We start from the raw sequence: 55,887 nt of genomic DNA, 5'->3' as shown, positions 1-55,887 counted from the left end.
CGCGACAACTGGTCAAGCAGGCCAGCCAGCTCGAGGACCTGGCCCACCACATGGAACAGGGCTGGGAAGCCGAGGTGCGCCTGGTGGTCGACGCCGCCTACCCCAGCGCCCGCCTGGTGCGCGCCCTGAGCGCGTTCATGCCGCAGAGCCGCGGCTGCCGCGTGCGTCTGCGCGAAGAAGTGCTGTCCGGGGTCGAGGAAGTACTGCAAGAGGGCATCGCCGACCTCGCCATCAGCGGCTTCAACATCAGCGGCTACCTGGGCACCGAACTGAGCTCGGTGGAGTTCGTCGCCGTTGCCCACCCCGAACACAGCCTGCATCGCATGGGCCGCGAGATCACCTTCCAGGACCTGGAAAGCCAGTTGCAGGTGGTGATCCGTGACTCCGGCCGCGCCCAGCCGCGCGACGTCGGCTGGCTGGGCGCCGAGCAGCGCTGGACAGTGGGCAGCCTGGGCACCGCCGCGACCTTCGTCAGCAGCGGCCTGGGCTTCGCCTGGCTGCCCCGGCACATGATCGAGCGCGAGCTGCGCGAAGGCGTGCTCAAGCCGCTGCCGCTGGATCAGGGTGGCAGCCGCCACCCACTGTTCTACCTTTACTCGAGCAAGGAAAAGACCCTGGGCCCGGCCACGCAGATCCTCATCGAACTGCTGCGCAATTTCGACACCGCGCCGCTGGACGTGCCCTTCGCCGCTCCCCCGCAAGCCTGAAAGGACCGCGCCCATGGCCTGTTTCGAACACGACGGATGCCTGCTGCATTACGAGGAACACGGCCAGGGCGAACCCCTGGTACTGCTGCACGGGCTGGGCTCGAGCAGCCAGGACTGGGAGTTGCAGGTACCGGAGTTCAGCCGTCACTACCGGGTGATCCTCATGGACATACGCGGCCATGGGCAGTCGTCCAAGCCGCGCCGGGGCTACCAGATCAAGACCTTCAGCGAAGACCTGCTGGCCCTGCTCCAGCATTTGGGCAGTGGGCCGGTGCATTTTGTTGGCCTGTCCATGGGCGGCATGCTCGGCTTTCAATTCGCCGTCGACCATCCCGACTGGCTACGCAGCCTGTGCATCGTCAACAGTGCCCCTGAAGTAAAGCGCCGTACCCCGAGCGACTGGCTGTGGTGGCTCAAGCGCTGGGGCCTGGCACGCCTGCTCAGTGTCGAGACCGTCGGCAAAGGCCTGGCCGCGCGGCTGTTCCCCAAGCCGCAGCAAGCCGAGCTGCGGCGCAAGATGGCCGAGCGCTGGGCACGCAACGACAAACGCGCCTATCTCAAGAGCTTCGACGCCATCGTCGACTGGGGCGTGCAGGAACGCATCGGCCAGATCCACTGTCCCACCCTGGTGATCGCCGCCGACCAGGATTACACACCGATACCACTGAAAGAGCGCTACGTCGCCCTGATGCCCAACGCCAGGCTGGCGGTGATCGCCGATTCACGGCACGCTACCCCCCTGGACCAACCCGAGGTCTTCAACCAGACCCTGCTGCACTTCCTCGCAGCCGCTTCCACCTCTCAAGGATCTTTGAGCCCATGCTGAAAAAACTTCTGCTCACTGCCTGCTCGGTCGCCTTCGCCGCCAGCGCCATGGCCTCCGACAAGACCCCGCACGTCGAACTGGTCACCAGCTTCGGCAAGGTCGAAATCGAGCTGAATGCTGAAAAAGCGCCCATCAGTACGAAAAATTTCCTGACGTATGTCGACAGCGGTTTCTATGACAATACGATCTTCCACCGCGTGATCCCGGGCTTCATGGTCCAGGGCGGCGGCTTCACCGACCAGATGGTGCAAAAGAGCACCAAGGATCCGATCCGCAACGAAGCCAGCAACGGCCTGCAGAACACCCGCGGCACCCTGTCGATGGCGCGCACCTCCGACCCGAACTCGGCCACCAGCCAGTTCTTCATCAACGTCGCCGACAACGATTTCCTCAACCCGGGCCGCGACCGTGGCTACGCGGTGTTCGGCAAGGTCACCAAGGGCATGGAGGTGGTCGACCAGATCGTCAACTCGCCGACCACCGTCAAGAAAGGCATGCGCGATGTCCCGGCCGACCCGGTGTACATCAAGTCGGCCAAACGCATCGACTGACCACGCACCACACAGGGACGTGGGTCGGGTCACACAGGAGTCTTGTCACCCATGCTGTACCGTCGTTTCGAGCAACTGATCGATATCTTCCGCGAGGCGCCCAGCGAGGCGCCTCCCGGTAAAGTCTGGCCCTTCTATCTCTACTACCTGCGTCAGGTCTGGCCGAGCTTCCTCGCCCTGCTGATCGTCGGTCTGGTCGCCTCGCTGATCGAGGTGGCGCTGTTCAGCTACCTGAGCCGCATCATCGACCTGGCCCAGGGTACCCCCAACGCTAACTTCTTCAGCGAGCACAGCGCCGAGCTGACCTGGATGGTGGTGGTGGTGCTGATATTGCGGCCAGTGTTCTTCGGCCTGCACGACCTGCTGGTGCACCAGACCATCAGCCCAGGCATGACCAGCCTGATCCGCTGGCAGAACCACACCTACGTGCTCAAGCAGAGCCTGAACTTCTTCCAGAGCGACTTCGCCGGGCGCATCGCCCAGCGCATCATGCAGACCGGCAACTCGCTGCGCGATTCGGCGGTACAGTCAGTAGATGCCTTGTGGCACGTGCTGATCTACGCCATCAGCGCCCTGGTGCTATTCGCCGAGGCCGACTGGCGGCTGATGGTGCCGTTGCTGGTGTGGATCGCCGGCTACATCGGCGCGCTGTACTACTTCGTGCCGCGGGTGAAGGAACGTTCAGTGATCTCCTCCGACGCCCGCTCCAAGCTGATGGGGCGTATCGTCGACGGCTACACCAACATCGCCACCCTCAAGCTGTTCGCCCACACCGACTACGAGCAGCAATACGCCCGCGAAGCGATCAGCGAACAAACCGAGAAAACCCAGCTGGCCGCGCGGGTGATCACCAGCATGGATGTGGTCGTCACCTCGCTCAACGGCTTGCTGGTGGTGTGCACCACCGGCCTGGCCCTGTGGTTGTGGAGCCAGTCATCCATCACCGTCGGTGCCATCGCCCTGGCCACCGGCCTGGTGATACGCATCGTCAACATGTCGGGCTGGATCATGTGGGTGGTCAACGGCATCTTCGAGAACATCGGCATGGTCCAGGACGGCCTGCAGACGATTGCCCAGCCGGTCAGCGTCAGCGACAAACCCCAGGCGCCGGAGCTCAAGGTCAGGCACGGCGGTGTGCGCTTCGAGCATGTGGGCTTTCACTACGGCAAGGGCAACCAGGTGATCGACGCGCTTAACCTGGACATCCGTCCGGGCGAGAAGATCGGCCTGATCGGCCCCTCCGGCGCCGGCAAGTCGACCCTGGTCAACCTGCTGCTGCGCCTGTACGACGTGCAGGCCGGACGCATCCTCATCGATGGCCAGGATATCGCCGAGGTCAACCAGGCCAGCCTGCGCGCGCAGATCGGAATGATCACCCAGGACACCTCGCTGCTGCACCGCTCGATCCGCGACAACCTGCTATACGGTCGCCCCGACGCCACTGACGAAGAAGTCTGGGAAGCGGTGCGCCGGGCCCGGGCCGACGAGTTCATCCCGCAGTTGTCCGATGCCCAGGGCCGCAGCGGTTTCGACGCCCATGTCGGCGAGCGTGGGGTGAAGCTGTCCGGCGGCCAGCGCCAGCGCATCGCCATTGCCCGGGTGCTGCTGAAAAATGCACCGATCCTGATCATGGATGAAGCCACTTCGGCACTGGACTCGGAGGTGGAAGCGGCGATCCAGGAGAGCCTGGAAACCTTGATGCAGGGCAAGACGGTGATCGCCATCGCCCACCGCCTGTCGACCATCGCCCGGATGGACCGGCTGATCGTGCTAGACAAGGGCCATATCGTCGAGAGCGGCAGCCACAGTGAGTTGCTGGCCCAGCGCGGGTTGTACGCGCGGTTGTGGCATCACCAGACCGGAGGGTTCGTCGGCGTCGATTGACGCCGGGTTAATGGGCGGGTGTTCGTGGGAGCGGGCTTGCGCAAAGGCAGTCAAACCTGGCGATAAGGCAACATCCCCCGCGCCTCTTCGGCATACGCCCGGACCCCCACCCGCTCCTGCGCCAGAAACTCTTCCACCGCCCGGCGCAACCCTGGGTGCAGCAGGTAATGCCACGAGTGCGTGATCACCGGCTCGAACCCACGAATCAGCTTGTGCTCGCCCTGGGCCCCGGCATCGAAACGTCGCAGGCCTTCAGCAATGGCAAAGTCCATGCCCTGGTAGAAACAGGTCTCGAAATGCAGCCGGTCGAATTCGTCCAGGCAACCCCAGTAGCGACCATATAAGCGGTCGCCCCCCACCAGGCTGAACGCCATCGCCACCTCCCGCCCCCGCTGCCGGGCGATCACCACGCGGATGGCCTCTGGCATGCGCTCGGCGACCAGGCTGAAGAATGCCCGGGTCAGGTACGGCGCACGGCGCCGCACCGCATAGGTGTTGGCGTAGCAGCGGTAGACGAAATCCCACTGCGCCTCGCTCAACTGTTCGCCACGGTACCAGGCGAAGTCGATGCCCTGCCCCGCCACCTGCTCGCGCTCCTTGCGCATCTGCTTGCGCTTACGCGAGCTGAGGCTGTCGAGAAAATCCTGGAAATCCCGGTAGCCGGGGTTGCGCCAGTGGAACTGGCAGCCCAGGCGTTCCATCCAGCCTGGCAAAGCGCCAATGGCCTCATCCAGCGCGGAGTCGGTGAAGTTGATGTGTGCCCCGGACAGCCCTCCCTTGCCCAGATACTCCGGGATCGCCTGCAACAGCAGCAGGCCATCGGCCGGGTCGGCGGTGAGCAGCCGCGGCCCGCTCACCGGGCTGAACGGCACGGCGCCGAGCAACTTGGGGTAGTAGGCGATGCCGGCCCGCTCGCAGGCATCGGCCCAGCCATGATCGAACACGTACTCACCGAACGAATGCCACTTGCGGTACGCCGGCAGCAACGCGCGCACTTCACCGTCGCGCTCCAGCACTAGATGCTCGGCGGCCCACCCTGTGTCGGGGGTTACGCTGGCGCTGTCTTCCATGGCCGTGAGAAAGGCATGGCGCAGGAACGGCTGGGCAACGGGCACCAGGGCATCCCAGGTGGTCGCCGGCAGGTCGCGCAGATGGGCAAGGCTGTGGAGGCTGATCACGTTTGCAACTCGCTGAAGAGAGAGTGCCAGTATTGCCAAGTCGCCGGCGACACTCAAATGACAGGCCGCTTACTTAACAACAGTGCCACTGTTTAGACATTATTCTGTCATCCACCCCCGCAATACTTGCGCCTGTTTTCCGGAACCCCAGAACCTGTCTAGTCAGGCCCTTTCCGAAGACATGCCAACTTGGGGGCGGGCGCTTGAGCCTCCCCACTTTTTCCAACAGGGAGAACCTTATGCGTCTTGTTTCTACACTTACTGGAGTGAGCCTCACCGGCATGATGCTGGCTCTGAGTACTCCGGCCAGTGCTGCTGTCGACGCCAAGCTGCTCGAAATGCTCCGCGCCAATGGCTCGATCAACCAGGCGCAGTACAACGAACTGCAGGGCGACCTGGCAAAGGAAACCAAGGAAAAGGCCGACCAGAAAGCCCAGTCCGAGCGTCTGAGCTCGTTCGAACAAAAAGTGGCATGGGCCGCCAAGACCCAGATCAAGGGTGATGTGCGCCTGCGTTACGAAGACGTCAACGTCGACAACCCCAATAGCCGCAGCGGCAACCAGGACCGCGAGCGCGTGCGCGCCCGGGTCGGTTTCTACAGCGAGATCAACCCGCAGGTCGACGCCGGTATCCGCGTGGCCACCGGCAGCAGCTCGGACGCCCGCTCGACCAACCAGAGCCTGGACAACTACTTCGACAAGAAATCGCTGTGGGTCGACCTCGCCTACCTCGACTGGCACCCGACCGCCGTGCCTAACCTGCACCTGATCGGCGGCAAGATGATGCAGCCATGGGTGAGCATGGGCGACGTCATCTGGGACAGCGACATCAACCCTGAAGGCGTGGCGGTCACCTACAAGACCAACCTGGGTGCCGCCGAGCTGTTCGGCAGCGCCGGCCACTACACTCTCAAGGACAACGTCGACGGCGACGGCGTGCAGTTCAAGCATGACGCACAGCTGTACCACGGCCAATTGGGCACCAAGTTCAATGCCGCCGATACCGTCAAGGTCACCGTGGGCGGCAGCATCTACGGCTTCGACAACGACAAGAAGTCGGCCGTGCTGCGCAGCTTCGGCAACACCACCGACGAGTTCAACCTGGTGGAAGGCTTTGGCCAGGTGGACTTCACCGGCTTCGCCATCCCGCTCTCGGCCTATGGCCAGTTCGTCAAGAACACCGAAAGCACCGACGGCGAAGACAAGGCCTGGCTGGCCGGCGTGAAAACCAAGCTCGGCGCCTGGAGCCTGGACTACAACTATCGCGATGTGCAGCGCAACGCCGTGGTCAGCCTGTTCACCGACTCCGACTTCGGCGCAGGTTTCACCGGCTCACGCGGCCACAAGTTCAAGGTGGGTTACGAAATCGACAAGAACTTCTCGTTGGGCGCGGCCTACCTGATGGCCAAGACCGACCTGTCGCAGTTGCCGAACAGCAATGCCGATGTAGACACGCTGCAAGTGGACCTGGAAGCCAAGTTCTAAGCAGTCGCTCCCCTGCGTTGCTCAGGCGGGAAATGCCGACCCCATCCGGCATTTCCCGCCTTTTTTTGCCTTTTTGAAATGCGTCGGCCCCTTCGCCAGCAAGGCTGGCTCCTGCAAGGATCGCGTCCACCTGTAGGAGCCAGCCTTGCTGGCGAAGAGGCCGGTACAGGCGCTACAAGCCTCAGCGCTTGCGCAGCACCACGCTACCGATCGAATACCCCGCGCCAAACGAGCTCAGCACACCCAGCGCCCCCTGGCCCAGGTCATCCTGGTACAGGTGGAAGGCAATCACCGAACCGGCCGAACTGGTGTTGGCATAGCGATCGAGGATCACCGGCGCATCTTCCTCGGCCACTTCACGGCCCAGCAGCTTCTTGACGATCAGGTGGTTCATGCTCAGGTTGGCCTGGTGCAGCCAGAAGCGCTTGACGTCCGACGGTTGCAGGTCGTTCTCGGCCAGGTGCTGGCCAATCAGCTCGGCGACCATCGGGCAGACTTCCTTGAACACCTTGCGACCTTCCTGCACGAACAGCTTGTCGCGGGCACCGATGCCCTCTTCGGCGGCGCGGTTGAGGAAGCCGAAGTTGTTGCGGATATTGTTGGAGAACGCGGTCAGCAGCTTGGTGCTGACGATATCGAACTGGTGCTTGGAAGTCGCAAGGTCGGCCCGTTCGATCAGCACGGCGGTGGCGGCATCACCAAAGATGAAGTGGCTGTCACGGTCGCGGAAGTTCAGGTGGCCGGTGCAGATCTCCGGGTTGACCACCAGCACCGAGCGCGACTGGCCCAACTGCACGCTGTTGGCGGCGGTCTGGATACCGAAGGTGGCCGACGAGCAGGCCACGTTCATGTCGAAGGCGAAGCCCTGGATGCCCAGCGCCTGCTGTACTTCGATGGCGATGGCCGGGTACGGACGCTGCAGGTTGGAACAGGCGACGATCACGCCGTCGACATCGGCGGCGGTGCGACCGGCACGCTCGAGGGCCTGGCGGGCAGCAGCCACGCCCATCTCGCAGAGGATCGATTGCTCGTCGTTGCTGCGCTCGGGCAGGCGCGGTTTCATGCGCTGCGGATCGAGGATGCCGGCCTTGTCCATGACGAAGCGGCTCTTGATGCCCGAGGCCTTTTCGATGAAGGCGGCATCGGACAGCGGCGCCGCCTCGACCTCGCCGCGCTCGATGGCGGCGGCGTTATCACGGTTGAAACGCTGTGCCCAGGCGTTGAAGGACTCCACCAGTTCTTCGTTGGAAATGCTCTGGGCCGGGGTGTACAGGCCGGTGCCGCTGATGACGACGTTGTGCACGGTCGTTCCTCTGGTCTGGGGCCATCGCCACAAGGCGCTGGCCGGAATAAGGGCAACTTAATGGCACCTTGGTACCAATTTTGAGGCGAGGGCTGCGCCCTCGTTCGCGGCACAAGGCCGCTCCTACAGCATCGGCGTTCGCCTGTAGGAGCGGCCTTGTGCCGCGATCGGCCGCACAGCGGCCGCAAATTCCTGCAAGTTTGCCACAACTTGGGGAGGTTAGGCTTCCACCTGACTCCACTGTTTGCTCAGTCGTTTATCGGAAACCGCCACCTTGGTCCCCAACTGCTGGGCGAACAACGAAACCCGGTACTCCTCCAGCAGCCAGCGGTACAAGGTCAGTTGCTCATCGCGCTTGCCTTCCTGGGCGTGCTTGTCGGCGCGGGCCTGGTAGTGGGCCCAGCAATTGGCCAGCTCGCCACTCCACACCCGGTCTTTCTGCACCTGCGCCCCCAGCTTCTCCAGGCGCAGTTCCACCGCCTTGAGATAACGCGGCAACTCCTTGAACCAAGTACTTGGTGTCTCGCGCACGAAGCCGGGATACACCAGGTTGGCCAACTGTTGCTTGATGTCGTTGAGCGCCACCGCCTGGGCCAGGTCGATCTTGCCCTTGAAGCGCTTTTGCAGGCCATGCCACAGCTTCAACACCTCGAGCGTCTGGCGTGCCAGACGCTCGGCATGCTCGGCCCAACTGCCACGCTTGCGCTCGGCCAGCGACGCCAGGCCGGCGCCATCGCGGGGTAGCACCGCCTCGCCCTCCAGCACGCAACTGTCGAGGCTGGCCAGCAGGATATCTTCCACCAGTGCCTCGACCCGGCCCAGCTCGCGATACAACAGGCCCAGCTCGGTCAGCCCCGGCAGCTTGCCGCGCAGGAACTTGGCCGGCTCCGCCAACTGTTGCAGCAACAGGCGCTGCAAGGCGCGACGGTGCTGGAATTCGGCCTCGGCCTGGGTCGAGAAGCGCCCCTCACGCACAGTGCCGTTGTCTTCGACCAGCGCCGGATAGACCGTCATCGACAACCCGGCGATCTTCTGCTGGGCAGTCTGCGCCACTTCGGCGAAGACCTTGGCCTGCACCGGCTGCTCGGCCTTGTCGGTGCGCGGCAGGGCCAGCGCGGCCTGGCTGGCGGCGGCAAAGCGCGCGGTCAGCTCGGCCAGGTCGCGGCCCTCGCCGAGGAACTTGCCCTGAGCGTCGACCACCTCGATGTTCATGCGCAGGTGGCCTTCCACTAGACTGGCGGCCTCGGCCCAGGCCTCATCGGACACCCGCGCGCCGGTCATGCGCAGCAACTCCTGGCCCAATGCTTGCGGCAACCCGCCCTGGCCGAAGCTCATGCGCGCCAGCGCCGCCTTGACGAAGTCCGGCACCGGCACGAAGTTCTTGCGCAGGGCCTTGGGCAAGTTGCGCACCAGGGCGATGCACTTGGCCTCGAGCAAGCCCGGCACCAGCCACTCCAGGCGCTCGCCCGGCAGGTTCGGCAGCAGCGGCGCCGGCACCCGCACGGTCACCCCGTCACGCGGGTGGTTGGGCTCGAAGTGGTAGCTCAGCGACAGACGCAGCTCGCCCACTTGCAGATGGTCTGGGTACTGCGCGGCGGTGACCTCGCTGGCTTCGCGGGCGAGCACGTCCTCTTCGCGCATGATCAGCAGGTTGGCGTCCTTCTGGCTGTTCGTGCGGTACCAGCTGTCGAAGGTCGCGGTCTGGTGGATTTCCTCCGGCAGGCGCGCTTCATAGAAGGCGTACAGCGTTTCTTCATCGGCGAGAATGTCGCGCCGGCGGGCCTTGGCCTCCAGCTCGTCGAGCTGTTCGAGCAGGCGTTTGTTGGCCGCCAGGCACTTGGCCCGCGACTGGATTTCGCCACCAACCAGGCCCTCGCGGATGAACAGCTCACGCGAGGTGGCCGGGTCGATCGGGCCGAAATGCACCGGGCGCCGGCCGACCAGGATCAGCCCGTACAGGGTGATCTGCTCGTAGGCCACCACCTGGCCGCGCTTTTTCTCCCAGTGCGGCTCGAAGTGGTTCTTCTTGATCAGGTGGCTGGCCAGCGGCTCGATCCAGTCCGGCTCGATCTTGGCCACCACGCGCGCGTACAGCTTGGTGGTTTCCACCAGCTCAGCGGCCATCACCCACTGCGGGCGCTTGCGGCCAATACCCGAGGATGGGTGAATCCAGAAACGACGCTGGCGTGCGCCCTGGTAGTCGCCTTCCTCGGTCTTCTGGCCGATCTGGCTGAGCAGGCCGCTGAGAATGGCCTTGTGCAGCGGCTGGTAGTTGCACGGCTCCTTGTTCACCGCCAATTGCAGTTCACGGCAGATCAGTGACAACTGGCGATGGGCGTCGCGCCACTCGCGCAGGCGCAGGTAGTTGAGGAAGTTCTTGCGGCACCAGTTGCGCAGCGGGTTGGCGGTCAGTGCCTGGCGCTGCTCTTCGAATCCGCGCCACAGGTTGACCAGCGCGGCGAAGTCGGAATCGACGTCCTTCCACTGCGCATGGGCCTGGTCGGCGGCCTGCTGGCGCTCCGGCGGACGCTCGCGCGGGTCCTGCACCGACAGCGCCGAGGCGACGATCAACACCTCCTGCAAGCTGCCCTGGCGCGCGCCCTCAAGCAGCATGCGGCCCAGCCGCGGGTCGATCGGCAAGCGCGCCAACTGACGGCCCAGCGGGGTCAGCTGGTTCTCGCGGTTGACCGCCGAGAGCTCCTGCAACAGGTTGAAACCGTCGCTGATGGCCTTGCCATCCGGCGGCTCGATGAACGGGAAGGCGTCGATAGCGCCCAGGCGCAGGTGCAGCATCTGCAGGATCACCGCGGCCAGGTTGGTGCGCAGGATCTCCGGGTCGGTGAACGCCGGCCGGCCGTTGAAGTCCTCCTCGCTGTACAGGCGAATGCAGATGCCCGGCTCGACCCGGCCGCAGCGACCCTTGCGCTGGTTGGCGCTGGCCTGGGACACCGCCTCGATGGGCAGGCGCTGGACCTTGGCGCGGTAGCTATAACGGCTAATGCGCGCAGTGCCGCTGTCGATCACATAGCGAATGCCCGGCACGGTCAGCGAGGTTTCCGCGACGTTGGTCGCCAGTACCACGCGTCGCCCGCTGTGGGACTGGAAGATCTTCTGCTGTTCGGCCGGCGACAACCGCGCATACAACGGCAGGATCTCGGTATGGCGCAGTTGAGCCTTGCGCAGGATCTCGGCGGCATCGCGGATCTCGCGCTCGCCCGGCAGGAACACCAGCACATCGCCCGGGCCCTTGCCCTGGCTGCGTTCGTGCTGGGCGATTTCATCGAGGCTGGCGAGGATCGCCTGGTCGACCGAAAGGTCCTCCTCGACCTGGTTGCCCTCCTCGTCCTGTTCACTGGTCAGCGGCCGGTACCAGGTGTCCACCGGGTAGGTGCGGCCGGAGACCTCGATGATCGGCGCGCCGTCGAAGTGCTTGGAGAAACGCTCCAGGTCGATGGTCGCCGAGGTGATGATCAGCTTGAGGTCCGGGCGACGGTGCAACAGGGTCTTCAGGTAACCGAGCAGGAAGTCGATGTTCAGGCTGCGCTCGTGGGCTTCGTCGACGATGATCGTGTCGTAGCGCTCTAGGAAGCGATCGTGCTGGGTTTCGGCCAGCAGGATGCCGTCGGTCATCAGCTTGACCAGGGTGTTCGAATCGCTCTGGTCCTCGAAGCGCACCTGGTAGCCGACCAGCGCCCCCAACGGCGTGCCCAGCTCCTCGGCGACCCGCGCCGCCACGCTGCGCGCGGCGATCCGCCGGGGCTGGGTATGGGCGATCAGGCCATGGCTGCCGCGGCCCAGCTCCAGGCAGATCTTCGGCAACTGGGTGGTCTTGCCCGAGCCGGTTTCGCCAGCGATCACCAACACCTGGTGTTCGGCCAGGGCCTTCTTGATCTCGTCGCGCTTGGCGGCAATGGGCAGGTTGTCGTCGTAGCGAATGCTCGGCACGCTCCGCTGGCGCGCGGTGACCTGGGCGCAGGACGCCTGGACCTTTTCCACCCACTGCGCGAGCTTGCCCTCGTCGGGGCGCTTGCGCAATTCGTGCAATTGCCGACGCAACCGATGGCGGTCAGCGATCATGGCGTGGTCGAGGTTGTTCAGCAGTTGGTCGATGGCGTGGTCTGTCATGGGGCTTTTTAATGATGCAGGCGAATGCTGCTTTTTCATGATCGGCAGGCGTAAGAGGCGCGATTGTCGCAGATTTGCGAAATCGATGCTGCCTGTGCCCGCCGTTCAGTCGCGGTCACGCTCGAAATAGCGGGAGCGCTTGAACAACAACGGGGTAGCAATTGCCACGAAAAAAGCTGACCAGCCAATACCATCAAGTTGCAGGAACTGTTCTTCACCCAGTTGATTACAGGCGGTAATCCCCGTGACGTTGAAGACGATATAAAGAAGAAACCTGATGCACCTTGACCGGCATGCCCAGTCGACCTACCTGATAAGTCCTTTGTGCTTGCATGGCTGTGCCTGTCGCTGCCTATCCTGCAGAACTTAGCGACTTTCACCGCTGGCCCTGGCCCTGCAAATTAGCCCGGGTCCGCTAAAGCTGTGGGCAGCTTCCTAAGCTCGTGCGAAGCGGCGGGCAAACCTTGCCAATGTTTAGCGCCCACTGGAATGAACGTCGCCATTCACTGCTTTAATCAACCTTACAGGCCATGTGAGTATCCAGGGATGCTTCCCGACCCGATGATCGCCCGCCCGCTGCCCCACCCTTCGTTGCCGAAGGCCCGGGCCCGTGCCGGTGAAAATCCGTTGGTCCATATCATCCTGGCGTTCTGGGCGCTGTGGCATTGCCGTCACGCGCGCCCACCGGACACTTCGCTCACGCACTCCTGACCCGACCCGGCCACCACTGGCCGATTGACTCAGCCTGACCGCCCACCTGCGCGGCGGTCCCGTGTGCCCCAGAGCGAATCCACCATGCACTTTGCCCCTGCCGAGCAAGCCAGGCGTTTCCTGGCCGACAACCCCGATATCGACCTGATCGAACTGTTCATCCTCGACGCCAACGGCGTGCCCCGCGGCAAGCTGCTGCATCGCGACGAACTGCTGGCCGTGTACGAAAGTGGCCGCCCGCTGCCCAGCACCATCCTCGGCCTGACCCTCAATGGCGACGACGTGGAAAACTCCGGTCTGGTCTGGGACGTCGGCGACATCGACTGCCGGGCCTACCCGCTGGACGGCAGCCTGGTGCGTCTGCCCTGGCGCCGGGTGCCGACCGCCGCCGTGCAGGTCAGCATGCACCCCAGCGAAGGCCTGCCGGCCAGCGTGGCGGATCCGCGTCATGTGCTGCTGCGGGTGATCGACGCCCTCAAGGCCGATGGCTTCCACCCGGTGATGGCCTGCGAGCTGGAGTTCTACCTGCTCGACCAGCAGCGCGATAGCCAGGGCCGCCCGCAGCCGGCGCTGGACAGCGACGGCGGCCGCCCACGCGATACCCAGGTCTATGGCTTGCGCGAGCTGGAGCAGATCGAACCGTTCCTTGCCGATCTGTATGCTGCCTGCAAGGCCCAGGACATCCCTGTGCGCACGGCGATCTCCGAGTATGCCCCGGGGCAGGTGGAAATTACCCTGGAGCACGGCGATGCGCTCCAGGCCATGGACCAGGCCGTGCGCTACAAGCGTCTGGTCAAGGGCATCGCCAACGCCCACGGCATGCAGGCCTGCTTCATGGCCAAGCCGTTCGCGCAACTGGCCGGCACCGGCATGCATATGCACCTGAGCCTGGCCGATGCCGCCGGCAACAACTTGTTCGCCAGCGAGGACAAGGCCGGCACCCCACTGTTGCGCCAGGCGGTGGCTGGCATGCTGCGCCACCTGCGTGAGTCGCTGCTGCTGTTCTGCCCCAACGCCAACTCGTTCCGCCGCTTCCAGGCCAACAGCTATGCCCCGCTGGCGCCGACCTGGGGCGTGGACAACCGCACCGTGAGCCTGCGCGTGCCCGGCGGCCCGGCCAACAGCCGGCATGTGGAGCACCGCATCTGCGGCGCCGACGCCAACCCATACCTGGCCGCCGCCGCGATACTTGCTGCCGCGCACCAGGGCATCCGCGAACAGCTCGATCCCGGCGCGCCGGTCGAAGGCAACGGCTATGCCCAGGCCCGCGAGTACCTGCCCACCGACTGGCTGACTGCCCTGGAGGCCCTGGAACAGTCGACCTGGGCCCCGGAGGCGCTGAGCGAGGCCTTTCTCGGCGTGTACCTGAAGGTCAAGCGCGCCGAGTACCGCCAGTTCATGGCCGAAGTCGGCGAACAGGACTGGCGCTGGTACCTGCACCAGGCCTGACAGACGAACTACAACAAGGAACACCCATGAACGCAGCAGTCAACAACGGGCCGGCCCAGCGCGCGCCGTCCTACTACAGCGCCACCCTCAATGACGCGACCGAATACCCCACGCTCAAAGGCACAGTGCAGGTGGACGTGGCGATCATCGGCGGCGGCTTCACCGGCGTGGCCACTGCGGTGGAGCTGGCCGAACGTGGCCTGAAGGTTGCCATCGTCGAGACCAACCGCATCGGCTGGGGCGCCAGTGGGCGCAACGGTGGCCAGGTTACCGGCAGTCTGTCGGGCGACGAGGCCATGCGCGCGCAGATGCGCGACCGCCTGGGCGCCGAGGTGGACGACTTCATCTGGCACCTGCGCTGGCGCGGCCACCAGATCATCGAACAGCGCGTCGAACGCTACGGCATCCAGTGCGACCTCAAGCACGGCCACCTGCACGCGGCGATGAAACCTTCGCACATGACCGAACTACGCGCCTTCGAGGCCGAAGCCCAGCGCCGCGGCATGGGCGACCTGGTGCAACTGCTTGATCGCGACGCCATGCAACAGCACCTGCAAAGCCCGCTGTACCTTGGCGCGTTGAAGAACCGCCGCAACCTGCACCTGCATCCGCTCAACCTGTGCCTGGGCGAGGCCCGCGCCGCCCATGGCCTCGGCGCGCTGCTGTTCGAGAATTCCGAAGTGCTGGAGATCATCCACGGCCCCCGCCCAGCCGTGGTTACCGCCAACGGGCGCATCGAGGCACGCCAGGTGATGCTGGCCGGCGACGTCTACCACAAGCTGGAAAAACGCCAACTCAAAGGCAAGATCTTCCCGGCCATGGGCGGCATCGTCACCACCGCGCCGCTGGGCGAGCTGGCCGAACAGATCAACCCGCAGGATCTGGCTGTCTACGACTGCCGCTTCGTCCTCGACTACTACCGCCTGACCGCCGACAAACGCCTGCTGTTCGGCGGCGGCGCCAACTACTCCGGGCGCGATTCACGAGACATAGAGGGCGAACTGCGCCCGTGCATCGAGCGCACCTTCCCGGCGCTCAAGGGCGTGCCGATCGAATTCCAGTGGAGCTGCGCCATGGGCATCGTGGTCAACCGCATCCCGCAACTGGGCAAGCTGTCGGACAATGTCTGGTACTGCCAGGGGTACTCCGGGCACGGCATCGCCACCAGCCACATCATGGGCGAGATCATGGCCGAGGCCTTGACCGGGACGCTGGAGAAGTTCGATACCTTCGCGGCATGCAAGCACATCAAGGTACCGATGGGCGACTTGCTGGGCAATCCGCTGCTGGCGGCGGGAATGTGGTACTACCAGATGCTTGAGAAGCTGCGCTGAGCTTCATAACGTAAAATGGGAGCGGGCTTGCCCCGCTCCCATGTTTCAATCCCAAAGCAGGCTGCAGATCAGGCGATTTTTTTCAGGCCCTGCTTCTTCAGCTCTTCGTCACGCAGCTCGCGACGCAGGATCTTGCCGACGTTGGTGGTCGGCAAGGCATCGCGGAACTCGATGGCCTTGGGCACCTTGTAGCCGGTAACGTTGGCGCGCATGTGCTCCATCACCTGCTCCTTGGTCAGGGTCATGCCCGGCTTGACCACGATGAACACCTTGATCACCTCGCCGGATTTCTCGTCGGGAATACCGATGGCCGCGCATTGCAGCACGCCCGGCAGGGCCGCGAGCACGTCTTCGAGCTCGTTGGGGTACACGTTGAAGCCCGAGACCAGGATCATGTCCTTCTTGCGGTCGACGATCCGCATGTAGCCGTCCGCCTGGATCAGGGCGATATCGCCAGTCTTCAGCCAACCCTCGCTGTCGATGATCTCGGCCGTCGCTTCATCACGCTGCCAATAACCCTTCATCACCTGCGGGCCCTTCACGCACAGCTCACCGACCTCACCCAGGGGGAGTTCCTGGCCGTTGTCGTCGATGACCTTGCACAGGGTGGACGGCACCGGAATGCCGATGGTACCGACCTGGTTGGCCTCGCTCGGGTTCACCGCCGCCACCGGGCTGGTCTCGGTCATGCCGTAGCCTTCGCAGATGGCGCAGCCGGTGACCGCCTTCCAACGCTCGGCCACGCTCAACTGCAGGGCCATGCCACCGGACAGGGTGATCTTTAGCGAGGAGAAGTCGAGGTTGCGGAACCCTTCGTTGTTGCACAGGGCCACGAACAGGGTATTCAGGCCGACGAAGCCGCTGAACTTCCACTTGCCCAACTCCTTGACCATGGCCGGCAAGTCGCGCGGGTTGCTGATCAGCACGTTGTGGTTGCCGATCAGCATCATGGCCATGCAATGGAAGGTGAAGGCATAGATGTGGTACAGCGGCAGCGGGGTAATCAGGATCTCGCAACCTTCGTGCAGGTTGGCCCCCATCAGCGCGCGGCACTGCAGCATGTTGGCCACCAGGTTGCGATGGGTCAGCATGGCGCCCTTGGCCACCCCGGTGGTGCCGCCGGTGTACTGCAGCACGGCAACATCGTTGGGCTGCGGATTGGCCTCGGTGACCGCCCCGCCCTTGCCCAGCGCCAGCGCGTCGTTGAAACGCACGGCCAGCGGCAGGTTGTAGGCCGGGACCATTTTCTTCACATATTTGATCACGCTGTTGATCAACAGGCGCTTGAGTGGTGGCAACAGGTCGGCCACTTCGGTGACAATGACGTGTTTGACCTGGGTCTTGGGCACCACCTTTTCCGCCAGGTGCGCCATGTTGGCCAGGCACACCAGGGCCTTGGCCCCGGAGTCGTTGAACTGGTGCTCAAGCTCGCGGGCGGTGTACAGCGGGTTGGTGTTGACCACGATCAGTCCGGCACGCATGGCGCCGAACACGGCGACCGGGTACTGCAGGACGTTGGGCAGTTGCACGGCGATGCGATCGCCAGGCTTGAGGTCGGTGTGCTGTTGCAGCCAGGCGGCGAAGGCGCCGGACAGGGCATACAGCTCGCCGTAGGTGATGGTCTTGCCCAGGTTGCTAAAGGCCGGTTTGTCGGCAAAGCGTTGGCAGGATTGCTTGAGCACCGCCTGGATATTGGGGAATTCGTCAGGATTGATTTCCGCCGTAATTCCGGCTGGGTACTTATCCTTCCAAAAATGTTCGATCATGGAAGCCCGCTCCTTCAGCAACAGCGAATTCGGTACGCGTCGATGCGCTTATTATTGATATGGGATGACGGTTCATTGCAAACCGAATCATCTGAAAGCGCGCCGAGAGTAACAGCTTTGCCAAGGGTCGCCTAGAGGCCAAAGCAGCCCGATCGGTCACAAAAATGACTCAAAGAACCTTATAGGTCATTTTTAGAGTAATTGTACAAAATGTCGCGAATTCGCCTGAAAACCTTGCGCTAGAGCCATCCTTGTTCAGCCATGGGAGCGGCGTCGCGCCGCACCCATGGCATGCTGTCAGGCGATGTCCCGTAGCTCACGCCTGAGGATCTTGCCCACCGGCGTCATCGGCAACGACTCACGCAACACGATGTGCTTGGGCACCTTGTAGCCAGTGAAGTTGGCCTTGCAGAAGGCCTTGAGCTCATCGACGCTGACCCCGCCCGCACGCGGCACCACGAACAGCTTCACCGCCTCGCCGGAGCGCTCGTCGGGCACACCGATGGCCGCGCAACTGGCCACTTGCGGGTGGCTCATCACGACATCCTCGATCTCGTTGGGGTACACGTTGAAACCCGAGACGATGATCATGTCCTTCTTGCGGTCGACGATCCGGGTAAAGCCATCCGGGTCGATCACCGCGATATCGCCGGTCTTGAACCAGCCCTCGGCGTCCAGCGCCTGGGCCGTCGCCTCGGGCTGGCGCCAATAGCCCTTCATCACCTGCGGCCCCTGGATGCACAGTTCACCGCGTTCGCCCACAGGCTGCTCGTTGCCCTCGTCGTCTATCACCTTGAACGCGGTACCCGGGACCGGGATGCCCACCGTGCCCAGGCGCGCCAACTGCCCATAGGGGTTGGTGCTGGCCACAGGTGACGTTTCGGTAAGCCCGTAGCCTTCGACGATGCGACAGCCCGTGAGCGCTTCCCAGCGCTCGGCGGTGGCCTTGACCAGCGCGGTGCCCCCGGAGTTGGTGACCTTGAGCGCCGAGAAGTCCAGCGCCTTGAAACCTGGGTGGTCCATCAGCGCGACGAACAGCGTATTCAACCCCAACAGCGCGGAGAAGCGCCATTTGCCCAGCTCCTTGATGAAACCGGGGATATCCCGCGGGTTGGTGATCAGCACGTTGTGATTGCCGGTAACCATCATGCACATGCAGTTCGCGGTGAAGGCATAGATGTGGTACAGCGGCAGCGGCGCGATCATCACCTCCTGCCCTTCCTTGATCAGCGGCTGGCCATCCGGACCATGTTGGCCGAAACACGCCAGCACCTGGAGCATGTTGGCCACCAGGTTGCCGTGGCTGAGCATGGCCCCCTTGGCCAGGCCCGTGGTGCCGCCGGTGTACTGCAACACGGCGACGTCGTCGAGCACCTGCGGCACCGGCTGGTGCAGCAACCCGCGTCCCTGGCGCAGCACCTGCTTGAACGACACGGCCTGGGGCAACTGATAGGCTGGCACCATCTTCTTCAGCTTGTCGACCACGGTGTTGACCAGCCAGCCCTTGGCCGCCGGCAACAGGTCGCCCATCTTCGCCTCGATCAGGTATTCGATGCCGGTGTCCGCCAACACCTCCTGGACCCGCTTGCCAAACATGTTCAGGAACACCAGGGCACGGGCGCCGGAGTCCTGGAACTGGTGGCGCATCTCGCGCTCGGTGTACAACGGGTTGGTGTTGACCACAACTAACCCGGCGCGCATGGCGCCGAACACGGCGATGGGGTATTGCAGGACATTGGGCATCTGCACCGCGATGCGGTCGCCAGGCTGCAGGTCGGTGTGCTGCTGCAACCAGGCGGCGAAGGCTGCAGAATGGCGCTCAAGCTCGGCGTAGCTGAGGGTGACGCCCAGGTTGCTGAACGCCGGGCGGTCGGCGAAGCGCTTGCAGGAGCGCTCGAAGACATCGACGACCGAGGTGTAGGCATTCAGGTCAATGGTCGAAGGCACGCCCGCCGGGCGCTTGTCATTCCAGAAATCGGCTTGCATTTATTGTTGTTCCTCTGCCGGGACCGTCCCTGACCTGATTGCCTGGTGGCAAAAAGGCGTTCAGCCGACGTTAGCAGCAATGCCGAAGGTGGCAAATACGCCAAGTGCCGCCATTAACATTGTGAATCTCTTTTCTGCCCTTCCTGCAATCGGCCGCTTTGCGCATACACTGTTGGCACCCCCTGCGCGCAAGGACCCGCCATGCCCCACGACGCCTTCTGGCTGCCTGCCAGCGAGCATTGCAGCCTGTACGTGCACCAATGGCTGCCGACCACGCCGGTCAAGGCCGTGGTGCTGCTGGCCCACGGCATGGCCGAGCACGCCGGGCGCTACCAGCGCCTGGGCCAGGCGCTCAATGCCGCAGGCTTTGCCCTGCTCGCCCCCGACCTGCGCGGCCATGGTCGCACCGCCGAGCTCGGCCACCTGGGCCTGTTCGCCCGCCACAATGGCTGGAATGCCGTGGTCAACGACTTGGGCCTGCTGGCCCAGCACATCGGCCAGCAGTTTCCCGGCACGCCGTTGTTCCTGTTCGGCCACAGCATGGGCAGCTACATCGCCCAGGCCTACCTGCTGCACCACAGCGCCAGCCTGCAGGGGGCGATCCTCAGCGGCTCGAACTTCCAGCCGGTGACGCTGTACCGCGTGGCCCGCCTGATCGCCCGGCTCGAAGCCTGGCGCCAGGGGCCGCTGGGCAAGAGCGCGCTGATCGACTGGCTGTCGTTCGGCTCGTTCAACAAGGCGTTCAAGCCCAACCGCACCGCGTTCGACTGGCTCAGCCGCGATGAGGTAGAGGTGGACAAGTACATCGCCGACCCGCTGTGCGGCTTTCGTTGCAGCAACCAGCTGTGGCTCGATCTCCTGCAAGGCCTGGCGCAAATCAGCCAGGCGCGGCAGCTGGCGCAGATCGATCCGAACCTGCCATTGCTGGTGATGGGCGGCGAATGTGATCCGGTGAGTGCCGGCAAGCGTCTCACCCGTCTGGCCGACGCCCTGCGCGCGACCGGCAACTGTCATGTACAGTTGCGCCTTTACCCCGGTGCACGGCACGAAGTGCTCAACGAAACCCATCGCGATGAGGTCAGCGCCGATATCATCGGCTGGCTGGAACAGGCGCTGGCCCTTGGCCGCCCTGCCCGCAGTGAATGATAGCCGCCCTCGCCGCCCCACAAGGAAGCCCTGATGACCCAGGTCAGCAACACGCCCTACGAAGCCCTCGAAGTCGGCCAGAAAGCCGAGTACAAGAAATCCGTGCAAGAGCGTGACATCCAGCTGTTCGCCGCCATGTCCGGTGACCACAACCCGGTGCACCTGGACGCCGAGTTCGCCGCCAAGAGCATGTTCAAGGAGCGCATCGCCCATGGCATGTTCAGCGGCGCGCTGATCAGCGCCGCAGTGGCCTGCACCCTGCCTGGCCCTGGCACCATCTACCTGGGCCAGCAGATGAGCTTCCAGAAACCGGTGAAGATCGGCGACACCCTGACCGTGCGCCTGGAAATTCTCGAGAAGCTGCCCAAGTTCAAGGTGCGTATTGCCACCAATGTGTACAACCAGAACGACGAGCTGGTGGTTGCTGGCGAGGCTGAAATCCTCGCGCCGCGCAAGCAGCAGACCGTCGAGCTGGTCAGCCCGCCGGCGTTCGTCGCCAGCTGAAAGTACAGCGGCTCTCACGCTCCCACAGACTACCTGTAGGCGCTCAGCCCAGCTCGCGCAAGCGCCGCTCGATATGCCGGCGCTCCGGCCCCTGGCGGGTCAACGCCAGGGCCTGCCGCCAGGCTTCGCGGGCCTGCTCGAGGTTACCCAGTTGCCAATGCAGCTCGGCCCGCGCGGCATGGGCCAGGTGGTAATCGCCCAGCTCACCCGCTGCGAGGATCGCCTCGACCGCCTGCAACCCCACTTGCGCGCCATCGCGCCTGGCCAACGCCGCCGCCCGGTTCAGTGCCACCACAGGTGACGGCCAGTGCCGCTGCAGCACATCATACAAACCGACAATCTCGTGCCAATCGGTCGCCTCGGCACTGGGCGCCTCGGCATGCACCGCGGCGATCGCTGCCTGCACGCTGTAAGGGCCAAATTGACGGCTGCGCAGCGCCTGCTGCACCAACTGGCAACCTTCGTCGATCTGCGCGCGGTCCCACAAGCTGCGGTCCTGTTCGTCGAGCAGCACCAGTTCACCGCTGGCATCGCTACGCGCCTGTTGCCGCGAAGCTTGCAACAGCATCAGCGCCAACAGCCCTAGCACTTCGGCATCGGGCAGCAGTTGCGCCACGAGCCGGCCCAGGCGAATGGCCTCGTCCATCAGTTCACGGGTTGTCACATGCTCGCCCGAGGACGCCGAGTAGCCTTCGTTGAACACCAAGTAGATCACCCGCAGCACACTTCCCAGGCGCTCCGGGAGTTCGGCCAGTTCCGGCACCTGATACGGAATCCTCGCATCACGGATCTTGGTCTTGGCCCGCACGATGCGCTGGGCAATGGTTGCCGGGCTCTGCAGGAAGGCGTGGGCGATCTGCTCGGTGGTCAGGTCGCACACCTCGCGCAGGGTCAGCGGCACCTGGGCATCGGCGGCCAGCGCCGGGTGGCAGCAGGTGAAGATCAATCGCAGGCGGTCGTCGGCCAGCAACGCCTGTTCACTCGGGTCACTCGCCTCGCCCTCAAGCAACATGATCAGGTCTGCCTGGGAGCGATCGAAACGCGCCCGCCGACGCAAGCCGTCGATGGCCTTGAAGCGGCCGGCGGAGACCAGCCAGGCCCGCGGGTTGTCCGGGATGCCGTCGCGCTGCCAACGCTCGACGGCGATGAAGAAGGCATCGTGCATGGCCTCCTCGGCCAGGTCGAAGTCCCCCAGCAGGCGAATCAGGGTCGCGAGGATACGCCGGGAGTCACGACGGTAGACCGCCTCGACCTCCTGACGCACCCGCCCTTCAGCGGTCATCGGATGGGCATTCCCTGTTGCGCCATGCGGGTGGTCCTCGCTCCCGTTCAGGGTTGCAGTTCACGTACCGGCCGAACCTCGACGCTGCCGACCCGCGCCGCCGGGATGCCCTTGGCGATATTCAGCGCCTCGTTGAGGTCGCGAGCATCGACCAGGTAGAAACCGGCCAGTTGCTCCTTGGTTTCGGCGAATGGACCGTCGGTCAGGCTCATATGCCCGGCACGTACACGCACCGTGGTGGCGGTTTGCACCGGCTTGAGCGCCTCGGCGGCGAGCATGCGTCCAGAGCCGTGGATGGACTCGGCATAGGCCATGCACTCGGCGTCTTCGGGGCTGTCGGGCAAGCTGTGCAACAGCGCTTCGTCACAATAGACCAGGCACAGGTATTTCATGATCGTCTCCGGCAGGTCGGGCGGGTAATAGCCGATGGGCGGTATCAAGGCTTGAGGTTGAACAGGGCCTTCTGCGTTTCCATGTCGATCGGCGCCGACCAATGTTCGTGGATCACTTGCCATTGACCGCCGCTGCGCCGGTAGCCAACGGTGGCACGCATGAAACCGCACTGGCTTTCATCGTCGGACGGGCCGCAGCGGTTGAGCCAATGGGCCAGGCCCAGATCGCCGTCGGCGTGCACGGTCAACTGCGCCAGTTCGAACACCATCGGCCCGGTGCAATAGCCCATGCACATTTCCCAGTGCGCGCGGTAGGCGGCCTTGCCTTTGAATTGCAGGGCCTGGATGGCATCGAAGGCCAGGATGTCGTCGGCGTAGGGTTGGACGATGCGCTCGATGTCACGCTCGCGCACGGCCTGCATCCATTGCTCGATCAGTTGGCGGATCTCGGTTTCAGCTGCAGCATTCATCGGTGGTTTCTCCCAGTGTTTGCCGGCGTGGCGCCGAACACATTCCGGCACCTTCAACACTGGTCGAACGAGAACGTCGCGAATCGACAACACAGCCGAAAAAACAACCTCAGGCAGGAACGGCCAGGATGAACTCGCGATAACCCGACAAAATCACATACCCGGCGAAGTAACAGAAAATCGCCGCCGACAGCAGGTAGGACCAGGTCAGCAGGCGATCGCCCAGCAGCCGCCCGCCATGGCTGGCGATACCGCACAGCCCGGCGCACCAGAACAGCCCCGCGGCAAAGAAACCGCCGAGGAACAAGCCGGCATCGAGCGCACTGCCCGCGCCGGACCGGGAAATCAGCACGCCACCCACCGCGGCGAACCAGAGGATAGCGCTGGGCGACGACATGGCCAGGAAGATGCCGCGCAGAAACTCGCGCCAGCCCGACTCGAGCACCACCTCACCGCGCGATTCCAAGTGCCCGCCGCGCCAGGCCGCCAACAGCATCTTCAACGCGAACCACACCAGCAACGCCGAACCACCCAGCCACAGCGTCCAGCGCACGCTCTCGAACTGCAGCAGCACGGTCATGCCCGCCAGCGCCGCGATAGCGTAGACCAGGTCGCCGACACAAGTGCCCAACCCAAGCCAGAAACCCTGCAGGAAGCCACGTTGCATGGCCAAGGTAATCATGGCGATGTTGGCAATGCCGATGTCCAGGCACAGGGACAGGCTGAGAAGAAAACCGTTGGAAAAGGGCATGGATGGCTCGGTCGCAAGCGAAACGTTGGATTGAACCCGAATCTTGCCTGGCGGTACAGGGCGAACCACTCAATCAGGGTTGTTCAACCCGCCAGCACCCGCGCATAGCGCTCGCGATCGACATTGGCCCCGCTGAGCACCACCGCCACGCGCTTGCCGGCCTGGCGCTCACGCTCCTGCAACAACGCGGCCAGGCCCGCCGCACCCGCGCCCTCGGCAGTGTTGTGGGTGGTTTCGTGGTACAAACGCATGGCCTCGGCGATCTCGCGGTCCTCTACCCGCACGATACGCGCTGCGTGTTCGAGTACCATGGCAAACGCCTGCGGTTGCGGCACTCGACAGGCCATGCCATCGGCGAAGGTATTGGCGCTGGCAGTGGTGACGATACGCCCTTGCTCGAAGCTGCGGGCATAGGCATCGGCTGCGCTGGAGACCACCCCGACGATCTCGGTGGACAACCCCAGTAGATTGCGCGCCTGGATCAGCCCGCAAATACCCGAGCCCATGCCGATCGGTACATACACGCAGTCGAGCGCGGCCACTGCCTCGAACAGCTCCAGGGCATAGGTGGCCACCCCGCGCACCAGTTCCGGGTGGAACGACGGCACCATTGCATAGCCTCGCGCCTCAGCCAGGCGCGCTGCCTCTTCCCGGGCCACGTCGAAGTCCACGCCATGCTCCACCAGTTCGGCCCCCAGGGCGCGCATGGCGGCATTCTTCTCCGGCGAGTTGCCTTCCGGGACCACGATCACCAGTGGCAAGCCGGCCTGACGCGCCGCCAGGGCCATGCTCTGGCCGTGATTGCCCCGGGTGGCGGTGACCAACCCGCGCGGCACCTGGTCGCCGGCCAGCAGCGAGCGCACATAGACCAGCCCGCCGCGCACCTTGAAGGCGCCGGTGGGAGCATGGTTCTCGTGCTTGACCCACACCTCGCAGCCCACCCGTTCGGCCAGCAACGGCCAGGCGTGCTGCGGGGTCGGCGGAACATGCTGGTGAACGAAGGCGGCGGCTTCGCGCAGGGCGGGCAGGTCGAACATGGCGGGCGTCCTTATCGGTAATGGGTTGAACCGATGCTAAGGGCCGGGCATTGTATGGGTCCAAACTTATATTGCATGGGCGACAATTTCGTGTGGCTTCCCACCCTGGCGGACAACCAGCAACCGCGCTACCTGGCGCTGGTCGAGGCCATCGCCACCGCCATCGAGCACGGCGAGCTGAAGATAGGCGAGCGCCTGCCGCCGCAGCGACGCCTGGCCTGGGCCCTGGGCCTGAACCCCAGTACCACGCAACAGGCCTACCGCGAGGCTGCCGCGCGGCACCTGGTCTCTGGCGAGGTGGGGCGCGGCACCTATGTGCTGGCGGGGAGCAAGGAGGCGACGTTGTTCCGGCTCAAGCAACCCGCCCGTCAACACCAGGTGATAGACCTGTCGACCAATGTGCCGGTGGCCGACCCGCGCAATCATGACCTCGCGCATAGCTTGCGCCACTTGCTCGAGCAGGGGCAAAGCGCATTGCTCGACCATTACCTGGGGCCAGAGCAGCTGCTGCTGGGGCGGATCCAAGGGGCTCGCTGGCTGGCCAACCGCGGCCTGGCGCTTGTCCCCGAGCAGGTGCTGCTGTGCGGTGGCGCCCAACAGGCCCTGATCCTGGTTTTGCAGTCGCTGTGCCAGGCGGGCGAACCGGTGCTGGTCGAAGCGCTGACCGCCCCTGGCATCAAGGCGGCCTGTCGCCAATTGCGCCTGCCGGTGCATGGCGTGGCCCTGGATGCGCAGGGCTTGCGCCCGGACGAGCTGGACCGCGTCGTGCGGGCCAGCGGCGCACGGGTACTGGTGACCACCCCGACCCTCCACAACCCGACCGGGGCATGCATGGGCGAGGCCCGACGCCAGGCGCTGGCGCAAGTCGCCAGACGCCACGACTTGCTGGTGATCGAGGATGACGTGTATGGCGCCTTGACCGACCTGCCGCCGCTCTACCCCTTGCTCGACGGCCGTGGCGTGCTGATCAGCAGCTTGTCCAAGACCGTGGCCGCCGGCCTGCGCCTGGGGTGGATCGTCGCCCGGCCAGACCTGCTGGAACAGGTCGACCCCCACGCCCAGGCCACCCACTGGTCGGTGTCACCGCTGAACCTGCACATCGCCTGCCAGTGGATCGCCGACGGCAGCGCTGCCCGGCGCCTGGCCTGGCAGCGCCAAGAGCTGGGTGAACGTTGGCGCCTGGCGCGGACGATCCTCGGCGACGCGCTGACAACCGATGGCGTAGCTTCGCCCCATGCCTGGCTGGCCACGCCACCAGAGGCCGAGACACTGGTGGCGCGCTGTCGCGCCCAAGGGGTGGAGATCGTCCCGGCCAGCGTGTTCGCGGTTGGCACCGACATCGTGCCGGCGGTACGGGTCAGCCTGTCGGCAGCGCGCAGCCGGGCCCAGCTGAAACAGGGCCTGGAACTGATACGTCGACAACTATCGCTGTAGGCGCCGGCCTTGCCGGCGAACACCGACGCCCACGACACCGGGCCTCAATTCAGCCGGCAACCTTCGCCCATGGCGCGGTACTGCAGGGTGTGCACCTGGCCCTGATGGTCCTCGTAGGTCATGGTGGCAGGCACCACGTCGCATACGTTGGGGATGGTCGACAAGCTGATGACACGCTTGATGTCGAGGTTGGTCGAGTAGTCGTACTGCTCGACGGCAGGTTGGCTGGAGGCGGTCTTGGCCTCATCGGCGAGGGCGAACGAGGACATACCGACCAATGCAAGAATCAGTAGGGCTTTCATGGGTGTTGACCTTGATGGCTATCAAGCTGGTCGCGTGACTTCTGAAGCCGTCAATGGCGCGGAGAAGTTGTCATCGACTGCGAAGATGACACGAAGTACCGATCCCGCTTTATCGTACTGCTGGGGGGATGTGGGAAATTTTACTCCCAGGCCGGAATAGTTGAACCCCGAACTCGGACATTCACCCTTGCCGTTTTTGCAACAATCTGCGACAAAGCCCTCGCCCGTACTCATCCTCCTTTGACTGAATTGCCATGAATTACAGCCGCCTTCCCGAGGTTCAGCGCCGCCTGCTGGATCACTTCTACCGCCAGCATGGCTCACGCATGCGCGCGGCCGGCGAAGGCGAGCAATGGGTAGCCCGCGCGGATGCAATCATTGCCGGGGTGAACCTGACTCCCGTCACCGGCGGCCAGTGGCTGACCGCCCTGTTCGTCGCACCGCAATGGCGGGGCCAACACGTGGCCACGCGCCTGCTCGACGCTGCGCTGAGGGATGCGCCCGGCGCCACCTGGCTGTTCTGCCACCCAGACCTGTCGCGCTTTTACCAGAACCTGGCCTTCACCCCCGCCGTCGACCTACCCCAAGCCCTGGCCTCGCGCCTGGCCCGCTACCGGCGCAGCAAGCCGCTGATGGCGATGGTCCGCGGTCAGTCGTCGGCAACATCAAGCCCGGGGAACAGCACCTCGGTGTAGCCGAACTTGCTGAAGTCCTGGATGCGCGAGGGGTATAGGCGGCCAATCAGGTGATCGCACTCATGCTGCACCACCCGCGCGTGAAAACCGTCGGCGAAGCGGTTGATCGGCTTGCCCTGGGGGTCGATGCCCGAATAGCTGATGTGCTTGTAGCGCGGTACCACACCACGCAGGCCCGGCACCGACAGACAACCCTCCCAGCCGTCCTCGACCTCCATGGCCAGCGGGGTGATCACCGGGTTGAGGAGGATGGTCCGCGGCACCGGTTCGGCATCCGGATAGCGCTCACTACGCTCGAAACCGAAGATCACCAGTTGCAGGTCGATACCGACCTGCGGCGCGGCCAGGCCAACCCCGCCGACATGGGCCATGGTTTCGAACATGTCGTCGATCAGTTGCTGCAGTTCGGCGCTGCCGAGCATGTGCTCAGGTACCAGCGGGGCAATGCGCAGCAAGCGCTCATCGCCCATCTTGAGAATGTCACGGATCATCAGGTGTTCGGCTCGCGGGTCTGGGGTTCGGAGGTTACCGGGTGCTCATGGCCGAGCACGGTGACGGTCTGCTGCGGGTTGTCCTCATTGAACGTCTTTTCGCCAGGGTCCTTGCCCTCGGCCGACATATGCTCGATCACCGCGTTCATCTCCGCGCCCAGCAGCAACACGGCGGCGGAGATATAGAAGTACAGCAGCAGCACGATGATCGCGCCGATACTGCCATACATGGCGTTGTAGTCAGCGAAGGTCTTCACGTAGTAGGCAAAGCCCAGCGAGGCGACGATCCATACCACCACCGCCAGTACCGAGCCTGGGGTGATGAAGCGGAATTTCTGTTTCACATCGGGCATCACGTAATAGATCAACGCCACTGCCACCATCATCAGGATGATGATCGCCGGCCAGCGTAGTATGGTCCAGACCACCACCACCGCTTCCTCCAGCCCGACCTGGGAGGCGATCCACTCCATGACTTGCGGCCCCAGCACCATCAGCGCGGCGGCGGCCAGCAACATGCCGGCGATGCCCACGGTGTAGATGATCGACAGCGGGAAGCGCTTCCACACCGGGCGGCCCTCCGGTACATCGTAGGCGGCGTTCATCGCGCTCATCATCAGGCGCACGCCGGCCGAGGCGGTCCACAGGGCAATGACGATACCCACCGAAAGCAAGCCACCCTTGGATTGCTGCAACTGGTCGATCACCGGGTTGACCTGCTCCAGGGCCTGGGGCGGCAGCACCAGCTCCGATTGCAGGCGCAACCAGGAGAAGAAGTCCGGCAGGTGCAAAAAACCGATCAGGGCGATCAGGAACAGCAGGAAGGGGAACAGCGAGAACAGCATCTGGTAGGCCAGCGCGGAGGCATAAGTGGACATCTCGTCATCGAGAAACTCCTTGACGGTACGCACCAGCACACGGTGCAGAGGCAGGCCGCGCAGGTCGGGAAAAATCATAGCGTCTCCTTTCGCCGCTTGATCATCGGAGGGCCGGCCAACGCCGAAAAAACCCTGGCAATGCAGGCAAGTCTAATAGACCGTGCCGCAACTGTGACGGCTCAATGGCCAATGCAGGAAAACGGCTACCCGAAATCATGATGATGACTGTAGGCGCCAGCCTTGCTGGCGCCTACAGTTCAATCAGGCAGGCATCACGGCTTCTTCACGGCATCCTTGACCTTGCCTACCGCCTGTTGCGCCTCGCCCTTGAGCTCCTGGGCCTTGCCTTCGGCGCGCAGCTTGTCGTTGTCGGTCACCTTGCCGACGCCCTGCTTGATGTTGCCCACGGCCTCGTTGGCCAGGCCCTTCGCTTTGTCCTTGGTGCCACTCATGGGATGTCTCCTTGAAGGAAAGACACGGAAAATCGTGTCGACATCAGATCGACCCATGCCGCCTCGCCAGAGTTTCAATTTGTTGCGAGGGACGACGCGAGCACGGGCTTGCCCCGCGATGGAGCCCGCCGCACAATGGCAGGCCAATCTAGCGTCAACCCGCAGGAACCTGCATGAAACTCGACAAGCCCACCGCCATCGCGCGGCGCAACGAAGCGCTGACCCGGCCGGTGCTCAACCGCGACAACACCCTGTTCGCCATCCTCGACCCCAAGCGCAACCTGTGGTGGTTCGAGGTGCCGGTGGCCCTGCTGCGCAAGGGCCAGCCCGACTGGGTCAACCTGCTGCTGCACACCCCGCAAACCGACGAACTGCAGCACCTGAAGGTGCCCACCAACTTCCTGCGCGCTCACCAGGAGCAAATGGAAGTGCGCAACCCCGGCAAGCGCCGTTCGACCATCAGCCTGGCCTTGAGCGCCGACCGCGACTCACGGCTGCGCGACACCCGCCCGGGTGGCGAGCAGCTGGATTTCAGCACCTTCGTGCAGGCCTGATCAGGCCCGCTCGATGCGATCGTCATGGATGACGATGCGGCCCTGCTTGAACAGCGCGCCGATGGCTTTCTTGAAGTTGCCCTTGCTGACGTTGAACATCTGGCTGATCAGCGCCGGGTCGCTCTTGTCGCACACCGGCAACACACCACCGGCCGCCTCCAGGCGCTGCATGATCTGCTCGTGCAGGCTGTCGGCCAACGCCTGACCCACCGGTTGCAGGCTCAGGGCGATCTTGCCGTCGTGGCGCACTTCCTTGATGAAGCCCTTCTCGTGCATGCCTGAACGCAGGAACTTGAACACTTCGTTCTTGTGGATCAGGCCCCAATGGCGGTTGTTGATGATCGCCTTGAAGCCCATGGGCGTCTCGCCGGCCACCAGCAGTTCCACCGGCTGGCCGATCTGATAGTCGACCGGGGCGAGGTCCAGGTAGCGATCCAGCTTGGCGGTGGCGGTGATGCGCCGGGTACGCTTGTCCAGATAGGCGTGCACCACGCAGTAGTCGCCAATCTTCAATGGCCGCGACTCTTCCGAGTACGGCATCAGCAGGTCCTTGGACAGGCCCCAGTCGAGGAAGATACCCGCGCCATTGATGTCCTTGACCTTGAGGCTGGCGAACTCGCCCACCTGCATCTTCGGTTTCTCGGTGGTGGCGATCAGCTGGTCTTCGCTGTCGAGGTAGATGAACACGTTGAGCCAGTCATCCAGCTCCAGCTCGGCGTCCTTGGGGAAGTAACGCCGCGGCAGGAGGATTTCGCCGTCGGCGCCGCCGTCCAGGTACAGGCCGAACTCCACGTGTTTCACGATTTGCAAACTGTTGTAACGCCCAAGCAGAGCCATTTCCGAAGATCCTCAAGACAAGGCGGCTATTTTCCAGAGACACAGGTGGATGTCAAAGATTGCCGCGCATTGACAGCCAGGCCCTGACCTACGGTTCACCCAGTCTAGGCTTTCAGTGCAGATTGTCGGGCGCGACCTGATAGAGGCGCAGCGCATGCGCCATTACCCGACTGAACACAGGCGCGGCCACCCGCCCACCGTAATAGCCATTGCGGGTCGGGTCCTCGATTACCACGACCACCACGAAGCGCGGCGCGCTGGCTGGGGCAAAACCGGCGAAGATCGCCCGATAGGCGTGCCCCGCATAACCACGGGAGCCCACCCTGGACAGCCTTGCCGTGCCGCTTTTACCCCCCACCCGGTAGCCAGGCACCCGCGCCCGGTGGATCCCTCGGCGGTCCTCGACCACCTGTACCAGCATGTCCCTGACCCTGTCGGCAATGCCAGGGCTTAGGGCCTGGGTCATCGCCGGCGGTGCATCGACCCGTAACAGCGAAACCGGCAGCAGTTGGCCGCCGTTGGCCAAAGCGGCGTAGGCCCGGGCCAACTGCACCGCCGTCAGCGAAACACCGTAGCCATAGGCCAAGGTCGCCGTCTCGGCAGGTTGCCAGACCTTGCGCACAGGCAAGGCGCCCGAACGCTCGCCGGGAAACCCTGTGCCGGTCGCTTGGCCCAGCCCTGCACGCCGCAGCAACCCGTGGATCCGCGCCGCACCAATATCGAAAGCAACCGTGCTGATGGCAACGTTGCTCGAACGCACGAGAATCTGCGTCATGTCCAGCACTTCACCGGCGGTTCGCGACGCATCGCGAATCAGATACCGCCCTACCTGCAAGTTGCCGGTCTCGACCTTCACGGTATCGCCCGGCAGCCAGCGGCCACTCTCCAGCGCCGCCGCCACCGCGAAAGGTTTCAGGGTGGACGCAGGCTCGAATACATCGACCAATGCGCGGTTGCGCATCAATGATGGGCGCAAGCGTGTGCGGTTGTTCGGGTTGAACGTCGGCTGGCTGGCCAGCGCCAGCACTTCCCCGCTGCGCGCATCGAGCACCACGACGTTGCCGGCCACGGCGGCATGCTCATCGAGAGCATGGCGCAGCTCGCGGTTGGCGAGGTACTGCAACGGCAGGTCCAGCGACAACGCCAACGCCTGTCCTGGGCTCGCCACCCGGCTGACACCCCGATCCTCGATCACACTGCCACGGCGATCCTTGACCAGCCGACGCCGACCATCGACACCCCGCAAGGTCGCATCGAATGCCAGCTCCATGCCCTCGCTGCCGCGATTGTCCCGATCGGTGACGCCGACCACATGGGCCGCGACCGCCCCCGCCGGGTAGAACCGCCGCGGCTGCTCCACGGTGTGCACGCCCTGGATCTGCTCACGCCGCAACATCTGGACGAGCCTCTGCCCCTGCTCCGGCGACAAACCCCGCCGCAGATAACTGAACGCCCGGTCGCGACGGCTACGCAATGTCGCCGCCAGCAACGGCAGAGGCACATCCAGTGCCTGGGCGATCAGCGGCCACTTGGCTTGCTGCGTCATCAGCACCCTGGCATCGCCCCACACCGTCACCATCGGCGTGCTGACCGCCAGCGGTCGCCCGGCCCGGTCCGTGATCAGCCCTCGCGACGCGGCGATCGGCACATGGCGCAGGCTGCGGGCATCGCCCTGCTGGCGAAGAAACGCCGTATCGATAACCTGCAGGTAGACCACCCGGCCACTGACAATCGCCGCCATGAACACCACCAGAAAAACCACCACCCTGAAACGCCAGCGCAGGTTCATTGCGCCAACCAGGCAGGTGCCGGGATATCGAGCAGGCGCAGCAGCCTCGCGTTGACACTGCCAGTGAGCGGCAGCTCGAAGTCCAGTTGCATCAGGTAGATGGCTTGCTGGGTTTGCGCCCCGGCAAGGCCATCGATCTCGCCGCGATAATATTCGCGGGCCTGCAATGCCCCTTGCAGCCTGACCACCAAGGCCGTGCCCAAGGGGGCCGAGCCTTCATGCTCCGGGAGTGCGCGCGCCGAACAGGGTAGCGCAACGCCCAGGACCAGCAGCCAGCACATCCCCAGGCTTGGCAGCGTGCGCCATTTGGTCGAGCACCTGCGTTGGGTCAATAAATCGTCCATTCGACCACCACCCGCCGGTTGCACTGCCGATCCTGCGCGGTCTGCCCATCGCGCTGCGGATAGCGCTCGCCGTAGGCCGAGGTGTCGATCTGCTCGAACAAGGCGCCGTACTTGATCAGGTAATAACTGACCATCTGCGCCCGAGCCTGGGCCAGCACCGCGTTCTGCTCGGGCGAGCCCAGGTCATCCGTATGCCCCTCGATACGCACCTCTGCCATGGGGTGGGCATTCAGGTAACGGCCGACGACCCGCAGTTGGCGTTGCACATCACTGCTCACTTGCGCGCTGTCCGAGCCGAACAACGCCACCAATCCCGCGACATTGTCCTGCTCGTCCGACAATTGCTGGAGTTTCGCAGCCTGCAGCTGATCGGCCTGCGCAAGGTTTACCCACAGCGCGTCGGGGCCGCTGTCGGCATCCACACTGCATCCCGACAACATCAGTGCAAGCAGGACAAGCCAATACATCCGCAAGGCATTCATGGGCCACACGCTCATCAACTGAATGTTCCAAGGTTGGGCCCACAGCATCAGACGGCACAGGCCACGCAGACACCGAGCCATTGATGGAGCTTCAACAACACGGCGTCCCACAGGCGGCTGAACCAACCCGCCTGTTCAACCGTTTCCATGACCACCAGTGGCTTTTGCGCAATTGTCAGCGCATCGAGTTGAAAGTTGACGACACCTACCACCTGGCCCTTGCGTAGCGGTGCCCGCAAGTAAGGTTCGTTGAGGATGGCGCTGATCTTCACCGCGTCCGCCTTGCCATAAGGGACCGTGATCGCGGGACGCTCGCCGGCGTTAAGCCGCACAGTTCGCGCGGAGCCAAACCAGGCGCGCTTTTCGATGAAGACCTCATTGGCCTTGATCGGCATGGCGGTCTCGAACGCGCGCAGGCCCCATTTCAGCAACTTTTCGGTTTCCTGGAACCTGGCGTGGTCGGAGTCAGCGCCCATCACCACGGCAATCAAGCGACGATTGCCCGAGACCGCGGACGCCACCAAGCTGAATCCTCCCTCCTGCGAGTTGCCGGTTTTCAAACCGTCCACCTGCAGGCTGGTACTCCACAGCAGGCGGTTGCGGTTGTACTGATGCACGCCGTTGAAGGTGAACGCCCGCTCTTTGAAAAGGGCATATTCCTCCGGCAGGTCGTGGATCAGCGCACGGCTGAGCACCGCCATGTCACGTGCGCTGCTGAACTGGCCAGGCGCCGCCAAGCCATGCACGGTCTTGAACGTGGTATTGCTCAGCCCTAGCGTCCGGGCGGCCTCGTTCATCAACTTGACGAAGCCGTCCTGGCTCCCGGCGAGGTAGTTGGCCAGTGCGATACAGGCGTCATTGCCGGAGGCGACGACCATGCCTTTGTTCAGCTCGGCCACCGATACCTGGTCACCCCGCTTGAGGAACATCAGCGAAGACCCTTGCAACACCGGATTCCCCGCAGCCCAGGCCTCTGTACCTACATACACCTTGTCGGTGGCTAGCAGCGCTCCCGACTCCAGAGCCTGGCCCAGTAGATAACTGGTCATGATCTTGACCAGGCTGGCCGGCTCCACCGGCGTGTCGGCATTGCCTTCGGTCAGTACCGCGCCGCTGTCGGCATCCATCAATATCCACGCCTGGGCAGCGATACCCGGTGCTCCCGCCCACTCCTCGGCACTGGCCCCCGCGACGCCGATAAACACCTGCAACAGCAATAGCCAATAAATCCGCCTGATCTTTTTCATCGTTTTTAAATCGCACCACATCAACAACTTGCAATAACACCCGGCCAGCAACTTTGTTCAAAGTTCAGCGCCCGCCAGCAACATTGAAAACATGGTGCAGAGGCGTAGACTATAAATCAACGCGCCATAAAGGATATCTGTTATGAACTCAGTTGATATCGAAAGAATCGACCTCAACTTGTTGCGGGTATTCGTCGCCCTGATCGAAGAAGGCGGTGCCAGCCGCGCGGCGATTCGCCTCGGCGTCACCCAGCCCGCCGTCAGCGCGGCCCTGGGGCGATTGCGCGAGCTGTACGCCGACCCCCTGTTCGAGCGCACCGGCAGAGGCTTGCGGCCAACCATGCGCGCCAACGAACTGGCTCCGCTGATCAGCGAGGCGCTCAACCGCTGTCGCCAGGCCCTGGCGTTGTCAGCGGGTGGCAAGGAGGTCAACGGTCGCACGCTAACCATCGGCTTATCGGACGACAGCGAGATCGCCCTGGGGCAACAGCTACTGCAACGTGTCGAGCAACAGTTGCCGGGCTTGCGGATCATTTTCCGGCAGACCCACAGCGGCCTGGTCCAGGACATGCTCATGCGCCATCAGATCGACATTGCTGTAAGCGCCGGCGGCCTGTCCTCCCCGTTGATCGCCCGCCAGCGCCTGGGCAAAGGCAACTACCTGGGCATTGCCGACGCCAACAACCCCGTGCCGACCAGCGCGCAGGACTATGCCCAGCGTCCGCACTTGCTGGTATCGTCCGCCGGCTACGTCGGCATCGTCGACGAAGGGCTCAATGCCGCAGGCTACAAGCGTCGTATCAGGGCCTCCACCTCACACTTCGCGGCAGTCCCGTTCCTGCTCGTCGACACCGACCTGATCACCACGGTCCCCACCCATGCCGCGCTGGCGCTGGAACGGATCAGCCGCATCCGGACCTTTGCCTGCCCCGTGCCCATGCCGTCCTACGAGCTGGAGATCGGCATGCGCGTGGGCAGCAAGCACGACACGGCTCTGCTGCAGGTCAGGGAACTGATCATCGAACTGGTGGCGGGATCGTTCCGCCTGGGCTGATCGATCCCGCCGCGCAGGCTACGCTGGTGGTGAAGCCATCCGGCAGGCCTCGCCCAACCGCGCAGGAACCTGCCAGGCTGGCTGCGCGTCTATCGCCAGGTCAGTCCTCGCAAGGATTCGCCCATGCCATCACGCCTGACCCACGCCCTGCTGCTGATCCTCGGCATCACCCTGGCCCTGGCCGCCTGCAGCCGCATCGACCTGGCCTACCGCAACCTCGACCGCCTGGTACCCTGGTCGCTGGGCGACTACCTGGACATGAACCGCGAGCAGAAGCAGTTGCTCGACGAACGGCTCAAGACGCACCTGGCCTGGCACTGCAAGACCCAACTGCCCGGCTACCTCGACTGGCTCGACCGGGTGCAACTGATGGTCGCCAACGACGCGGTCACCGATGAAAGCCTGCGCCAGCGCACGGTCGAGGCGCGCCAGGCCATCGGCCGGGTCACCGAAGCGATAACCCCCTCTGCCGCGGAACTGCTCAAGGGCATGAATGACAGCCAGGTAGCGCAAATGCGCGAGGCTTTTCGCAAGGACATCGACAAACGCCAGAAGGAATACGTCGACACGCCACTGGCCAAGCAGGTCGAGAACCGTGCCGCACGCATGCGCAAGCGCCTCGAGCCCTGGCTGGGCGAGCTCGATGCCGAGCAACGACTGCGGGTGATGAGCTGGTCACAGGCCCTGGGTGACCAGAATCGCCAGTGGATCGCCAACCGCGCCCACTGGCAGCAGCAACTGGTGCTGGCGATGGAGCAGCGCGCCAGCCCAAGCTTCGAGCCCCGGCTGGCGCAATTGCTGCAGCGCAAGGAAAGCCTGTGGACGCCGGAATATCGCCAGGCATTCCAGAACACCGAGCGCCAGGCACGCAGCCTGCTGGTGGATCTGCTGAAACAGAGCAGCCCGGCCCAGCGGCAATTCCTGCAGCAGCGGCTGAGCAAGGTGCGCGCGGACTTCAGCGAGCTCAAGTGCCTCAAGGGGTGAAAAGCTAAGGCCTAACGCGCCTTGCGTCGATAAGGGAACACATCGATCACCTTCCCCGCCCGGATCGCCTCCTGCAGGCCTTTCCAGTAATCGGCGTCGTACAGTTCGCCATGCAAGCGGCTAAACAAGCGGCGCTGGCCGATATCGGCGAACAGGAATGGCGGAAACTCCTCGGGGAACACGTCATGCGGCCCGATCGAGTACCACGGCTCGCCGGACATCTCGTCCTCCGGATAACGCGGCGGCGGGATATGGCGGAAGTTGACCTCGGTGAGGTAGCTGATCTCGTCGTAGTCATAGAACACCACCCGGCCATGACGGGTGACGCCGAAGTTCTTCAGCAGCATGTCGCCGGGGAAGATGTTCGCCGCCGCCAATTGCTTGATCGCCAGCCCATAGTCTTCCAACGCTTCCAGCACCTGGGCCTCGCTGGCTTGCTCGAGGTACAGGTTGAGCGGGGTCATGCGCCGTTCGGTCCAGCAGTGGCGGATCAGCACGCTGTCGTCTTCAAGGGCCACCGTGGATGGCGCGACCTCTAGCAATTCAGCCAGGCAATCGGGGTCGAACTTGCCGCGCGGGAAGCGAAAATCGGCGAACTCCTGGGTATCGGCCATGCGTCCGACGCGATCGACGCTTTTCACCAACCGGTACTTTTCGATCACCGTGGCCCGGTCGACAGTCTTCGATGGCGAGAAGCGGTCCTTGATGATCTTGAACACCGTGTTGAAGCCCGGCAGGGTGAACACGCTCATGACCATGCCGCGCACACCCGGGGCCATGACAAAGCGGTCATCGCTGTTGGCCAGGTGGTTGATCAGCGCCCGGTAGAACTCCGACTTGCCATGCTTGTAGAACCCGATCGAGGTATACAGCTCGGCGATGTGCTTGCCCGGCAGGATGCGCTTGAGGAAGTTGACGAACTCCGCCGGCACCGGCACATCGACCATGAAATACGAACGGGTGAAGGAGAAGATGATCGACACCTCCGCCTCGTCGGTAATCAGCGCATCGGCCTCGATGCCATGCCCCTCGCGGTGCAGCAGCGGGATCACCAGTGGCCACTGCTCGTCGGGGGTGTACAGCCGACCGGCCAGGTAGGCGCCCTTGTTGCGGTAGAGCACCGGGGTGAACAGCTCCACGGCGAGGGCCGGATCCTTGCAGACCCAGTCGGGCAGGCATTCGCGCAATTGATCCTCCAGGCGCGCGATATCGCCTTCCCGGTCGCCATACGGCACATCGAACGCATAATCGGCGAAGATCGCTCGCAACAAGCCTTTGAGACCGTCCTGCAGCGTATAGGTGCGCGTCTGCGCCGCCCGCTCATGGCCGCGCATCGACGGCCGGGTGGTGTGGATGAACATGCAGCCATCGCTGATCAGGTCATGGCTGAACAGGCTGCAGAACAACGAGTTGTACCAGGTCTCGGACAGCTCGTCGTCCAACCGAGGGTCGATCAGGCGAATGTAGGCGTTCTTGACCAGCGGCCACTGCTCGACGTCCAGCAACACCGCACTGGCAAAGCGCTGGCGCAGCCAGCCGTTGACCTCGGCGACCTTCTCTTCATACAGGTTGATGCGCGCTGCGGCGGCGTGCTGGATGTCCTGCCAGCGCGCCTGTTCGAAGCGCTCGCGGGCGCCGAGGGTGATACGGCGAAAGTGCTCGCGGTAGTCGTCGAAGCCATCGAGGATCATCCGGGCGATATCGACGGCGGGCCAGGCTGGGGTCATGCGCGTGCCTCTATGCAATGGTCACCGAGAGAGCTTAGTCGGATACGAGCCCTGTGGGAGCCGACTTGCCGGCGATGAAGCCCGTGAGGCAATCGCGGATTCACACAGCAAGAAAGCACAAGAATCCCCCACTCGCCCTGACGTACACTCGCGCCCTGCCCCACCGCCGGAGACCACCGTGAGCCCCATTGCCCTCGCCCGCCTGCTGACCCTTGCCGCTGTCTGGGGCGCCAGCTTCCTGTTCATGCGTATCATCGCCCCCGAACTGGGCACGGTGCCGACCGCTTTCTTTCGCGTGTCGATCGCCTGCCTGGGGCTGATCGCCATCCTCGCCGCCGCTCGCGTGCGCTGGGACTTCGACGGCAAGCTGGGCGCCTGCCTGGTGCTGGGCATGATCAACTCGGGGATCCCGGCCACTTTTTACTCGGTGGCCGCCCAGGTGTTGCCCGCCGGCTACTCGGCGATCTTCAACGCCACCACGCCGCTGATGGGCGTATTGATCGGTGCCTTGTGCTTCCGCGAGGCGATGACCCTGCCCAAGCTCTGCGGTATCTTCCTCGGGCTGTTCGGCGTCGGCATCCTCAGCGGCGCCGGGCCGGTGGCGCTGGACATGGCCCTGGTGCAAGGCGCACTGGCCTGCCTGGCGGCCACCACCTGCTATGGCTTTGCCGGGTTCCTGGCGCGGCGCTGGGTCGGCACCCTGGACAGCCGCCTCTCGGCCCTGGGCAGCATGCTCGGCGCCACCCTGCTGTTGAGCCCGCTGTTCGCCTGGAGCGCGCTGAGCCAGCCGCCGGCCAGCTGGGGTGGCTGGCAGGTATGGTTGTCGCTCTTGGGCCTGGGGCTACTGTGCACGGCGTTCGCCTACATCCTGTACTTCCGCCTGCTGAACGAAATCGGGCCAGTCAAGGCCAGCACCGTGACCTTCCTGATCCCGGTGTTTGGCGTGCTGTGGGGGGCATGGCTGCTGGATGAGCCACTGTCGATGGCCCACTTGTATGGCGGGGTGTTGATCGGCGCGGCGCTGTGGCTGGTACTGCGCCCGGCACGATCATGACGTGGGAGCAGGCTTGCCCCGCGATTGCGTCAGGCCAGGCAACAATACAACCTGGCCGAACGCATCGCGGGGCAAGCCCGCTCCCACCGATTCATCTCAAACCTCAGCCGTGCGCAACGCCGGCTTGCGGAAGACAAACAGCAACCCAACCACGATCAACCCCATTCCCAGCAGGCTCAGCGGCGCCAGGCGGTTGCCGAAGATGATGAAGTCCATCACCGCGGTTACCGCCGGCACCAGGTAGAACAGGCTGGTGACATTGACCAGGTTGCCCCGGGCGATCAGCCGATACAGCAGCAGCGTGGCGAGCAGCGAGACCACCAACCCCATCCACAGCAAGGCGCCGAGGAAGCTCGCACTCCACTCGACATGCAGCGGCTGGAACGGTGCGAACAACGCGCACAGGGCAAAACCTGCGATGTACTGCAGCGGCAAGGTGCCCATGGGGTTGTCGGTGATGCGTTTCTGCAGGATCGAGCCGCAGGTCATGCTTGCCAGCGCCAGCAGGGCGAACAGCATCCCGGCCAGGGACACCCCGCCCAGGTTGATGCTCTGGAAGACCACCAGCACCAGGCCACCCAGCCCAAGCCCCAGGCCGAACAGCCGGCTCCACGAGCGTTGGCGCTCCATCAGCGCCACGGTGAGGATGGGTTGCACGCCCATGACCGTGGCCATTACCCCCGGCGTTACATGGGTGTCGAGCGCCAGCAGGTAGAAGATCTGGTAGGCGCCGAGCAGCACGCAACCAGTCCCCAGCGCACGCAGGATGCCGGCGCGGCTGCGCGGCCAGCGCAGCCCCAGCAAGGGACCGATCAATAGCAGGCCGGCCAGGGCCAAGGCCGAGCGCAGCAGCAGAAAGGTAAAGGGGCTGGCCTGGGCCAGGCCGAGCTTGGAGACGATCGCCCCGCTGCTCCACAGCAGGACGAACAGGCTGGTAGTGGCCGCCGAGGCCACGGATGCTTTGGAAAAGACAGACATGTGTTGCCACCTGTATGGGCAAGTAAAGCCGTACGGGCGGACCTATCGCATGATGAAGGGATAGCCGACCGTGTTCAGTGAGTTGCGCGTGCGGTGGGGATGCGGCCAGCGGCCGATCAGCCCAGCACCACGACTGCGCGAGGAGGCGGAGCTACGCCGCCTACCACGCCACTGACAGGTGGTGGATAGTGACTGATCATGGCCGGCTGCTGGCTGCCACGCACGACAACGCCCGCGACAGGCGCGAGAACGTCAGCAGTGATGGAAGGGATGGCAGGCATGAACAAGTCTTCTGGGAAGAAAGTGCTTTGGAATATAGCGGGGGAATCCTCGCGGGGCAAGCCCACTGCCACATTGGAGCGGGCTTGCCTTGCGATGACGCCTCAGAACAACCAGCGATACAGCGCGTAGGCCACCACCACCGCCAGCACTGGCCGCAGAATGCGGTAGGCCTTGGGGTTGGCGCGCTTGAACCGCTTGACCCGGGTGCTGATGACATTGCTGAAGCGCTTGCTCCAGGCATAAGCCTGGTTGATCCCGCCGACGCGCTCGTCATCGGTGTTCTGCGGCGCGGTGGCACGGCCGAGGAAGGCGCTGACCTTACGGTTGATGCGGGTCATCAGCGGGCTGTTGAGCGGGCGTTCGACGTCGCAGAACAGGATCACCCGGGTGACGTCGGTTTCGTTCTTGACCCAGTGCACGAAGGTTTCGTCGAACATCACGTCCTCGCCGTCACGCCAGGCATACGGCTGGCCGTCGACGTAGATGCGGCAGTTGTCCGAGTTCGGCGTCGACAGCCCCAGGTGGTAGCGCAGGGAGCCAGCGAACGGGTCACGGTGCGGGTTGAGATGGCTGCCGCCGGGCAGCAAGGCAAACATCGCGCCCTTGACGTTGGGGATGGCGCTGACCAGCTCGACGGTCTTCGGGCACAGCGCTTCGGCCGAAGGCAGCGGTTTGTCGTACCACTTCAGGTAGAAGCGCTTCCAGCCTTTCTTGAAGAACGAGCCGAAGCCGGCGTCGTTGTCTTTTTCCGCCGCGCGGATGTAGCCCTCGTCGAACAGGCGCATGGCCTCTTCGCGAATCACTTGCCAGTTGTCCTTGAGCACGTCCAGTTCAGGGAAGCGCTGGCGATCCAGATAGGGCTTGGAGGGCACGCCGGAGAACAGGTACATCAGGCTGTTGTAGGGGGCGAACAGCGCCGAATGGTTGACGAACTGGCGCAATACCGGCAGGCGTGCCTTGCCGCGCAGGTGCACAAACAGCACGCTGCCGAAGAACACCAGCAGGACACCCGCCTTGGCGACGAAGGAAAAGGTCATGCAACACTCCTTGGAGGGGAAATCAGGCCATCCCCAGATAGCCGGACATCATAAACCCATCAGGAGCAGCTGCAAGCCAGAAGCTGCAACCGGCAAGCTCAAGCTGATCCGCGTCAATACGGCCATGCCTTCGACTCGCCGCTTGCAGCTTGCCGCTTACTGCTGGTTCTCCTGCTCGCTGAACATATCGCTGAACAGCATGCTCGACAGATAGCGCTCGCCCGAGTCCGGCAGGATCACCACGATGGTCTTGCCCTGCATCTCAGGCTTCTCGGCCAGGCGTACCGCCGCCGCCATCGCCGCGCCGCAGGAAATACCACAGAGGATGCCCTCCTCCTGCATCAAGCGGATGGCCATGGCCTTGGACTCTTCATCGGTCACCGTCTCGACCTGGTCGACCATGGCCAGATCGAGGTTCTTCGGCACGAAGCCAGCGCCGATGCCCTGGATCTTGTGCGGGCTGGGCTTGAGCTCCTCGCCGGCCAGGGTCTGGCTGATCAGCGGCGAGCTGACCGGCTCGACCGCCACCGACAGGATCGACTTGCCCTGGGTCTGCTTGATGTAGCGCGACACACCGGTGATGGTGCCGCCGGTGCCGACACCGGCCACCAGCACATCCACCGCGCCGTCGGTGTCGTTCCAGATCTCCGGGCCGGTGGTCTTCTCGTGGATGGCCGGGTTGGCCGGGTTGTCGAACTGACCTGGCAAGAAGTACTGCGCAGGGTTGGAGGCGACGATTTCGTTGGCCTTCTCGATCGCGCCCTTCATGCCCTTGGCCGGTTCCGTGAGCACCAGCTCAGCGCCCAGGGCCTTGAGCACCTTGCGCCGCTCCAGGCTCATGGACGCCGGCATGGTCAGGATCAGCTTGTAGCCGCGGGCGGCGGCGACGAAGGCCAGGCCGATGCCGGTGTTGCCCGAGGTCGGCTCGACGATGGTCATGCCCGGCTTGAGCTTGCCGCTGCCTTCGGCATCCCAGACCATGTTCGCGCCGATCCGGCATTTCACCGAGTAACCTGGGTTGCGCCCTTCGATCTTGGCCAGGATGGTCACCCCACGCGGGGCGATACGGTTGATCTGCACCAGCGGCGTGTTGCCGATGGAGTGTGCGTTGTCGGCGTAGATACGGCTCATGGCGGGGTCCTTGAATGCATGGACTGGCGGGTGGACCTAAAAGGGTAAGCCTGCTGGCGGGGAGCGTAAAGCCTGTCTGGCCAGCTGGGGTGACGGACCATTCAGGGACTGAATACCCGGTCTGCGTTTGCACACGGCGGGTGCGGAGTTATAGTCGCGGACAAATCACAAACAGATGTTGTCCGAGCCGGCCCTTTCGCGGGCAAGCCCGCTCCCACAAGGATCGCACCGTCCCCTGTGGGAGCGGGCTTGCCCGCGGAAGGGCCCTCGCTGACACCCGTGCAGAGGATCGGTTCATGAAGTTCGAAGGCACCCGCGACTACGTCGCCACAGACGACCTGAAATTGGCGGTCAACGCGGCCATCACCTTGGAGCGCCCGCTGCTGGTCAAGGGCGAGCCGGGCACCGGCAAGACCATGCTCGCCGAGCAACTGGCCGCCTCCTTCGGCGCACGCCTGATCACCTGGCACATCAAGTCCACCACCAAGGCCCACCAGGGCCTGTACGAGTACGACGCGGTCAGCCGCCTGCGCGACTCGCAGCTGGGCGTGGACAAGGTCCACGATGTGCGCAACTACCTGAAGAAGGGCAAACTGTGGGAAGCCTTCGAAGCCGAAGAGCGAGTGATCCTGCTGATCGACGAAATCGACAAGGCCGACATCGAGTTCCCCAACGACCTGTTGCAGGAACTCGACAAGATGGAGTTCTACGTCTACGAAATCGACGAGACCATCAAGGCCAAGCAGCGCCCGATCATCATCATCACCTCCAACAATGAAAAGGAGCTGCCCGACGCCTTCCTGCGCCGCTGCTTCTTCCACTACATCGCCTTCCCCGACCGCACCACCCTGCAGCAGATCGTCGACGTGCACTACCCGAACATCAGCCAGTCGCTGGTCAGCGAGGCGCTGGACGTGTTCTTCGACGTGCGCAAGGTGCCGGGCCTGAAGAAAAAGCCCTCCACCTCTGAGCTGGTCGATTGGCTCAAGCTGCTGATGGCCGACAACATCGGCGAGGCGGTGCTGCGTGAACGCGACCCGACCAAGGCCATCCCGCCGTTGGCCGGGGCCCTGGTGAAGAACGAACAGGACGTGACGCTGCTCGAGCGCCTGGCCTTCATGAGCCGGCGCGGCAACCGCTGACAGGAGCCGGGCCATGCTGCTCAACCTGTTCAATGAAATGCGCGCGGCCAAGGTGCCGGTGTCGGTGCGCGAACTGCTCGACCTGCACCACGCCCTGCAAAAGGGCGTGGTGTTCGCCGACATGGACGCCTTCTACTATCTCGCCCGCGCCATCCTGGTGAAGGACGAACGGCACTTCGACAAGTTCGACCGGGCGTTCGCCGCCTACTTCAAGGGCCTGGAAAACCTCGACCAGCATATCGAGGCGCTGATCCCCGACGAGTGGCTGCGCAAGGAGTTCGAGCGCTCGCTGAGCGACGAGGAACGCGCGCAGATCCAGTCCCTGGGTGGCCTGGACAAGCTGATCGAGGAATTCAAGAAGCGCCTCGAGGAGCAGAAGGAACGCCATGCCGGCGGCAACAAGTGGATCGGCACCGGTGGCACCAGCCCGTTTGGTTCGGGCGGCTTCAACCCCGAGGGCATCCGCGTCGGCGAGGCCGGCAAGCGCCAGGGCAAGGCGGTGAAGGTCTGGGACCAACGTGAATACAAGAACCTCGACGACCAGGTCGAGCTGGGCACGCGCAACATCAAGCTGGCCCTGCGCCGGCTGCGCAAGTTCGCCCGCGAAGGCGCCGCCGAGGAACTGGATATCGACGGTACCATCGATCACACCGCCCGTGACGCCGGCTTGCTGAACATCCAGATGCGCCCCGAACGGCGCAACACCGTGAAGCTGCTGTTGCTGTTCGATATCGGCGGCTCGATGGACGCCCACGTCAAGGTCTGCGAGGAGCTGTTCTCGGCCTGCAAGACCGAGTTCAAGCACCTGGAGTACTACTACTTCCACAACTTCGTCTACGAGTCGGTGTGGAAGAACAACCTGCGCCGCACCTCGGAGCGTTTCTCCACCTTCGACCTGCTGCATAAGTACGGCGACGACTACAAAGTGATCTTCGTCGGCGACGCGGCCATGGCACCCTACGAGATCACCCAGCCCGGCGGCAGCGTCGAGCACTGGAACGAAGAGGCCGGGTACGTGTGGATGCAGCGCTTCATGGAGAAGTTCAGGAAGATCATCTGGATCAACCCGTACCCCAAACAGGCCTGGGACTACACCGCCTCGACCCACCTGGTGCGCGACCTGATCGAGGACAAGATGTACCCGCTGACCTTGCAGGGGTTGGAGGATGGGATGCGTTACCTGTCCAAGTAGCTAATGCCCTGGGGCCGCTCTGCGGCCCTTTCGCGGCACAAGGCCGCTATCGCGTTATCTCTGTAGGAGCGGCCTTGTGTCGCGAAAGGGCTGCAGAGCAGCCCTAAAATCTCAAAACCAACGCCGACCAAAGGCCTGCTGCTCCCGCCAGGCCTCATCCTGCACCACCGCCCTGAAGCGTACCGACGCGCCCGGCATGCACTGCGCCAACTGCGCCAGCGCCAGCGGTGTCAGCGCCCCCAGCCGTGGATACCCACCAATGGTCTGCCGGTCGTTCAATAGCACGATCGGCTGCCCGTCTGGTGGCACCTGAACAGCGCCAAGCGGGATCCCTTCGGAAATCATCGGCGCGCCCTGGTACACCAGCTGCGGCCCAAGCAGGCGGATGCCCATGCGGTCGGCGCGGCTGTCCAGGGTCCAGTCGCGATTGAACGCCTCAAACAGACTGGTGCCGCTGAAATCGCCGATCTGCGCCCCCATCACCAGGTCCAGCACAGGCTTGTCCGCATACATCGGCCGCAACGTTTCGGGAACGTGGGAGCGGCGGTTCGGCGCCCCGACTTGCCCCGCGATGGCTCCGGCAGCGTGCAGTACCTCCCCTATCACCAACGCCAGGCCCTGGCCGTCTACTCCACCTAGTTCTTCCCGAACCACCGTGGCACAACTCCCCAGCACCGACTCGCCCACGAACCCGCCCGGCACCGCCAGATAGGCACGTACCCCTTGGCGAGGCTGACGCAGCGTCAGCTGCTGGCCCTTGCCGAGGTTGAAGCTGGTCCAGGGCGCCACAGCCTGCCCGTCGACCTGCGCATCCAGGTCGGCCCCGGCCAGTGCCATCACGCAGTCCTGCTCGGCGACCACGCTGAAGCCGCCGAGGGCAATTTCCACCACGGCGCTGTCCAGGGCATTGCCCAGCAGCCAGTTGGCCCAGCGCATGGCCACCCAGTCCAGCGCGCCGCCCTGGGTCACCCCCAAGTGGCGCACACCGAAACGCCCGGCGTCCTGCAACTGGCACAGCGCGGTGCTGGCTTCGACTCTCAACTGACTCATGCCTGGGCCTCCAGCGGGCTGTCGTCACCGCCCAGGTTGATGAATTCGGCATGCCCGACCGCCACGAAGCGCACCCGGTCACCGGGCTGCAGCAGGCTATGGCCATGCGCGAACAGGCGCACTGGGGTGCGGCCAATTAAGTTCCAGCCCCCCGGCGAAACGGCCGGGTACGCCGCAGTCTGACGCTCGGCGATACCGACGCTGCCCGCCGCCACGCGTTTGCGCGGGGTACTCAGGCGCGGCGTGGCCAGGCGTTCGTCGACCAACCCCATGAAGCCGAAGCCGGGCGCGAAGCCCAGGGCGAACACCGGGTAATCACGGCTACCATGCAGGGCAATCACCTCGTCCTCGCTCAGCCCGCTGCGTGCCGCCAGCAGCGGCAACTCGGGCCCGACGCTGGGGTGGTACCACACAGGTATCTCGTGCCGGCGCCCGCCACTGCCGGCATCCGGCTGCAGCCCTTGCAGCGCGCGCTGGATGCGCTGGCGCGCTACGCCCGGTGCCAGGTCGAACTGCACCAACAGCGTGGTATAGGACGGCACCAGGTCGATCAACTGTTGGCCGAAAGCCTCGCGCAAGCGCTGGCTGGCGGCAAGAATCCACGGCATGTTGGCTTCATCGATGGCATCGAACAACCGCACCATCAGGCTGTCGATGGCCACCACCTCGATACGTGGCGTCATGCTTGCTCCAGCGCGTCCAGGGCCTGGCGGATCTGGCGCACGGCGGCTACCGATCCGTCGTTGTCGCCATGCACGCAGAGGGTGCTGGCGTTCAACCGTACCTCGCTGCCATCGTCGGCCACCAGGGGCTCGCCCTTGGCCAGGCGCAAGGCCTGCTCGACCACCAGCGCCGGGTCGTGATGCACCGCATTGGGCAGACGCCGCGACATCAGGTGGCCGCTGGCGGTGTAGCCACGGTCGGCGAAGGCTTCGAACCACAACGGCACGCCGATCTCGTCACCTAGGGCCTGGGCGGCGCGGTCGTCGGCAGTGGCCATCAGCATCAGCGGCAGGCCGCTGTCGAACGCCGCCACCGCCTCGAGCACGGTACGCAGGATGTCCGGGTTGGCCATCATGTCGTTGTACAGCGCGCCGTGCGGCTTGACGTAGGCGACTCGACCACCCAGCACCTTGCAGATGCCGTCCAGGGCGCCGATCTGGTAGTGCAGCAGGTCGCGGATCTCCTCGCTGCTGCAGGCCATGGAACGACGGCCGAAACCGGCCAGGTCCGGGTAGGCCGGATGCGCGCCTATCGCCACCCGGTGCTCCAGCGCCAGGGCCACGGTGCGGCGCATGGTGCCGGGGTCGCCGGCGTGGTAGCCGCAGGCGATGTTGGCGCAGTCGATGAAAGGCATGACCTTGGCATCCTGGCCCATGCGCCAGTTACCGAAGCTCTCGCCCATGTCGCAGTTGAGCAGCAGGCGTTTCACTTCGCGGACTCCTGTTTCGATGTTCATGCTGCCTACCTTAGCGCGCCTGGAGTTGTTTGCCGCGGGTTTCCGGCAGGCTCAACGCCGCCAGGATCACCACGCCGTAAGACACCGCGGCGAAGGCACCGATACCCAGGCCCAACGGGATCTTTTCACCCAGCAGGCCGATCAGCAGCGGGAACATCGCCGCGATGACCTTGCCGATGTTGTAGCAAAACCCCTGCCCCGAGCCGCGCACGCGGGTGGGGAACAGCTCGGTGAGAAACGACCCCATGCCGCTGAAGATGCCCGAGGCGAAGAAGCCCAGGGGAAAGCCCAGCCACAGCATCACTTGGTCGCTGACCGGCAGTTGGGTGTACAGCAGCACGATGACGAACGAGCCCACGGCGAACAGGATGAAGTTCTTCTTGCGCCCCAGCAGGTCGCAGAGGTAGGCGCTGACCACATAACCGATGTAGGAACCGACGATGACCATGGCCAGGTAGCCGCCGGTGCCCAGCACGCTTAAACCGCGTTCGTTCTTGAGGAAGGTCGGCAACCACGAGGTGATGGCGTAATAGCCCCCCAGCGCACCGGTGGTCAGCAGCGAGGCGCGGATGGTGGTCCAGAGCATGCCCGGGGCGAAGATCTCGTAGAAGTGCGAAGGTGCCTCGGCCTTTTCCACGGCCTTGGCCTGCCGGTAGATTTCCGGGTCCTTGACCAGGCGCCGGACGAAGATCACGAACAACGCCGGCAACAGCCCCAGCAGGAACAGCGCGCGCCAGGCCTGCTCGGCCGGTAGCCAGGTGAACAGCAGCGCATAGAGGATCGCGGTCAGGCCCCAGCCAATGGCCCAGCCCGACTGAACCATGCCCACCGCCTTGCCACGGTCCTGGGCGCGGATCACCTCGCCGATCAGCACCGCGCCGGCAGTCCACTCGCCACCGAAGCCAAAGCCCATCAGGGTACGGGCGATCAGCAATTGCTCGTAGTTCTGGGCGAAGCCGCACAGGAAGGTGAAGAAGGCGAACCACAGCACCGTCAGTTGCAAGGTGCGCACCCGGCCGATGCGGTCGGAGAGAATCCCGGCGATCCAGCCGCCCAGGGCCGAGGCGATCAGGGTGCTGGTGTGGATCAGCCCGGCCTCGGCGGTGGTGATGCCCCACAGCATGATCAGGGTGGGGATGACGAAACTCAGCATCTGCGTGTCCATGCCGTCCAGGCCATAGCCGATCTTGCAGCTCCAGAAGGTGCGGCGTTGCTGGGAGTCGATGTCGCGGTACCAGGCGAAAGGGCCGCTCGAAGAACGGGCGGGGGCCTGCTGCTGCACGCCGGTCGGGTTCATGATTGCCTCGGCTTGTTGGTATTGTTCTATGGGCGACGTCGAGGTCGCGGCCTGGACGCCATGTTCGAAGGCCGATGCCCTGGCCGTCCAACGAGAAAAACCGTCGGTCTGGAACAAGAAAAACTGATCATGAACCTCCGTTTCCTCGAAACCTTCGTCTGGGTCGCCCGGCTCAAGAGCTTCCGCCTCACCGCCGAGAAGCTGTTCACCACCCAGGCTTCGGTCTCCAGCCGCATCGCCGCGCTGGAGGCCGACCTGGGGGTCAAGCTGCTGCTGCGCGATTCGCGCGGGGTCAGCCTGACGCCTGAGGGCGCCAAGGTGCTTGAATACGCGGAGCGCATGCTCGACACCGCCAAGGCCATGAAGCAGTCGCTGGACAGCGACCGGGCCAAGACCGGGCGCATTCGCCTGGGGGTAATGGACACGGTGATCCACACCTGGATGAGCGCGCTGGTGGCGGAACTGGGCGAGCGCTACCCGCAGGTGGAGATCGAGTTGGTGGCCGATACCGCGTTGAACCTGCGCGAGCAGTTGCAGAAGGGTTTTCTCGACGTGATCCTGCAGACCGACCTGCTGCGCGAGCAGTCGATCCGCAGCCAGGACCTGGCGCGCTACCCCATGGGCTGGCTGGTCGCCGCCGGCTCGCCGCAGCACCGCGCCTACGCCGACCTGGCGCAGCTGGCCCGCGAGCGGATCATCACCTTCTCGAAGAACTCACGGCCGCACCAGGAAGTGCTCAGCCTGCTGCAGGGCGCCGGGGCCGAGGCGCCGCGGCTGAACTGCGTGAACTCGGTGGCAGCCATCACTCGTCTGCTGCGCGACGGCTTCGGTATTGGCGCCTTGCCACCGGCGCTGGTGGATGGCGAATTGAGCCGCGGTGAACTGGTGTTGCTCGCCGGCTTGCAACCGCCGCCGAGCCTGGAGCTGGTAGTGGCCTGGCAAACCGGTGTGGCACTGGTGGACGAGGTGGTGGGGGTTTGCCGGCAGGTGCTGGAGCGCTATGCGCGGGATGTGGGTGGGCAACGGATCGTGCTGGTCTGAAAGGCCCTTTCGCCGGCAAGGCCGGCTCCTGCAGGTTGAGCGCAGCCCCTGTAGGAGCCAGCCTTGCTGGCGAACCTAGCGCCAGCTCTCTTTCACCACCTTGCGCCGCCCACCGAGAATCACCCAGCCAATCACCAGCAACAGGCTCTCGACCACGAACGCCAGCACGAACCCGCTGCCAATCCCCCAGCCGATCGCCTCGGGCACCAGCAGGATCTGGTAGCTGTAGCCCTTGAGCGTCTCTTCGCGCAGCGCCGGCTCCGGCTGCACCAGCACATGCCAGGTGCGGCTCACCCACGAGCCTTGCAGGGCCTGCCATTCATGCTCCAGCGCCTGGTTGCGGATCAGCAGGCTGTCGATGCTGTTGGCATCGCTGTTGAACACCGGATCGTCGCTGCCGCGGTAATGCCGCACCAGCGCCTGCAGGTCGCCATTGAAGAAGCGCTGCGCGGTCTGGCGGAAGCCGTCCAGGGCCTGGCGCGACTCGAGCAGGTGCGCCTCGACGCGCTGGCTGTAGTCCTTGACCAGCCCCGGCACCTGGAGACCGGCCAGCAGGCCGAAGGTGAACAACAGCAAACGCAGGTAGCTTCTGAACATGGAGCTTCCTTAGCTCTGGCCGTGGGCGACGCACTCGCCATGGCGCCACAGCCCCCATTGACCCGGCTCGTAGCGGTTCCAGGTCTCGTTCTCGGTCAAGGCCTCGGTGGCGATCACCGTGACCACGTCGTTGGGGGTGGTTTGCGTGTGGAAGTCGACGATCAGGTCGACATCCTTCAGCCGCGCCGCGCCAAAGGGTGCGCGGCGGGTGATGTGCACCAGTTTGGTCGAGCAGAAGCAGAACAGCCAGTCGCCGTCGCTGAGCAGGCAGTTGAACACGCCCTTGCCGCGGTACTCGGCGCAGGCCTCGACCAGCACCGGCAACAGCTGCTCGGCTGCCACCGGCTCGGGGAAGGCCTCGCGGATACGATTGAGCAGGTCGCAGAAGGCGGCCTCGCTATCGGTATCGCCTATCGGTCGGTAGAACGTGCGCTGGCCGGCGAAGTCACCCAGCTGGCCGTTGTGCGCGAAACACCAGTTGCGGCCCCACAGCTCGCGCACGAACGGATGGGTGTTGGACAGGCAGACCTTGCCGACGTTGGCCTGGCGGATATGGCCGATGACCACTTCGCTCTTGATCGGGTAGCGCTGCACCAGGTTGGCCACTTCCGACTCGCTGCTCGCCGCCGGGTCCTGGAACAGGCGCAGGCCGCGCCCCTCGTAGAAACCGATGCCCCAGCCATCGCGGTGCGGGCCGGTGCGCCCGCCGCGCTGCATCAGGCCGGTAAAGCTGAAGACGATGTCGGTGGGGACGTTGGCGCTCATGCCCAGTAGTTCGCACATGCTCGCGGCTCCTGGCTTACAGACGTGGCTCGACCCGGCCCTGGCCGGGGCCCGCGCGGCGCACCGGGGTGGCCGGCGGTTCTTCGCGGTAGCGGTCCTGGCGGTTGGCGACCACCGGCGTCTCGACCGTGGCCTGGTCATCGTCCTGCTTTTGGCGCTGGGCGACGGCCTCGCGCTGGGCGCGGCGTTCGCGGGCACGCTTTTCCAGCGGCCAGCGGATCAGCACGAAGACGAAGTACAAGGCAAAGGCGATCATCCCGTACATGGCCAGGTCGGAGGCTGCGCGCCAGGCGTTGTTGCCGACCTTGAAGGCGACATCCAGCGCGGTGATGGCGATGGCCGGGGCGAAACTTTCCTTGACCGGGTCGACGATGGTCGGGGCAAACAGCAGCACGGCGATGATCACCCGCAGCGGCTCGCGCAGCCAGCGCCACATCCAGCCAGTCAGCTTGAAGCCCACCAGCAGGCAGCCCAGGGCGGCAACGGCGTACAGGCCCCAGGCCAGCGTATAGTCGTGTTCGGTCATGGTGTTGGTGCAAGCCAGGCAAAGAGAGGCCTATGATAAACACTTTTACCGGCGCAGGCTGCCCCCGCACCGCAAGGGACCCGCGATGGGGTCCACAATCGATGAGATCACCCATGCCCCTGACCCTTCCCGCCCCTATCGCCCATCAAGCCGACGGCAACGACCCTTATGCCTGGCTGCAGGACCGCGACACGCCCGAGGTGCTGGCCTACCTGGCCGAGGAAAACGCCTACCAGCAAGCCTGCCTGGCCGGCCAGGCGCCGCTGCGCGAGCAACTGTTCGCAGAGATCAAGAGCCGCATCCTCGAGACCGACCTGTCGCTGCCCTCGCCCTGGGGCCCGTACCTCTATTACACCCGCACCACCGCCGGCGACGAGTACCCGCGTCACTACCGCTGCCCGCGCCCGGCCGACGACAGCAATACGGTAGATGAAAGCCGCGAGGAACTGCTGCTCGACCCCAATGCGCTGGCGAACGACGGTTTCCTCTCCCTCGGCGCCTTCAGCATCAGCCCCGACCATCGCCTGCTGGCCTACAGCCTGGATACCAGTGGCGACGAGGTCTACACCCTGTACGTCAAGGAATTGGCCAGCGGCACGCTGACCACCCTGCCCTTCGACGACTGCGATGGCAGCATGACTTGGGCCAATGACAGCCAGACGCTGTTCTTCGCCGAACTGGACGACACTCATCGCCCCTGGCGCCTGCGTCGCCACGCCCTGGGCGAGGCCGCGGCCACCACCGTATTCGAAGAACCCGACGGACGTTTCTTCCTGCACTGCTACCGCGCCAGCTCCGAACGCCAACTGGTGCTGCTGCTCAACAGTAAGACCACCAGCGAAGCCTGGGTGCTCGATGCGGCCACGCCGCATGCCGACTTCACCTGCCTGGCGCCACGGGTCGAAGGCCATGAGTACTTCCTCGACCATGGCCAGCTCGACGGTCAATGGCGCTGGTTCATCCGCAGCAACCAGGACGGTATCAACTTCGCCCTGTTCCATGCGCCGGCAGACAGCGTGCCGGCCCGCGCGCAATGGCAGGTGCTGGTGCCGCACCGCGACGACATCATGCTCGAAGGCGTCAGCCTCAATGCCTCGGCACTGTCCCTGAGCCTGCGCGAAGGCGGCCTGCCAATCATCGAAGTGCGCCCGCAAGGCCTGCCGGCCTACCGCGTTGAACTGCCGGACGCCGCCTACAGCCTCTACGTGCAGGACAGCTTGGAATTCGCCAGCACGCGCATCCGCCTGCGCTACGAAGCTCTCAACCGCCCGGCCCAGGTGCGCCAGCTGGAACTGGCCACAGGCGCCCAGCAGGTGCTCAAGCAGACCCCGGTGCTCGGCGCGTTCGACGCCGACGACTACATCAGCCAGCGCCTGTGGGCGGTGGCCAAGGATGGCACCCGGGTACCGATCAGCCTGGTGCGCCGTCGCGTCGACGAAGGCAAGACGGTGCCGCTCTACCTCTATGGCTATGGTGCCTACGGCGAGAGCCTCGACCCGTGGTTCTCCCATGCCCGCCTGAGCCTGCTGGAGCGTGGCGTGGCCTTCGCCATCGCCCATGTGCGCGGTGGCGGCGAGCTGGGTGAAGCCTGGTACCGGGCCGGCAAGCAGGAACACAAGCACAACAGCTTCGACGACTTCATCGCCTGCGCCGAACACCTGATTGCCGAAGGCGTTACCAGCCGCGAACACCTGGCCATCAGTGGCGGCAGTGCCGGCGGCCTGCTGATGGGCGCGGTGCTCAACCTGCGCCCCGAGCTGTTCCGCTGCGCCATCGCCGAAGTGCCGTTCGTCGATGTGCTCAACACCATGCTCGACCCCGAGCTGCCGCTGACCGTTACCGAGTACGATGAATGGGGTAACCCGGAAGACCCCGAGGTGTATGCGCGGATCAAGGCCTACGCGCCGTACGAGAACGTCCGGGCCCAGGCCTACCCGGCCATGCTGGTGATCGCTGGCTACAACGACAGCCGAGTGCAGTACTGGGAGGCGGCCAAGTGGGTGGCGCGCCTGCGCACGCGCAAGACCGACGCCAACCTGCTGCTGCTCAAGACCGAGATGGGCGCAGGCCACGGCGGCATGAGCGGCCGCTACCAGGGGCTGCGCGACGTGGCGTTGGAGTATGCGTTCGTCTTCAATGAGCTGGGCGTGGCGTAAAACGCGAATTTCGTTGTCTCACAAGCGCCACGGCCACTGATTGTGCGCACGCGGCGCTTTCCAGACATGCGAAGAAGAACAACACATGCCCGACACCCAGCACCTGAACGCCGAAATCCGCGACATGCTCATGGACTGCGGTCTGTTCGACACCCTGCAGCCCAGCGACTTCGTCACCGCCGCCGGCTATTTCAGCCTCACCGCCGTGAGCGAAGGCCAGACCCTGTTCAGCGAAGGCGACGCCGGTACCTTCATGTGCATCCTCCACCGTGGCGTGGTCTCGGTGCGCAAGACCGACGGCAACGGCACCAAGGTGGAAATCGCCACCCTGCGCAAGGGCCGTGCCTTCGGCGAGATGGCCGTGCTCGACGGCGAGCGCCGCTCGGCCACCTGCGTGGCCGCCAGCGACTGTCAGTTGCTGACCCTGGGCAAGGACTCGCTGGAGAAGATGCTCGCCGACGCGCCGCGTATTGCCGCCCGTATCATTCGCGCCCTGGCCGTGGCGCTCTCCAGGCGCCTGCGCATGCAGGACGGCCAGCGCCTGTCGCAACAGGTTTAGTCGGCCTTGGGCGCAGGCTTCGGCGGCGCCGGCTGCAGGCCCGGCAACGGCTGGTCCTTGGGTGGCCCCGGCACCGGCATCGCTGGCAGCAACGGCGCACCGGGCCGGTTGGCACCGGCCTTGGGCGGCGTGCTGGGGGTTATCTGCGGGTACGGCGTGGGCGTCGGCGTGCCGGGGGCACCGGGCACCGGGGTGAGCGGGCGCTGTTGCTGGCCGGCAGCATCGGCCAGCGGAGCCGCGGCCAGCAGCACGGCGGCGAGGATCGCATGCAGCATCGGCAACCTCCTGTCAGAAACCTTCCTACAGGCTACGCCTAACCGCGCATTTTCGCCTGTCCGCCCGCCCTGCAGGCACGCTAGACTCAACGGCATAACCGTCACTCAGCCTGATCAGAAAAAGGTAACACCATGAGCTCCACCCCCGACGCCACCGCCCGCCTCGACCGTATCCTCGCCGACGCCAAGCGCGACAAGGAAATGGGCTACCGCGACAAGGCGCTGAAGATGTATCCCCACGTCTGTGGCCGCTGCACCCGTGAGTTCTCTGGCAAGCGCCTGTCGGAACTGACCGTGCACCACCGTGACCACAACCACGACAACAACCCGCAGGACGGCTCCAACTGGGAGCTGCTGTGTCTGTACTGCCACGACAACGAGCACGCCCGCTACACCGACCAGCAGTATTTCAGCGAAGGCTCGTTGAGCACGCCGAAGGTCGCCGTGGCCACCCACAACCCGTTCGCCGGCCTGGCCGCGCTGATGAACAAGGACTGACCGTCGATTGCCGCCCCCGGCGTGTCGGCAAGCCCGTATAATCGCGCTTTTTTTGCGAAGGGCCCCGACACGTGGCGAATAAACGGTACAGCTGCATCGGCCTGTTCAACCCCAAATCGGCCGAGAACGTCGGCTCGGTGATGCGCGCGGCAGGCTGTTATGGCGTCAACTCGGTGTTCTACACCGGCAAGCGCTATGAGCGCGCCCGCGATTTCGTCACCGATACCAAGCGGGTGCACTACGACATCCCGCTGATTGGCATCGACGACCTGCAACGCATCATTCCGTTGGGCTGCACGCCGGTGGCGGTGGAGCTGGTGGACGGTGCGCGCGCCCTGCCCGAATACACCCACCCGGACCGGGCGATCTATATCTTCGGGCCTGAGGATGGCTCGTTGAGCGAGGACGTACGTGGTTGGTGCGAAGAGACTATCTATATCCCGACCCAGGGTTGCATGAACCTCGCGGCGACGGTCAACGTGGTGCTGTATGACCGCATGGCCAAGGGGCTCAATACCCGCTCGGGGCCGAAGTTCAAGTAGGCCGGTCCGGCCCCTTCGCCGGCAAGGCCGGCTCCTACAGGCGCCATGCGCGCTCCTGCAGCACCTGGAACTGCTCGGTTGCCGTTGCCGATCAAAAGGCTAGCGCCAACCCCAGCGAGCGACAGCTGCGCC

General features: G+C 64.5%; 53 protein-coding genes (1 of these 53 only partly in view). 22 read left to right on the top strand and 31 right to left on the bottom strand.

Translation table 11 applies throughout. The features are described 5' to 3' along the window. The 4 genes in view from ACODS5_RS17965 to ACODS5_RS17950 are tightly spaced (at most 51 nt apart) and all read left to right on the top strand, a layout consistent with a single transcriptional unit that may run on beyond the window. Positions 1 to 707, top strand: partial view of a PA3225 family LysR-type transcriptional regulator gene (locus ACODS5_RS17965; RefSeq protein WP_134691017.1) — the 3' portion only. The gene continues 217 nt to the left of window position 1, outside the view; only the last 707 of its 924 coding nucleotides appear in the window; its start codon lies beyond the left edge, outside the window; the stop codon is at positions 705 to 707. Between the two features lie 13 nt (positions 708 to 720). Then, positions 721 to 1,533: an alpha/beta fold hydrolase gene (locus tag ACODS5_RS17960; protein WP_489109300.1), complete on the top strand. Its 813-nt coding sequence runs from the start codon at positions 721 to 723 to the stop codon at positions 1,531 to 1,533. Then, entirely contained in the window at positions 1,527 to 2,084 is a 558-nt protein-coding gene (locus ACODS5_RS17955; protein WP_489109299.1) for a peptidylprolyl isomerase, read from the top strand. Before ACODS5_RS17960 ends, ACODS5_RS17955 begins: the two co-directional genes overlap by 7 nt. 51 nt (positions 2,085 to 2,135) lie before the next feature. Then, entirely contained in the window at positions 2,136 to 3,968 is a 1,833-nt protein-coding gene (locus tag ACODS5_RS17950) for an ABC transporter ATP-binding protein (RefSeq protein ID WP_489109298.1), read from the top strand. Between the two features lie 50 nt (positions 3,969 to 4,018). Here the strand turns inward: ACODS5_RS17950 and ACODS5_RS17945 are convergent, their stop codons facing one another. After that, the gene (locus ACODS5_RS17945; RefSeq protein WP_489109297.1) at positions 4,019 to 5,146 is read right to left on the bottom strand and encodes a GNAT family N-acetyltransferase; all 1,128 of its coding nucleotides are present in this window, start codon (positions 5,144 to 5,146) and stop codon (positions 4,019 to 4,021) included. A gap of 239 nt (positions 5,147 to 5,385) precedes the next feature. Between ACODS5_RS17945 and ACODS5_RS17940 the strand changes: the two genes are divergently transcribed. After that, positions 5,386 to 6,630: a putative porin gene (locus ACODS5_RS17940; protein WP_489109296.1), complete on the top strand. Its 1,245-nt coding sequence runs from the start codon at positions 5,386 to 5,388 to the stop codon at positions 6,628 to 6,630. A 181-nt stretch (positions 6,631 to 6,811) separates the two neighbouring features. Here ACODS5_RS17940 and ACODS5_RS17935 read toward each other — a convergent pair whose 3' ends face one another. Together ACODS5_RS17935 and hrpA are read right to left on the bottom strand one after the other, a co-directional pair. Next, entirely contained in the window at positions 6,812 to 7,933 is a 1,122-nt protein-coding gene (locus ACODS5_RS17935) for a beta-ketoacyl-ACP synthase III (RefSeq protein ID WP_134691028.1), read from the bottom strand. Positions 7,934 to 8,152: 219 nt separating this feature from the next. Beyond that, entirely contained in the window at positions 8,153 to 12,058 is a 3,906-nt protein-coding gene (gene hrpA / locus ACODS5_RS17930; RefSeq protein ID WP_489109295.1) for an ATP-dependent RNA helicase HrpA, read from the bottom strand. Between the two features lie 795 nt (positions 12,059 to 12,853). Between hrpA and ACODS5_RS17925 the strand changes: the two genes are divergently transcribed. Both ACODS5_RS17925 and ACODS5_RS17920 read left to right on the top strand, forming a co-directional pair. Further along, a complete protein-coding gene (locus ACODS5_RS17925) occupies positions 12,854 to 14,218 on the top strand; it encodes a glutamine synthetase family protein (RefSeq protein WP_489109294.1) in 1,365 nt (454 codons plus the stop codon). Positions 14,219 to 14,244: 26 nt separating this feature from the next. Continuing rightward, positions 14,245 to 15,552, top strand: coding sequence for an NAD(P)/FAD-dependent oxidoreductase (locus tag ACODS5_RS17920; protein WP_489109293.1), 1,308 nt, complete (start codon positions 14,245 to 14,247; stop codon positions 15,550 to 15,552). Between the two features lie 68 nt (positions 15,553 to 15,620). Here the strand turns inward: ACODS5_RS17920 and fadD1 are convergent, their stop codons facing one another. Continuing rightward, positions 15,621 to 17,318: a long-chain-fatty-acid--CoA ligase FadD1 gene (gene fadD1 / locus ACODS5_RS17915; protein WP_489109292.1), complete on the bottom strand. Its 1,698-nt coding sequence runs from the start codon at positions 17,316 to 17,318 to the stop codon at positions 15,621 to 15,623. A 297-nt stretch (positions 17,319 to 17,615) separates the two neighbouring features. Then, on the bottom strand, positions 17,616 to 19,304 hold the full coding sequence (gene fadD2 / locus ACODS5_RS17910; protein WP_489109291.1) for a long-chain-fatty-acid--CoA ligase FadD2: 1,689 nt from the start codon (positions 19,302 to 19,304) through the stop codon (positions 17,616 to 17,618). Positions 19,305 to 19,505: 201 nt separating this feature from the next. On the opposite strand from fadD2, the gene ACODS5_RS17905 reads away from it, so the two are divergent. Then, positions 19,506 to 20,450, top strand: coding sequence for an alpha/beta hydrolase (locus ACODS5_RS17905; RefSeq protein ID WP_134693594.1), 945 nt, complete (start codon positions 19,506 to 19,508; stop codon positions 20,448 to 20,450). A gap of 33 nt (positions 20,451 to 20,483) precedes the next feature. After that, complete coding sequence (locus tag ACODS5_RS17900; RefSeq protein ID WP_134693593.1) at positions 20,484 to 20,954, top strand: MaoC family dehydratase; 471 nt, start codon at positions 20,484 to 20,486, stop codon at positions 20,952 to 20,954. Between the two features lie 43 nt (positions 20,955 to 20,997). Here ACODS5_RS17900 and ACODS5_RS17895 read toward each other — a convergent pair whose 3' ends face one another. From ACODS5_RS17895 to ACODS5_RS17875, 5 genes are all read right to left on the bottom strand, one after another. Beyond that, positions 20,998 to 22,236 carry an RNA polymerase sigma factor gene (locus tag ACODS5_RS17895; protein ID WP_489109290.1) on the bottom strand — a complete coding sequence of 413 codons (1,239 nt, stop codon included), beginning with the start codon at positions 22,234 to 22,236 and terminating at the stop codon, positions 20,998 to 21,000. 47 nt (positions 22,237 to 22,283) lie between these two features. Further along, a complete protein-coding gene (locus ACODS5_RS17890) occupies positions 22,284 to 22,628 on the bottom strand; it encodes a YciI family protein (protein WP_134693591.1) in 345 nt (114 codons plus the stop codon). Between the two features lie 44 nt (positions 22,629 to 22,672). After that, on the bottom strand, positions 22,673 to 23,098 hold the full coding sequence (locus tag ACODS5_RS17885; RefSeq protein WP_134693590.1) for a YybH family protein: 426 nt from the start codon (positions 23,096 to 23,098) through the stop codon (positions 22,673 to 22,675). 109 nt (positions 23,099 to 23,207) lie between these two features. Next, positions 23,208 to 23,849 carry a LysE family translocator gene (locus ACODS5_RS17880; protein ID WP_134693589.1) on the bottom strand — a complete coding sequence of 214 codons (642 nt, stop codon included), beginning with the start codon at positions 23,847 to 23,849 and terminating at the stop codon, positions 23,208 to 23,210. Between the two features lie 83 nt (positions 23,850 to 23,932). After that, the gene (locus ACODS5_RS17875) at positions 23,933 to 24,886 is read right to left on the bottom strand and encodes a threonine dehydratase (RefSeq protein ID WP_489109289.1); all 954 of its coding nucleotides are present in this window, start codon (positions 24,884 to 24,886) and stop codon (positions 23,933 to 23,935) included. A gap of 90 nt (positions 24,887 to 24,976) precedes the next feature. On the opposite strand from ACODS5_RS17875, the gene ACODS5_RS17870 reads away from it, so the two are divergent. Then, positions 24,977 to 26,320: an aminotransferase-like domain-containing protein gene (locus ACODS5_RS17870; protein WP_489109288.1), complete on the top strand. Its 1,344-nt coding sequence runs from the start codon at positions 24,977 to 24,979 to the stop codon at positions 26,318 to 26,320. A 44-nt stretch (positions 26,321 to 26,364) separates the two neighbouring features. Here ACODS5_RS17870 and ACODS5_RS17865 read toward each other — a convergent pair whose 3' ends face one another. Next, entirely contained in the window at positions 26,365 to 26,622 is a 258-nt protein-coding gene (locus ACODS5_RS17865) for a DUF2790 domain-containing protein (RefSeq protein ID WP_186661163.1), read from the bottom strand. Positions 26,623 to 26,876: 254 nt separating this feature from the next. On the opposite strand from ACODS5_RS17865, the gene ACODS5_RS17860 reads away from it, so the two are divergent. After that, positions 26,877 to 27,317, top strand: coding sequence for a GNAT family N-acetyltransferase (locus ACODS5_RS17860; protein ID WP_134693585.1), 441 nt, complete (start codon positions 26,877 to 26,879; stop codon positions 27,315 to 27,317). On the opposite strand, the gene def is transcribed toward ACODS5_RS17860, so the two are convergent. The 3 genes from def to ACODS5_RS17845 form a co-directional block, all read right to left on the bottom strand. Next, complete coding sequence (def, locus tag ACODS5_RS17855) at positions 27,272 to 27,808, bottom strand: peptide deformylase (RefSeq protein WP_489109287.1); 537 nt, start codon at positions 27,806 to 27,808, stop codon at positions 27,272 to 27,274. The genes ACODS5_RS17860 and def overlap by 46 nt on opposite strands. Further along, the gene (locus ACODS5_RS17850) at positions 27,808 to 28,764 is read right to left on the bottom strand and encodes a YihY/virulence factor BrkB family protein (RefSeq protein WP_134693583.1); all 957 of its coding nucleotides are present in this window, start codon (positions 28,762 to 28,764) and stop codon (positions 27,808 to 27,810) included. The genes def and ACODS5_RS17850 overlap by 1 nt, the downstream gene beginning before the upstream one ends. A gap of 194 nt (positions 28,765 to 28,958) precedes the next feature. After that, the gene (locus ACODS5_RS17845) at positions 28,959 to 29,138 is read right to left on the bottom strand and encodes a CsbD family protein (protein ID WP_023629533.1); all 180 of its coding nucleotides are present in this window, start codon (positions 29,136 to 29,138) and stop codon (positions 28,959 to 28,961) included. A 173-nt stretch (positions 29,139 to 29,311) separates the two neighbouring features. Here ACODS5_RS17845 and ACODS5_RS17840 point away from each other — a divergent pair, with 173 nt between their 5' ends. Further along, positions 29,312 to 29,692: a hypothetical protein gene (locus tag ACODS5_RS17840; RefSeq protein ID WP_134693582.1), complete on the top strand. Its 381-nt coding sequence runs from the start codon at positions 29,312 to 29,314 to the stop codon at positions 29,690 to 29,692. On the opposite strand, the gene ACODS5_RS17835 is transcribed toward ACODS5_RS17840, so the two are convergent. From ACODS5_RS17835 to ACODS5_RS17815, 5 genes are all read right to left on the bottom strand, one after another. Continuing rightward, a complete protein-coding gene (locus ACODS5_RS17835) occupies positions 29,693 to 30,529 on the bottom strand; it encodes a CvfB family protein (RefSeq protein ID WP_489109286.1) in 837 nt (278 codons plus the stop codon). Positions 30,530 to 30,641: 112 nt separating this feature from the next. Next, entirely contained in the window at positions 30,642 to 32,318 is a 1,677-nt protein-coding gene (locus ACODS5_RS17830; protein WP_489109285.1) for a peptidoglycan D,D-transpeptidase FtsI family protein, read from the bottom strand. After that, positions 32,315 to 32,650 (bottom strand): peptidoglycan-binding domain-containing protein, encoded by a 336-nt coding sequence (locus ACODS5_RS17825; RefSeq protein ID WP_167659517.1) that lies wholly within the window; start codon positions 32,648 to 32,650, stop codon positions 32,315 to 32,317. The genes ACODS5_RS17830 and ACODS5_RS17825 overlap by 4 nt, the downstream gene beginning before the upstream one ends. Next, a complete protein-coding gene (locus tag ACODS5_RS17820; protein ID WP_167659516.1) occupies positions 32,647 to 33,084 on the bottom strand; it encodes an OmpA family protein in 438 nt (145 codons plus the stop codon). The genes ACODS5_RS17825 and ACODS5_RS17820 overlap by 4 nt, the downstream gene beginning before the upstream one ends. 107 nt (positions 33,085 to 33,191) lie before the next feature. Beyond that, positions 33,192 to 34,391, bottom strand: a complete 1,200-nt coding sequence (locus tag ACODS5_RS17815) for a serine hydrolase (RefSeq protein ID WP_489109284.1) — start codon at positions 34,389 to 34,391, stop codon at positions 33,192 to 33,194. A 142-nt stretch (positions 34,392 to 34,533) separates the two neighbouring features. On the opposite strand from ACODS5_RS17815, the gene ACODS5_RS17810 reads away from it, so the two are divergent. Together ACODS5_RS17810 and ACODS5_RS17805 are read left to right on the top strand one after the other, a co-directional pair. Next, positions 34,534 to 35,445 (top strand): LysR family transcriptional regulator, encoded by a 912-nt coding sequence (locus ACODS5_RS17810; protein ID WP_489109283.1) that lies wholly within the window; start codon positions 34,534 to 34,536, stop codon positions 35,443 to 35,445. A 123-nt stretch (positions 35,446 to 35,568) separates the two neighbouring features. Continuing rightward, positions 35,569 to 36,429 carry a DUF6279 family lipoprotein gene (locus ACODS5_RS17805; protein WP_489109282.1) on the top strand — a complete coding sequence of 287 codons (861 nt, stop codon included), beginning with the start codon at positions 35,569 to 35,571 and terminating at the stop codon, positions 36,427 to 36,429. An 11-nt stretch (positions 36,430 to 36,440) separates the two neighbouring features. On the opposite strand, the gene aceK is transcribed toward ACODS5_RS17805, so the two are convergent. Then, positions 36,441 to 38,156 (bottom strand): bifunctional isocitrate dehydrogenase kinase/phosphatase, encoded by a 1,716-nt coding sequence (aceK, locus tag ACODS5_RS17800; protein WP_489109281.1) that lies wholly within the window; start codon positions 38,154 to 38,156, stop codon positions 36,441 to 36,443. A 178-nt stretch (positions 38,157 to 38,334) separates the two neighbouring features. Between aceK and ACODS5_RS17795 the strand changes: the two genes are divergently transcribed. Next, positions 38,335 to 39,210: a DMT family transporter gene (locus ACODS5_RS17795; protein ID WP_134693573.1), complete on the top strand. Its 876-nt coding sequence runs from the start codon at positions 38,335 to 38,337 to the stop codon at positions 39,208 to 39,210. Between the two features lie 96 nt (positions 39,211 to 39,306). Here the strand turns inward: ACODS5_RS17795 and ACODS5_RS17790 are convergent, their stop codons facing one another. The 3 genes from ACODS5_RS17790 to cysK all read right to left on the bottom strand — a co-directional run bounded on the left by ACODS5_RS17790 (position 39,307) and on the right by cysK (position 42,638). Continuing rightward, positions 39,307 to 40,188 (bottom strand): DMT family transporter, encoded by an 882-nt coding sequence (locus ACODS5_RS17790; protein ID WP_489109280.1) that lies wholly within the window; start codon positions 40,186 to 40,188, stop codon positions 39,307 to 39,309. A gap of 383 nt (positions 40,189 to 40,571) precedes the next feature. Continuing rightward, positions 40,572 to 41,507 carry an aspartyl/asparaginyl beta-hydroxylase domain-containing protein gene (locus tag ACODS5_RS17785; protein WP_134693571.1) on the bottom strand — a complete coding sequence of 312 codons (936 nt, stop codon included), beginning with the start codon at positions 41,505 to 41,507 and terminating at the stop codon, positions 40,572 to 40,574. Between the two features lie 156 nt (positions 41,508 to 41,663). Continuing rightward, a complete protein-coding gene (gene cysK, locus ACODS5_RS17780) occupies positions 41,664 to 42,638 on the bottom strand; it encodes a cysteine synthase A (protein ID WP_489109279.1) in 975 nt (324 codons plus the stop codon). A gap of 296 nt (positions 42,639 to 42,934) precedes the next feature. Here cysK and ACODS5_RS17775 point away from each other — a divergent pair, with 296 nt between their 5' ends. Both ACODS5_RS17775 and ACODS5_RS17770 read left to right on the top strand, forming a co-directional pair. Continuing rightward, the gene (locus ACODS5_RS17775) at positions 42,935 to 43,780 is read left to right on the top strand and encodes an AAA family ATPase (RefSeq protein WP_134693568.1); all 846 of its coding nucleotides are present in this window, start codon (positions 42,935 to 42,937) and stop codon (positions 43,778 to 43,780) included. Positions 43,781 to 43,793: 13 nt separating this feature from the next. Next, positions 43,794 to 44,972, top strand: coding sequence for a vWA domain-containing protein (locus tag ACODS5_RS17770; protein WP_134693567.1), 1,179 nt, complete (start codon positions 43,794 to 43,796; stop codon positions 44,970 to 44,972). Between the two features lie 111 nt (positions 44,973 to 45,083). Here the strand turns inward: ACODS5_RS17770 and ACODS5_RS17765 are convergent, their stop codons facing one another. Genes ACODS5_RS17765 through ACODS5_RS17750 form a run of 4 tightly spaced genes read right to left on the bottom strand, consistent with a single transcriptional unit; the run spans position 45,084 to position 48,778 of the window. Next, entirely contained in the window at positions 45,084 to 46,022 is a 939-nt protein-coding gene (locus ACODS5_RS17765; protein WP_489109278.1) for a 5-oxoprolinase subunit C family protein, read from the bottom strand. Next, positions 46,019 to 46,705 carry a 5-oxoprolinase subunit PxpB gene (pxpB, locus tag ACODS5_RS17760; RefSeq protein WP_489109277.1) on the bottom strand — a complete coding sequence of 229 codons (687 nt, stop codon included), beginning with the start codon at positions 46,703 to 46,705 and terminating at the stop codon, positions 46,019 to 46,021. The genes ACODS5_RS17765 and pxpB overlap by 4 nt, the downstream gene beginning before the upstream one ends. Beyond that, positions 46,702 to 47,481, bottom strand: coding sequence for a 5-oxoprolinase subunit PxpA (locus ACODS5_RS17755; RefSeq protein ID WP_134693564.1), 780 nt, complete (start codon positions 47,479 to 47,481; stop codon positions 46,702 to 46,704). The genes pxpB and ACODS5_RS17755 overlap by 4 nt, the downstream gene beginning before the upstream one ends. A 10-nt stretch (positions 47,482 to 47,491) precedes the next feature. Continuing rightward, on the bottom strand, positions 47,492 to 48,778 hold the full coding sequence (locus ACODS5_RS17750; protein WP_134693563.1) for an MFS transporter: 1,287 nt from the start codon (positions 48,776 to 48,778) through the stop codon (positions 47,492 to 47,494). A 129-nt stretch (positions 48,779 to 48,907) separates the two neighbouring features. Between ACODS5_RS17750 and ACODS5_RS17745 the strand changes: the two genes are divergently transcribed. Continuing rightward, positions 48,908 to 49,819, top strand: coding sequence for a LysR family transcriptional regulator (locus ACODS5_RS17745; protein ID WP_134693562.1), 912 nt, complete (start codon positions 48,908 to 48,910; stop codon positions 49,817 to 49,819). Between the two features lie 75 nt (positions 49,820 to 49,894). Here ACODS5_RS17745 and ACODS5_RS17740 read toward each other — a convergent pair whose 3' ends face one another. The 3 genes from ACODS5_RS17740 to ACODS5_RS17730 are packed head-to-tail and all read right to left on the bottom strand — an operon-like array spanning position 49,895 to position 51,725. After that, complete coding sequence (locus tag ACODS5_RS17740) at positions 49,895 to 50,416, bottom strand: DUF2937 family protein (RefSeq protein WP_489109276.1); 522 nt, start codon at positions 50,414 to 50,416, stop codon at positions 49,895 to 49,897. Between the two features lie 9 nt (positions 50,417 to 50,425). After that, complete coding sequence (locus tag ACODS5_RS17735) at positions 50,426 to 51,199, bottom strand: class II glutamine amidotransferase (protein WP_489109275.1); 774 nt, start codon at positions 51,197 to 51,199, stop codon at positions 50,426 to 50,428. 16 nt (positions 51,200 to 51,215) lie between these two features. Further along, positions 51,216 to 51,725: an MFS transporter gene (locus ACODS5_RS17730; protein ID WP_489109274.1), complete on the bottom strand. Its 510-nt coding sequence runs from the start codon at positions 51,723 to 51,725 to the stop codon at positions 51,216 to 51,218. Between the two features lie 113 nt (positions 51,726 to 51,838). Here ACODS5_RS17730 and ACODS5_RS17725 point away from each other — a divergent pair, with 113 nt between their 5' ends. Beyond that, entirely contained in the window at positions 51,839 to 53,881 is a 2,043-nt protein-coding gene (locus ACODS5_RS17725; RefSeq protein WP_489109273.1) for a S9 family peptidase, read from the top strand. Between the two features lie 85 nt (positions 53,882 to 53,966). Next, positions 53,967 to 54,440, top strand: a complete 474-nt coding sequence (locus ACODS5_RS17720) for a cyclic nucleotide-binding domain-containing protein (RefSeq protein WP_134693557.1) — start codon at positions 53,967 to 53,969, stop codon at positions 54,438 to 54,440. Here the strand turns inward: ACODS5_RS17720 and ACODS5_RS17715 are convergent. Next, positions 54,437 to 54,715, bottom strand: coding sequence for a hypothetical protein (locus tag ACODS5_RS17715; protein ID WP_134693556.1), 279 nt, complete (start codon positions 54,713 to 54,715; stop codon positions 54,437 to 54,439). The genes ACODS5_RS17720 and ACODS5_RS17715 overlap by 4 nt on opposite strands. A 132-nt stretch (positions 54,716 to 54,847) precedes the next feature. On the opposite strand from ACODS5_RS17715, the gene ACODS5_RS17710 reads away from it, so the two are divergent. After that, positions 54,848 to 55,213 carry a YajD family HNH nuclease gene (locus tag ACODS5_RS17710; protein ID WP_134693555.1) on the top strand — a complete coding sequence of 122 codons (366 nt, stop codon included), beginning with the start codon at positions 54,848 to 54,850 and terminating at the stop codon, positions 55,211 to 55,213. Between the two features lie 71 nt (positions 55,214 to 55,284). Continuing rightward, positions 55,285 to 55,755: an RNA methyltransferase gene (locus ACODS5_RS17705; protein ID WP_023632487.1), complete on the top strand. Its 471-nt coding sequence runs from the start codon at positions 55,285 to 55,287 to the stop codon at positions 55,753 to 55,755. The last annotated feature ends 132 nt before the right edge of the window (positions 55,756 to 55,887 follow it).

It is taken from the genome of Pseudomonas sp. FG47, from assembly GCF_057809115.1.
This window is presented reverse-complemented; position numbering and strand designations above follow the sequence as displayed.

Coding starts and splice junctions, on each gene's coding strand:
- ACODS5_RS17960 (WP_489109300.1), top strand. CDS start 721: ATGGCCTGTTTCGAACACGACGGATGCCTGCTGCATTACGAGGAACAC.
- ACODS5_RS17955 (WP_489109299.1), top strand. CDS start 1,527: ATGCTGAAAAAACTTCTGCTCACTGCCTGCTCGGTCGCCTTCGCCGCC.
- ACODS5_RS17950 (WP_489109298.1), top strand. CDS start 2,136: ATGCTGTACCGTCGTTTCGAGCAACTGATCGATATCTTCCGCGAGGCG.
- ACODS5_RS17940 (WP_489109296.1), top strand. CDS start 5,386: ATGCGTCTTGTTTCTACACTTACTGGAGTGAGCCTCACCGGCATGATG.
- hrpA (WP_489109295.1), bottom strand. CDS start 12,058: ATGACAGACCACGCCATCGACCAACTGCTGAACAACCTCGACCACGCC.
- ACODS5_RS17925 (WP_489109294.1), top strand. CDS start 12,854: ATGCACTTTGCCCCTGCCGAGCAAGCCAGGCGTTTCCTGGCCGACAAC.
- ACODS5_RS17920 (WP_489109293.1), top strand. CDS start 14,245: ATGAACGCAGCAGTCAACAACGGGCCGGCCCAGCGCGCGCCGTCCTAC.
- fadD1 (WP_489109292.1), bottom strand. CDS start 17,318: ATGATCGAACATTTTTGGAAGGATAAGTACCCAGCCGGAATTACGGCG.
- fadD2 (WP_489109291.1), bottom strand. CDS start 19,304: ATGCAAGCCGATTTCTGGAATGACAAGCGCCCGGCGGGCGTGCCTTCG.
- ACODS5_RS17905 (WP_134693594.1), top strand. CDS start 19,506: ATGCCCCACGACGCCTTCTGGCTGCCTGCCAGCGAGCATTGCAGCCTG.
- ACODS5_RS17900 (WP_134693593.1), top strand. CDS start 20,484: ATGACCCAGGTCAGCAACACGCCCTACGAAGCCCTCGAAGTCGGCCAG.
- ACODS5_RS17895 (WP_489109290.1), bottom strand. CDS start 22,236: ATGACCGCTGAAGGGCGGGTGCGTCAGGAGGTCGAGGCGGTCTACCGT.
- ACODS5_RS17890 (WP_134693591.1), bottom strand. CDS start 22,628: ATGAAATACCTGTGCCTGGTCTATTGTGACGAAGCGCTGTTGCACAGC.
- ACODS5_RS17885 (WP_134693590.1), bottom strand. CDS start 23,098: ATGAATGCTGCAGCTGAAACCGAGATCCGCCAACTGATCGAGCAATGG.
- ACODS5_RS17880 (WP_134693589.1), bottom strand. CDS start 23,849: ATGCCCTTTTCCAACGGTTTTCTTCTCAGCCTGTCCCTGTGCCTGGAC.
- ACODS5_RS17875 (WP_489109289.1), bottom strand. CDS start 24,886: ATGTTCGACCTGCCCGCCCTGCGCGAAGCCGCCGCCTTCGTTCACCAG.
- ACODS5_RS17865 (WP_186661163.1), bottom strand. CDS start 26,622: ATGAAAGCCCTACTGATTCTTGCATTGGTCGGTATGTCCTCGTTCGCC.
- ACODS5_RS17860 (WP_134693585.1), top strand. CDS start 26,877: ATGAATTACAGCCGCCTTCCCGAGGTTCAGCGCCGCCTGCTGGATCAC.
- def (WP_489109287.1), bottom strand. CDS start 27,808: ATGATCCGTGACATTCTCAAGATGGGCGATGAGCGCTTGCTGCGCATT.
- ACODS5_RS17850 (WP_134693583.1), bottom strand. CDS start 28,764: ATGATTTTTCCCGACCTGCGCGGCCTGCCTCTGCACCGTGTGCTGGTG.
- ACODS5_RS17845 (WP_023629533.1), bottom strand. CDS start 29,138: ATGAGTGGCACCAAGGACAAAGCGAAGGGCCTGGCCAACGAGGCCGTG.
- ACODS5_RS17840 (WP_134693582.1), top strand. CDS start 29,312: ATGAAACTCGACAAGCCCACCGCCATCGCGCGGCGCAACGAAGCGCTG.
- ACODS5_RS17835 (WP_489109286.1), bottom strand. CDS start 30,529: ATGGCTCTGCTTGGGCGTTACAACAGTTTGCAAATCGTGAAACACGTG.
- ACODS5_RS17830 (WP_489109285.1), bottom strand. CDS start 32,318: ATGAACCTGCGCTGGCGTTTCAGGGTGGTGGTTTTTCTGGTGGTGTTC.
- ACODS5_RS17815 (WP_489109284.1), bottom strand. CDS start 34,391: ATGAAAAAGATCAGGCGGATTTATTGGCTATTGCTGTTGCAGGTGTTT.
- ACODS5_RS17810 (WP_489109283.1), top strand. CDS start 34,534: ATGAACTCAGTTGATATCGAAAGAATCGACCTCAACTTGTTGCGGGTA.
- ACODS5_RS17805 (WP_489109282.1), top strand. CDS start 35,569: ATGCCATCACGCCTGACCCACGCCCTGCTGCTGATCCTCGGCATCACC.
- aceK (WP_489109281.1), bottom strand. CDS start 38,156: ATGACCCCAGCCTGGCCCGCCGTCGATATCGCCCGGATGATCCTCGAT.
- ACODS5_RS17790 (WP_489109280.1), bottom strand. CDS start 40,188: ATGTCTGTCTTTTCCAAAGCATCCGTGGCCTCGGCGGCCACTACCAGC.
- ACODS5_RS17785 (WP_134693571.1), bottom strand. CDS start 41,507: ATGACCTTTTCCTTCGTCGCCAAGGCGGGTGTCCTGCTGGTGTTCTTC.
- cysK (WP_489109279.1), bottom strand. CDS start 42,638: ATGAGCCGTATCTACGCCGACAACGCACACTCCATCGGCAACACGCCG.
- ACODS5_RS17775 (WP_134693568.1), top strand. CDS start 42,935: ATGAAGTTCGAAGGCACCCGCGACTACGTCGCCACAGACGACCTGAAA.
- ACODS5_RS17770 (WP_134693567.1), top strand. CDS start 43,794: ATGCTGCTCAACCTGTTCAATGAAATGCGCGCGGCCAAGGTGCCGGTG.
- ACODS5_RS17765 (WP_489109278.1), bottom strand. CDS start 46,022: ATGAGTCAGTTGAGAGTCGAAGCCAGCACCGCGCTGTGCCAGTTGCAG.
- pxpB (WP_489109277.1), bottom strand. CDS start 46,705: ATGACGCCACGTATCGAGGTGGTGGCCATCGACAGCCTGATGGTGCGG.
- ACODS5_RS17755 (WP_134693564.1), bottom strand. CDS start 47,481: ATGAACATCGAAACAGGAGTCCGCGAAGTGAAACGCCTGCTGCTCAAC.
- ACODS5_RS17750 (WP_134693563.1), bottom strand. CDS start 48,778: ATGAACCCGACCGGCGTGCAGCAGCAGGCCCCCGCCCGTTCTTCGAGC.
- ACODS5_RS17745 (WP_134693562.1), top strand. CDS start 48,908: ATGAACCTCCGTTTCCTCGAAACCTTCGTCTGGGTCGCCCGGCTCAAG.
- ACODS5_RS17740 (WP_489109276.1), bottom strand. CDS start 50,416: ATGTTCAGAAGCTACCTGCGTTTGCTGTTGTTCACCTTCGGCCTGCTG.
- ACODS5_RS17735 (WP_489109275.1), bottom strand. CDS start 51,199: ATGTGCGAACTACTGGGCATGAGCGCCAACGTCCCCACCGACATCGTC.
- ACODS5_RS17730 (WP_489109274.1), bottom strand. CDS start 51,725: ATGACCGAACACGACTATACGCTGGCCTGGGGCCTGTACGCCGTTGCC.
- ACODS5_RS17725 (WP_489109273.1), top strand. CDS start 51,839: ATGCCCCTGACCCTTCCCGCCCCTATCGCCCATCAAGCCGACGGCAAC.
- ACODS5_RS17720 (WP_134693557.1), top strand. CDS start 53,967: ATGCCCGACACCCAGCACCTGAACGCCGAAATCCGCGACATGCTCATG.
- ACODS5_RS17715 (WP_134693556.1), bottom strand. CDS start 54,715: ATGCTGCATGCGATCCTCGCCGCCGTGCTGCTGGCCGCGGCTCCGCTG.
- ACODS5_RS17710 (WP_134693555.1), top strand. CDS start 54,848: ATGAGCTCCACCCCCGACGCCACCGCCCGCCTCGACCGTATCCTCGCC.